The sequence below is a fragment of the Flavobacterium sp. CG_9.10 genome (assembly GCF_015752245.1).
In the GTDB taxonomy this organism is placed as follows: Bacteria; Bacteroidota; Bacteroidia; order Flavobacteriales; family Flavobacteriaceae; genus Flavobacterium.
On the sequence record NZ_JADOVD010000002.1, the window covers coordinates 230,686 to 288,356 of the forward strand.

Annotated in this window: 52 protein-coding genes, 1 tRNA gene and 1 pseudogene (2 of these 54 only partly in view); 13 read left to right on the forward strand and 41 right to left on the reverse strand. The window is 33.6% G+C overall.

Annotated features, from left to right (window positions below; genetic code table 11):
• Positions 1 to 226, reverse strand: the 5' portion of a protein-coding gene (locus IWX84_RS02620) for a ferritin-like domain-containing protein (RefSeq protein WP_196849205.1). Its footprint begins 554 nt before the window's first position; the window shows 226 of its 780 coding nt (coding positions 1–226); the start codon lies at positions 224 to 226; its stop codon lies beyond the left edge, outside the window.
• A 1,012-nt stretch (positions 227 to 1,238) separates the two neighbouring features.
• On the opposite strand from IWX84_RS02620, the gene IWX84_RS02625 reads away from it, so the two are divergent.
• Positions 1,239 to 2,435: a PAS domain-containing sensor histidine kinase gene (locus IWX84_RS02625; RefSeq protein ID WP_196849206.1), complete on the forward strand. Its 1,197-nt coding sequence runs from the start codon at positions 1,239 to 1,241 to the stop codon at positions 2,433 to 2,435.
• A gap of 180 nt (positions 2,436 to 2,615) precedes the next feature.
• Here IWX84_RS02625 and IWX84_RS02630 read toward each other — a convergent pair whose 3' ends face one another.
• The 5 genes from IWX84_RS02630 to IWX84_RS02650 all read right to left on the reverse strand — a co-directional run bounded on the left by IWX84_RS02630 (position 2,616) and on the right by IWX84_RS02650 (position 8,316).
• Positions 2,616 to 3,635, reverse strand: coding sequence for a M28 family peptidase (locus IWX84_RS02630; protein WP_196849207.1), 1,020 nt, complete (start codon positions 3,633 to 3,635; stop codon positions 2,616 to 2,618).
• 4 nt (positions 3,636 to 3,639) lie between these two features.
• Entirely contained in the window at positions 3,640 to 4,599 is a 960-nt protein-coding gene (locus IWX84_RS02635) for a DUF3667 domain-containing protein (protein ID WP_196849208.1), read from the reverse strand.
• A gap of 101 nt (positions 4,600 to 4,700) precedes the next feature.
• Positions 4,701 to 5,471 carry a dienelactone hydrolase family protein gene (locus IWX84_RS02640; protein WP_196849209.1) on the reverse strand — a complete coding sequence of 257 codons (771 nt, stop codon included), beginning with the start codon at positions 5,469 to 5,471 and terminating at the stop codon, positions 4,701 to 4,703.
• 114 nt (positions 5,472 to 5,585) lie between these two features.
• On the reverse strand, positions 5,586 to 7,787 hold the full coding sequence (locus IWX84_RS02645) for a penicillin acylase family protein (protein ID WP_196849210.1): 2,202 nt from the start codon (positions 7,785 to 7,787) through the stop codon (positions 5,586 to 5,588).
• A gap of 76 nt (positions 7,788 to 7,863) precedes the next feature.
• Positions 7,864 to 8,316 carry an Lrp/AsnC family transcriptional regulator gene (locus tag IWX84_RS02650; RefSeq protein WP_196849211.1) on the reverse strand — a complete coding sequence of 151 codons (453 nt, stop codon included), beginning with the start codon at positions 8,314 to 8,316 and terminating at the stop codon, positions 7,864 to 7,866.
• Positions 8,317 to 8,548: 232 nt separating this feature from the next.
• On the opposite strand from IWX84_RS02650, the gene rocD reads away from it, so the two are divergent.
• Positions 8,549 to 9,832 (forward strand): ornithine--oxo-acid transaminase, encoded by a 1,284-nt coding sequence (rocD, locus tag IWX84_RS02655; RefSeq protein ID WP_196849212.1) that lies wholly within the window; start codon positions 8,549 to 8,551, stop codon positions 9,830 to 9,832.
• Between the two features lie 11 nt (positions 9,833 to 9,843).
• Positions 9,844 to 10,806: an arginase gene (locus tag IWX84_RS02660; protein WP_196849268.1), complete on the forward strand. Its 963-nt coding sequence runs from the start codon at positions 9,844 to 9,846 to the stop codon at positions 10,804 to 10,806.
• 82 nt (positions 10,807 to 10,888) lie between these two features.
• Here IWX84_RS02660 and arsB read toward each other — a convergent pair whose 3' ends face one another.
• From arsB to IWX84_RS02685, 5 genes are all read right to left on the reverse strand, one after another.
• Complete coding sequence (gene arsB / locus IWX84_RS02665; protein WP_196849213.1) at positions 10,889 to 11,929, reverse strand: ACR3 family arsenite efflux transporter; 1,041 nt, start codon at positions 11,927 to 11,929, stop codon at positions 10,889 to 10,891.
• On the reverse strand, positions 11,929 to 12,564 hold the full coding sequence (locus IWX84_RS02670; RefSeq protein ID WP_196849214.1) for a low molecular weight phosphatase family protein: 636 nt from the start codon (positions 12,562 to 12,564) through the stop codon (positions 11,929 to 11,931). The genes arsB and IWX84_RS02670 overlap by 1 nt, the downstream gene beginning before the upstream one ends.
• Positions 12,565 to 12,581: 17 nt before the next feature.
• The gene (locus tag IWX84_RS02675; protein ID WP_196849215.1) at positions 12,582 to 13,052 is read right to left on the reverse strand and encodes a DUF6428 family protein; all 471 of its coding nucleotides are present in this window, start codon (positions 13,050 to 13,052) and stop codon (positions 12,582 to 12,584) included.
• Positions 13,053 to 13,071: 19 nt separating this feature from the next.
• Entirely contained in the window at positions 13,072 to 13,404 is a 333-nt protein-coding gene (locus IWX84_RS02680) for an ArsR/SmtB family transcription factor (RefSeq protein ID WP_196849216.1), read from the reverse strand.
• 267 nt (positions 13,405 to 13,671) lie between these two features.
• Complete coding sequence (locus IWX84_RS02685; RefSeq protein WP_231385389.1) at positions 13,672 to 14,724, reverse strand: zinc-dependent alcohol dehydrogenase family protein; 1,053 nt, start codon at positions 14,722 to 14,724, stop codon at positions 13,672 to 13,674.
• A 443-nt stretch (positions 14,725 to 15,167) separates the two neighbouring features.
• Here IWX84_RS02685 and IWX84_RS02690 point away from each other — a divergent pair, with 443 nt between their 5' ends.
• Positions 15,168 to 15,533, forward strand: a complete 366-nt coding sequence (locus IWX84_RS02690; RefSeq protein WP_196849217.1) for a hypothetical protein — start codon at positions 15,168 to 15,170, stop codon at positions 15,531 to 15,533.
• Positions 15,534 to 15,637: 104 nt separating this feature from the next.
• Complete coding sequence (locus IWX84_RS02695) at positions 15,638 to 16,213, forward strand: DNA polymerase ligase N-terminal domain-containing protein (RefSeq protein WP_196849218.1); 576 nt, start codon at positions 15,638 to 15,640, stop codon at positions 16,211 to 16,213.
• A gap of 46 nt (positions 16,214 to 16,259) precedes the next feature.
• Here IWX84_RS02695 and IWX84_RS02700 read toward each other — a convergent pair whose 3' ends face one another.
• Complete coding sequence (locus tag IWX84_RS02700) at positions 16,260 to 17,042, reverse strand: RMD1 family protein (protein ID WP_196849219.1); 783 nt, start codon at positions 17,040 to 17,042, stop codon at positions 16,260 to 16,262.
• Between the two features lie 391 nt (positions 17,043 to 17,433).
• Between IWX84_RS02700 and IWX84_RS02705 the strand changes: the two genes are divergently transcribed.
• Together IWX84_RS02705 and IWX84_RS02710 are read left to right on the forward strand one after the other, a co-directional pair.
• Positions 17,434 to 22,392, forward strand: a complete 4,959-nt coding sequence (locus tag IWX84_RS02705; RefSeq protein ID WP_196849220.1) for a LamG-like jellyroll fold domain-containing protein — start codon at positions 17,434 to 17,436, stop codon at positions 22,390 to 22,392.
• A gap of 525 nt (positions 22,393 to 22,917) precedes the next feature.
• The gene (locus IWX84_RS02710) at positions 22,918 to 23,394 is read left to right on the forward strand and encodes a hypothetical protein (protein ID WP_196849221.1); all 477 of its coding nucleotides are present in this window, start codon (positions 22,918 to 22,920) and stop codon (positions 23,392 to 23,394) included.
• Between the two features lie 77 nt (positions 23,395 to 23,471).
• Here the strand turns inward: IWX84_RS02710 and IWX84_RS02715 are convergent, their stop codons facing one another.
• The gene (locus tag IWX84_RS02715) at positions 23,472 to 24,599 is read right to left on the reverse strand and encodes a low temperature requirement protein A (protein ID WP_317192096.1); all 1,128 of its coding nucleotides are present in this window, start codon (positions 24,597 to 24,599) and stop codon (positions 23,472 to 23,474) included.
• A gap of 288 nt (positions 24,600 to 24,887) precedes the next feature.
• Between IWX84_RS02715 and IWX84_RS02720 the strand changes: the two genes are divergently transcribed.
• The 6 genes from IWX84_RS02720 (at position 24,888) to msrB (ending at position 32,062) form a co-directional block, all read left to right on the forward strand.
• Positions 24,888 to 25,583 carry a DUF2064 domain-containing protein gene (locus IWX84_RS02720; RefSeq protein WP_196849223.1) on the forward strand — a complete coding sequence of 232 codons (696 nt, stop codon included), beginning with the start codon at positions 24,888 to 24,890 and terminating at the stop codon, positions 25,581 to 25,583.
• A 44-nt stretch (positions 25,584 to 25,627) separates the two neighbouring features.
• Positions 25,628 to 28,603, forward strand: coding sequence for a TonB-dependent receptor domain-containing protein (locus IWX84_RS02725; protein ID WP_196849224.1), 2,976 nt, complete (start codon positions 25,628 to 25,630; stop codon positions 28,601 to 28,603).
• A gap of 172 nt (positions 28,604 to 28,775) precedes the next feature.
• Entirely contained in the window at positions 28,776 to 29,765 is a 990-nt protein-coding gene (locus IWX84_RS02730) for a phosphotransferase (RefSeq protein WP_196849225.1), read from the forward strand.
• Between the two features lie 2 nt (positions 29,766 to 29,767).
• Complete coding sequence (locus IWX84_RS02735; protein ID WP_196849226.1) at positions 29,768 to 30,730, forward strand: nucleoside hydrolase; 963 nt, start codon at positions 29,768 to 29,770, stop codon at positions 30,728 to 30,730.
• Between the two features lie 152 nt (positions 30,731 to 30,882).
• Positions 30,883 to 31,515, forward strand: coding sequence for a peptide-methionine (S)-S-oxide reductase MsrA (msrA, locus tag IWX84_RS02740; protein WP_196849227.1), 633 nt, complete (start codon positions 30,883 to 30,885; stop codon positions 31,513 to 31,515).
• 4 nt (positions 31,516 to 31,519) lie between these two features.
• The gene (gene msrB / locus IWX84_RS02745; protein ID WP_196849228.1) at positions 31,520 to 32,062 is read left to right on the forward strand and encodes a peptide-methionine (R)-S-oxide reductase MsrB; all 543 of its coding nucleotides are present in this window, start codon (positions 31,520 to 31,522) and stop codon (positions 32,060 to 32,062) included.
• 80 nt (positions 32,063 to 32,142) lie between these two features.
• Here the strand turns inward: msrB and IWX84_RS02750 are convergent, their stop codons facing one another.
• From IWX84_RS02750 to IWX84_RS02890, 28 genes and pseudogenes are all read right to left on the reverse strand, one after another.
• Positions 32,143 to 32,832, reverse strand: coding sequence for a haloacid dehalogenase type II (locus IWX84_RS02750; RefSeq protein ID WP_196849229.1), 690 nt, complete (start codon positions 32,830 to 32,832; stop codon positions 32,143 to 32,145).
• A gap of 15 nt (positions 32,833 to 32,847) precedes the next feature.
• Positions 32,848 to 33,876, reverse strand: coding sequence for a glycoside hydrolase family 113 (locus IWX84_RS02755; protein WP_196849230.1), 1,029 nt, complete (start codon positions 33,874 to 33,876; stop codon positions 32,848 to 32,850).
• 70 nt (positions 33,877 to 33,946) lie between these two features.
• The gene (locus tag IWX84_RS02760; protein WP_196849231.1) at positions 33,947 to 34,630 is read right to left on the reverse strand and encodes a hypothetical protein; all 684 of its coding nucleotides are present in this window, start codon (positions 34,628 to 34,630) and stop codon (positions 33,947 to 33,949) included.
• Between the two features lie 70 nt (positions 34,631 to 34,700).
• A complete protein-coding gene (locus tag IWX84_RS02765; protein WP_196849232.1) occupies positions 34,701 to 34,970 on the reverse strand; it encodes a hypothetical protein in 270 nt (89 codons plus the stop codon).
• A gap of 23 nt (positions 34,971 to 34,993) precedes the next feature.
• On the reverse strand, positions 34,994 to 35,575 hold the full coding sequence (locus IWX84_RS02770) for a sigma-70 family RNA polymerase sigma factor (protein ID WP_196849233.1): 582 nt from the start codon (positions 35,573 to 35,575) through the stop codon (positions 34,994 to 34,996).
• A gap of 17 nt (positions 35,576 to 35,592) precedes the next feature.
• Positions 35,593 to 36,939 (reverse strand): glycosyltransferase 87 family protein, encoded by a 1,347-nt coding sequence (locus tag IWX84_RS02775; protein WP_196849234.1) that lies wholly within the window; start codon positions 36,937 to 36,939, stop codon positions 35,593 to 35,595.
• A complete protein-coding gene (locus tag IWX84_RS02780; protein WP_196849235.1) occupies positions 36,936 to 38,417 on the reverse strand; it encodes a cellulose synthase family protein in 1,482 nt (493 codons plus the stop codon). Before IWX84_RS02780 ends, IWX84_RS02775 begins: the two co-directional genes overlap by 4 nt.
• Position 38,418: 1 nt before the next feature.
• Entirely contained in the window at positions 38,419 to 39,108 is a 690-nt protein-coding gene (locus tag IWX84_RS02785) for a glycosyltransferase family 2 protein (RefSeq protein WP_196849236.1), read from the reverse strand.
• A gap of 72 nt (positions 39,109 to 39,180) precedes the next feature.
• Entirely contained in the window at positions 39,181 to 40,773 is a 1,593-nt protein-coding gene (locus tag IWX84_RS02790) for a 4Fe-4S binding protein (protein WP_196849237.1), read from the reverse strand.
• A gap of 1 nt (position 40,774) precedes the next feature.
• Entirely contained in the window at positions 40,775 to 42,070 is a 1,296-nt protein-coding gene (locus IWX84_RS02795; protein WP_196849238.1) for an NAD(P)/FAD-dependent oxidoreductase, read from the reverse strand.
• 82 nt (positions 42,071 to 42,152) lie between these two features.
• Entirely contained in the window at positions 42,153 to 42,908 is a 756-nt protein-coding gene (locus tag IWX84_RS02800) for a DUF6503 family protein (protein WP_196849239.1), read from the reverse strand.
• Positions 42,909 to 42,972: 64 nt separating this feature from the next.
• A complete protein-coding gene (locus IWX84_RS02805; protein WP_196849240.1) occupies positions 42,973 to 43,665 on the reverse strand; it encodes a TIGR04283 family arsenosugar biosynthesis glycosyltransferase in 693 nt (230 codons plus the stop codon).
• Complete coding sequence (locus IWX84_RS02810) at positions 43,658 to 44,413, reverse strand: DUF547 domain-containing protein (RefSeq protein ID WP_196849241.1); 756 nt, start codon at positions 44,411 to 44,413, stop codon at positions 43,658 to 43,660. Before IWX84_RS02810 ends, IWX84_RS02805 begins: the two co-directional genes overlap by 8 nt.
• A 66-nt stretch (positions 44,414 to 44,479) precedes the next feature.
• On the reverse strand, positions 44,480 to 45,352 hold the full coding sequence (locus IWX84_RS02815; RefSeq protein WP_196849242.1) for a sterol desaturase family protein: 873 nt from the start codon (positions 45,350 to 45,352) through the stop codon (positions 44,480 to 44,482).
• Positions 45,353 to 45,367: 15 nt separating this feature from the next.
• Positions 45,368 to 46,012 (reverse strand): transporter, encoded by a 645-nt coding sequence (locus tag IWX84_RS02820; protein ID WP_196849243.1) that lies wholly within the window; start codon positions 46,010 to 46,012, stop codon positions 45,368 to 45,370.
• Between the two features lie 277 nt (positions 46,013 to 46,289).
• Positions 46,290 to 47,347, reverse strand: a pseudogene (locus tag IWX84_RS02830) (bifunctional methionine sulfoxide reductase B/A protein).
• Between the two features lie 4 nt (positions 47,348 to 47,351).
• A complete protein-coding gene (locus tag IWX84_RS02835) occupies positions 47,352 to 47,801 on the reverse strand; it encodes a YHS domain-containing (seleno)protein (RefSeq protein WP_196849245.1) in 450 nt (149 codons plus the stop codon).
• Between the two features lie 18 nt (positions 47,802 to 47,819).
• Entirely contained in the window at positions 47,820 to 48,599 is a 780-nt protein-coding gene (locus tag IWX84_RS02840; protein ID WP_196849246.1) for a DUF1223 domain-containing protein, read from the reverse strand.
• A gap of 135 nt (positions 48,600 to 48,734) precedes the next feature.
• Complete coding sequence (locus IWX84_RS02845) at positions 48,735 to 49,337, reverse strand: TIGR04282 family arsenosugar biosynthesis glycosyltransferase (RefSeq protein ID WP_196849247.1); 603 nt, start codon at positions 49,335 to 49,337, stop codon at positions 48,735 to 48,737.
• Positions 49,327 to 49,821, reverse strand: a complete 495-nt coding sequence (locus IWX84_RS02850; protein WP_196849248.1) for a rhodanese-like domain-containing protein — start codon at positions 49,819 to 49,821, stop codon at positions 49,327 to 49,329. Before IWX84_RS02850 ends, IWX84_RS02845 begins: the two co-directional genes overlap by 11 nt.
• A gap of 526 nt (positions 49,822 to 50,347) precedes the next feature.
• Positions 50,348 to 50,432, reverse strand: a tRNA-Ser gene (locus tag IWX84_RS02855).
• A gap of 166 nt (positions 50,433 to 50,598) precedes the next feature.
• Positions 50,599 to 51,732 carry a 3,4-dihydroxy-2-butanone-4-phosphate synthase gene (gene ribB, locus IWX84_RS02860; protein ID WP_196849249.1) on the reverse strand — a complete coding sequence of 378 codons (1,134 nt, stop codon included), beginning with the start codon at positions 51,730 to 51,732 and terminating at the stop codon, positions 50,599 to 50,601.
• A gap of 9 nt (positions 51,733 to 51,741) precedes the next feature.
• Positions 51,742 to 53,175, reverse strand: coding sequence for an LptF/LptG family permease (locus IWX84_RS02865; RefSeq protein ID WP_196849250.1), 1,434 nt, complete (start codon positions 53,173 to 53,175; stop codon positions 51,742 to 51,744).
• A gap of 7 nt (positions 53,176 to 53,182) precedes the next feature.
• Positions 53,183 to 53,893, reverse strand: coding sequence for an outer membrane lipoprotein carrier protein LolA (locus IWX84_RS02870; RefSeq protein WP_196849251.1), 711 nt, complete (start codon positions 53,891 to 53,893; stop codon positions 53,183 to 53,185).
• Positions 53,877 to 56,324, reverse strand: coding sequence for a DNA translocase FtsK (locus IWX84_RS02875; RefSeq protein WP_196849252.1), 2,448 nt, complete (start codon positions 56,322 to 56,324; stop codon positions 53,877 to 53,879). Before IWX84_RS02875 ends, IWX84_RS02870 begins: the two co-directional genes overlap by 17 nt.
• A gap of 18 nt (positions 56,325 to 56,342) precedes the next feature.
• Positions 56,343 to 56,717 (reverse strand): diacylglycerol kinase family protein, encoded by a 375-nt coding sequence (locus tag IWX84_RS02880; RefSeq protein ID WP_196849253.1) that lies wholly within the window; start codon positions 56,715 to 56,717, stop codon positions 56,343 to 56,345.
• 9 nt (positions 56,718 to 56,726) lie between these two features.
• A complete protein-coding gene (gene tpx / locus IWX84_RS02885; protein WP_196849254.1) occupies positions 56,727 to 57,224 on the reverse strand; it encodes a thiol peroxidase in 498 nt (165 codons plus the stop codon).
• A gap of 288 nt (positions 57,225 to 57,512) precedes the next feature.
• Positions 57,513 to 57,671 carry the 3' portion of a DUF6952 family protein gene (locus IWX84_RS02890; RefSeq protein WP_196849255.1) on the reverse strand. 99 nt of this gene lie beyond the right edge of the window, so 159 of the gene's 258 nt are visible here — the last part of the coding sequence; the start codon falls outside the window, past its right edge; its stop codon occupies positions 57,513 to 57,515.

The window sequence follows — 57,671 nt, forward strand, 5'->3', positions numbered from 1 at the left end:
TACCACCTAGGTCAAACACGCCGTCTTTAACACCAGGCTTGTGTCCGTTACTTCCAATTTTAGCTGTACTGTCAAAAGAATTATTTAGACCTATTCCTTCGTCATAACTACAACCTGTCAGAAATAATCCTGTTCCGGCAACTGCCATTCCACTTAATTTCAGAAACTCACGTCGGCCTTTGAGGGGTGAGGAGCTCACTTCATGAATTTTTACTTCATTTTTCATAATTAAACATTTAAAAGTTAATAATAAAATTTATTAACCATCACATTTAATTAAACTTGTGGAAGATTTGGGATCTTTAGGTGTTAGTTGCTGTTTTAGACAACTGTTTAATAATTACTTACGTATAAAGTTGTATGTTGGTTTTTTAAATGTTTTGGGAATACAATCGAAGCTGTTGAATAAGAAAGTAAAATTTGTTTGATTTCCATCTTTAACGTCTAAAGGGTTAATAATTGAATAAAACTTAAAGTAGACCCCCTGATTTTGACAAAAATAAGAAATAGACATCTCATTATTAACTATCTTATTAATCACGCAACTTATGCTTTATGATTCATTTTTATTTTTACGCTTATAGCACTTTCTAAAAATTTATCACTCTCAAATTTAGACAAAAAATTTTAAAAAAATTTACATAATTACCTTATAATTAATTATTTAACAATAAGTTAACTTTAATTAATAAGCCTAATCTGAGTTTTTATTAAATTTGATTAAACTACAATAGAGTTAAAATTGTTAAATATTAGAAGTGAGTTTATCAAAATTGTTAAAGTTAAATTTTTGATCGTTTAATTTTTTTTATCTACTTAAATCCTCGATTTTTTTAACACAGTTTATAGCGAAATTTGAAAATTTATATGGATTAATATATATTTTACTGTTAAATGGGATGCAATATTTTAACAACAGAATAATTTAGAGGTCAGAATCCTCGAAGAAATTCGCGGCTTTTTTTGTGGGATAATGTATCATGAAATTGTATTCACTAATTTATTGGCTTGACTTTTGTAAAAGGAATAGTATCATATTGGATTCAAGGAAGTTATGTAGGATTTAATGAGCAAATAAATTGTAGCAGTATCTTTCATGGACCTACATTCTTGTATTAACGGTTATAATTTGAGTTATAGATCATTCCTATATTCTTTTGTGTATCTTTGAGCGCATTTCTTAGTTAAATAAACCGAAAATAAGCTTTCAAAATTTTAAATATTATTTATATAATTTAATGAAAAACGAGAAAATTAATTCTAAAATTCTTAACAGTAATTACCTTCCAACAGATGAGTTTTACAGCCAAATAATAGATAGTTTACAAGATTATTCGATTTTCACTCTTGATAATGAATTTATAATTAATAGTTGGAGTTCTGGTTCAACAAAAATATTTGGTTATGAATCCGATGAAATTATAGGAGAACATTTTGATGTAATTTTTACTGAAGAAGATATACAAAATGGTATTCCGCAAACAGAAATTCAAGCTGCATTAATAGAGGGGAGAGCAACTGATAACAGATGGCACATTTGTAAGGACAAAAGTGTATTTTATGCTTATGGTTTAGTTTTTCCGCTTATTGGAGTTGAAGGGGAGAGGTTAGGATACGTTAAAATCCTGCGAGATTTGACGGAGAGAAAGAAATCAGAGGATGCTATAAAAAAATATGTGAAAGAGCTGGAAGATCTCAATGCACACAAAGAGAATGTGCTTGCAATTGTTTCCCATGATTTAAGAAGTCCATTGTCTGGAATTATTGGAACTACAGAATATCTGAAAACCAATCTAGACAGATTGGAAACTCAGAAAGCAAAAGAAATGCTTGATTTACTCCATAAAACTGCAGTAGATGAGTTAAACATGCTGGACAATTTAGTGGAATGGGCAAGAATAAAATATGCATCGGAAGTATTCTCTCCTGCAAAAATTAAGCCTTCTACTTATGTGCAAAAGGTTTTTGAATCATTACGTGAAACGGCTTCTATGAATTCCATAAATCTTCGTAATGAAATCGAAGATGATGTAAGTGTTTTTGCCGATGGAAAGATGTTGCTGTCTGTTTTCCAAAATATAATTTCCAATGCTATCAAGCATTCTTTACCTGGAGGAGAAATTATCGTTTCGGCAAAAATTGAAGCACAAAAAGTAATAATTCAGATAAAAGATTCCGGAATTGGAATGTCTAAAGAGGTACAAGATAAACTGTTTACCCCGCAAATGAGCACACTCTCTAAAGCAAGGAAAGATAACAAAGGAGCAGGAATAGGCCTATTATTGGTAAAAGGGTTTTTAGAAAAAAATGATGGTGAAATTTGGGTCGAAAGTGTTGAAGGAATTGGCTCTTCTTTTTATTTTACATTGCCTCTTGAGCAACCCTTGTATAAAATTGATAGTGTAGATAAAATTGAATTTGACGAAAGGGTTTAATCTATAATTGATATAAAAAAAAGCTTTGAAGGAATTCAAAGCTTTTTTTTTTATCGGATTTGCACAAGGGATAGCAGCGAAAATCCTGCGCTTTTTTCAGCGCAGATTGTAGCGTATAGCCCGAAGACGATTTCACTCCCGATAATTATCGGGAGTGAAATCGTGGATGTGCCCAAATAACTATTCTATTTTTTTATCGACTACAGGTCTATTTTCTCTGTTTGCCAACTCCCAAGCAATTACGAATGCAAATTGAGCTCTTTTAGCCAAAGCATCGTATTCAATTTTATTTGGTTCATCCGTTTTTTGATGGTAATCTGCATGGACGCCATTAAAAATGAAAACAGCAGGAATGCCGTTTTTGGCAAAATTATAATGGTCAGAACGCTCATAAAAATGATTAGGATCTGATAATTCGTTGTATTTATAATCTAAATCTAACTTGGTGTACTTGGCGTTTGCCATTCTGGAGATATTATCTAAATCAGTTGATAAACGGTTTGCGCCAATTACATAGACGTAATTATTAGTATTTGCATGAGCCTCATCGCGACGACCAATCATATCAATATTGATGTCAGTTATTGTGTTTGCTATTGGAAACAAGGGGTTTTCAGAATAATAGCGAGATCCGTGTAAGCCATGTTCTTCGCCGGTAACGTGTAGAAAAAGGATAGACCGTTTAGGACCGTGACCCTCTTTTTTTGCTTTTTCGAATGCTTGTGCAATCTCTAATAAAGCAACGGTTCCAGAACCGTCATCATCAGCACCGTTATATACTTCGCCATTTTTAATTCCTACGTGATCGTAATGCGCTGAAATGACAAGGACTTCGTTTGGTTTTTCAGAACCTTCAATAAATGCCCAGATATTCTCTGAATCAGCTAAATTTTCATTTCGCTTGGCATTCAAGAAAGCCGCAGGAATTCTTTGGTAGTAATCTTTGGCTCCTTTAGGAAAAGGAACATTGTTTTTTTTGTATTGATTGATAAGATAAACTCCTGCTTTTTTCTGACCTGCTGATCCGGTTTCACGGCCTTCCATCGAATCAGAAGCGACAATATAAAGATGTGTTTTTAATTCATTGGCAGTTATAGTATTCATGTATTTTGTTGGGTCAGCATTGTCAACAGTGGTTTTTTGACTAGTGCAACTTGTGCTTAAAACGAATAACAAACCTAGTAAAGGGATTTTTTTCATGATTTTAATGTAAATTGATAAATGTATAAATGGCATATAAAGTAAGAATAATTACAATTATAATAGCGTTGATTAAAAACAGGATGCTGCTTTTTATAAAGGAAACTAATCGTGTTTCACCGTAAAATCTATGGTGTGCTGGAAAAAAATAATAAACCATCCAGCTATATCCTATAAAATTAATTGTTCCCTCAATGAAACTGGCGAAACCTGACAATGCAAATAACGAAAATAACTTTGTAATTAAAAACAAGATTAAAAAAATTAGCAATAAGAACGAAAAATAATGCAAGGTAAATATACCATGATCAAAGTAATACCAGCGTTTCTTGTTATGAAAAAGCCATAGAAAAAATGCAAAAAGAGGCATGAATATGAATAAAACCTTCGGTAAATTATGCAGAAACGATTCCAAGAATTTTTTAATAATTTCTTGATTGCTATTGTTTTCGGTAACAGTTAATACTTTCTTGGTTATCCAATAACTAAAATCGTCTAATTTATTAGACTGTGGCGCGTATTTCTGAAGGGAATCTAGTTCTTTGACTGATTTATATTGCTCCCCAAAAATCTGATATTCTTTTTTGGTGTCTTTATTTGTAATTGTGATTGGTTTTTTTTCGTCAATTTTTATAGGTTCCGATTCTTTATTTGGAAAAATGGCAATTAAAAAAAATGTAATAAAGCTGATAAAAATGTAGAGCCGGACTGGCGCCAAATAAGATAATCGCTTTCCGGAAAGATATTCCTTGGTTAAAGTCGCCGGTTTGAATAACAGGTTTCTTATGGTTTTCCAAAACGCATTTTCATAATGTGTCAAATCTTCAAAAAAATGAATAAACAAATGATGAAATGTTTTTCTGGTATCCGTGTTTTCCTGTCCGCAATTAGGGCAGAATTTATTTTCGACCACATATCTGCAGTTCAGACAAGTTTTGTCGCTCCTGATTTTACTTTTTGACATAAAAAAAGAGTATAAATTCTATGATTTTGTTAAATTTCAACTTATAAATCTAACAAAAATCCAGAACTTATACCGTTTTTTAAAAATATATATTTAATAAATTATTTCAAAACTTCTTTTAAGAAAGAATTCATACGTTCCCAAGATCGTTTAGCCGCTTTTTCATTGTAAGCCGCTCCTTTAGAGTTGTCATTTCCTGCTTCAGGATCTGTAAAGGCGTGAACTGCATTAGCATAATAAATCATTTCCCAATCTGCTTTTGTATCACGCATCTCTTGCTGAAAAGCAGTAATTTCTTCTTTGGGTTCGTAAGGATCATCAGCACCATGTAAAACTAAAACTCTTGTAGTGATTGGATTGTTCATTCGGGTCGCATCGCGCCCTAAACCACCGTGAAAAGAAACTGCTCCTTTAATTTTCATTCCTGCTCTGGCAGCTTCAAGTACCCCCGTTCCTCCGAAGCAATATCCTATTACAACAATATTATCACGATTAGCACCTGCTTTTACTAATTGATCTAAAGCGAGTTGAATGCGTCGTTGATAATCAGCTACATTTTTTTTATAAAAACCGGCTTGTTTTCCTGCTTCCTGCATATTTGTTGGATAATTTCCTTCACCATAAATATCAGCGACAAAGGCATAATACCCCATTTTTGAAAGTTTTTCCGCAGATTGTTTTGCATGGGTGTCAATCCCTTTCCAAGCGGGAAGGATTAAAATTCCAGGTTTAGTTTTGCTTGCTTTTTTTGGTACAATTGATAAACCATTTAATTTTTGATTTCCATCAGTGTATTTTACGGCTTTCAATTGTGCGAATGCGCCATTAGAGAACACTAGAATTCCTAAAAAGGCAAAGAATATATTTTTCATATTAGCTATTTTTATTTATACAAAATTCTCAATTAATTTGTCATAAAATTAAGACTTTGATTTTTTTATCTTATGACTGTATTTTTAATTCTTATGATAAAAAGTTGAAAAAAACTATTCACCGGGGTGATAGGTGCGTTCCGCATTTTTTTGAACATCCTCCTTATAAAAAAGTACGTCTTTGAATTGTCCTTTTCGATACATTTCTGCCTGGTCATAAAAGTGTTTCGATTTTGGATCACCGCTGTTTCCGCCAGCAAGTAATGATTTGGCTTTTATTTTTGGTCCAAATTCTACCGCGCACACAAAACTGTTACCATTATATCCGTAACGCTTTTTGGTACCTTTTTGATAATTGCTTTTATAAGCAGGTAAACAACCCCAAAGAGCAGGTGCATTACCAATGGGCAAACTCACCAATGCATTATTATAAGTTAAATCAATGTCGCCAGATGGTCTTTGGAAGCGATTGATTTCGCCCCAAGGAATTTGCCAGGTTCCAAATTTAGCCTTCAATTCATTAACGACCATTTGTAATTGCGGAATAAGTTGATCTGAAGATGCATTTTTTGCAAAATTCTGAGTGTTTTCCACTTGGTCTAATTCGCCTTCATCAATATATACTTTTTGAATGATAGGATTTAATTTGGATGCCCATTCAATGGCTAATGTCGTCGCTACCGAACTTTCATTCGAATAATAATCCCATTTTTTTAATGTAGTAATGGGTTCTAATAATTCGGAATAAATGGGTTCATTTTTATTAATATTTTTTTCAAAACTCGAAATTAAAGAAGGAATTAGGACCTCAAAAGCGGACAGTTTTGTATCGTAACCGTCGGCAATTATTTTGTCTAAAGTATATTTTTCGCCTTTGCTTAACAAGCGAACAGCATTTATTCCTCTGAAACTTTCTCCGTCAGGAGCCATGTAAGGCATATAATCTTTCTTTTTTGGACTATCGGCACCCGCTACGGAATAGGGTGTTGAATTGCAATTTTGCAACCAACCGTTTGTAGGATTGTATAAATGAACTGTTTCAGAAACATCATGCAATCCTTTCCAGTCGGTTTTTGATGTGGAACCGTCCATAACTTTTGACCAATTCAGATTTTTATCTCTAATAGGAATAAAGTTCCCGTGCCAATAAGCAATGTTTCCTTTATTGTCAGCAAAAATGGTGTTATTAGATGTGTTGGCTTTTAAATCCATTGCTTTTTTATATTCGTCAAATCCTTTCGACTTTGTTCTCACCCAACTTTGAACCAAGCTATTCATCGAACGATTATTCGATTTCAAACTAATCCATTTCCCATCTCGTTTGGCCATAATTGGACCGTGGCTTGTAAAGTATGTTTTGAATTTTTTAGTGATTTGTTTTCCGCTTTCAAGATAATTAATGGAGATCATTTTTTCGCTAACGGGTACTAATTTAGAGTCGTATTCGTAGAAAAGTTTATTGTTTTTGGTTATAATTTTTTCGGCATACATATCGGCGACATCCACATTAGAGGAAGTGTGCATCCAGCCGCAATTTTCATTAAATCCTTGGTATATAAAAAATTGTCCCCAAGTTACCGCACCATATGCATTCAATCCTTCTTCGCTGCTCATTTGTATTTCAGGTCTAAAGTAAAAAGTCGTGTGCGGATTAATGTAAAGAATAGCATTTCCCGAAGCCGTTTTGGCTGGAGCCAAAGCAAAACCATTAGAACCAGTTTGCACGTCTTTCTCTCTTTCTACATAAGCAACCTTATCCGTGTTTCCAGAGTAGAAAGCTTTGAGTTCACCAGTCGTTAAATCTGCAGTGCTGATGGCACCAATGCTTCCGTCTGTCCAAAGCAAAGGAAACCAAGGTTCAAAATGAGTTAATAAAGCAGGTTTCACTTCGGGGTGTTTGTGCAAGTAAAAGTTAATTCCATCAGCATAACTATTCAATAATTTTTTCAGCCAAGGTGCTGCTTTTTTATAATCGGCCTTGGCTTCATTGGCATCCATTAAAAGTCGTATTTCTAAATCATTATATAAAACCGACTGTCCTTTTATTTCTGAAAGACGACCTAGTTTTTCTATATAATTCATTTCTACACGTTTAAAATCGTCTTCGCACTGCGCGTAAAGCATGCCAAAAACCGCATCTGCATCCGTTTTTCCATACACATGAGCAATTCCCCAATTGTCTCGGATAATCGTTACTTGTTGTGCAGATTTTTGAAGCCTTTTAATTTCTATTAAATTGCTGTTTTGAGAAAATACTTGAGTAGTACAGCAAAAAAATAAAAATAGTACAGCGATTTTTCTTTTGAAATGATCCATTTTATTGAATTTTAAATTTTTGAATTTCGTTATAAATACTCCTTTAATCTTTGGAATGACACCAAATTATTTCTTTTTAAAGCGATATGTTTCTTTTAAAAGCACATCCCAACTCTATGATAGAATCTGTTTTTGAAATGCCGGGAATGTTGTCTATTTTTTCGTAAAGAATCTTTCTCATGTGCTCATGGTCTTGCGCGACAATTTTTATATATAGCGTAAAAGAGCCCGTTACATAATAACATTCTGTGATTTCTGGAATGTTTTTTAATTCTTCAATAATTCGATTCGAATCCTGGTCTTTGTTTAAAGTGATGCCAGTGAATGAGGCCCAGTCATATCCTATTTTTTTCTCGTTTATAATGGGCTTTATCCCCACGATTATTCCTTGTTCGATTAATCGGTTTATCCTCTGGTGAACCATTGTATTGGATATTTTCAAAGCAGTGGCAATTGCTGAATACGCCATTCGGCCGTCTTTTTCCAATTCTTTAATGATATTTATATCGAATTCATCTAATGCGTCCATTGGAATTTATTTTTAAGTTGTAAGGGTATTTTTAGAAGTATAAAAGTAATTATTATTTTTTATATTATTGGGCGAAAATCATTTCATTAAATATTGTAAAATGACTTAATTTCGTACAAATAAAAGTAAATTTAACTTTTTTTAATTAAAAGTAAGTCAAAATTATCAAATATTCTTGTAAAATAAAAAATATTAGTTATTTTTGTTTCAAAGTTTTAAAAAATATAAAGTCATGGAACACATTGATCAAACACTTTCTTCAAAGTCTAACGAGTTGATAGAAAAAGAAAATAAATACGGTGCTCATAATTACCATCCTTTACCGGTAGTTTTGGAAAGAGGAGAAGGAGTACATGTTTGGGATATTGACGGAAAGAAATATTTTGATTTTTTATCTGCTTATTCTGCGGTTAATCAAGGACATTGTCATCCTAAAATTGTGGGTGCTATGGTTAAACAAGCGCAAACACTTACTTTGACTTCACGTGCTTTTTATAACGATCAATTGGGTCCGTATGAAGAATTCATGACGAAATATTTTTATTTCGATAAGGTTTTACCAATGAATACGGGAGCTGAAGCAGTAGAAACTGCTTTAAAAATATGTAGAAAATGGTCGTACGAAGTTAAAGGAATTCCTGAAAATCAAGCACAAATAATAGTTTGTGAAAACAATTTCCACGGAAGAACCACTACTATTATTTCGTTTTCGAATGATGAAAATGCACGTAAAAGCTTTGGTCCGTTTACAGAAGGATTTATAAAAATACCATACGATGATATTGACGCATTGGAAAATGTTTTAAAATCAACAAAAAATATAGCAGGTTTCTTAGTGGAACCAATTCAGGGAGAAGCTGGTGTTTACGTTCCTACCGAAGGTTATTTGGCGAAAGCCAAAGCACTTTGTGAACAACACAACGTTTTATTTATTGCAGATGAAGTTCAAACAGGAATTGCTCGTACCGGAAGATTGTTGGCGACTTGTGGGAATTGTGATTGTAAAAAAGGTTGCGAAAATAAACCAGAAGTAAAACCAGATATCCTTATTTTAGGTAAAGCCATTTCAGGTGGTGTTTATCCGGTTTCGGCTGTTTTGGCAAATAACGAGATTATGGATGTAATCAAACCAGGACAACACGGATCAACTTTTGGTGGAAATCCAGTTGCAGCGGCCGTTGCCATTGCTGCACTTGAAGTTGTGAGAGAAGAAAATTTGGCGGAAAATGCTGAAAGATTAGGAGTTATTTTGAGAAAAGGTCTTAACGACATTGCTTCAAGAAATCCTATAATTACATTGGTTCGTGGTAAAGGATTATTAAATGCTATTGTGATTAATAGTGACGAGGAATCCGATTTGGCTTGGGATATTTGTATGAAATTTAGAGATTATGGTCTATTGGCAAAACCAACACACGGAAATAAAATTCGATTTGCTCCGCCATTAGTGATTACCGAAACTCAAATTCACGAGTGTCTTGCGATTATTGAAAAGGCCTTAAACGATTTCAGATAATGGTTATTACAATGGAAAAAGCAATAAAATTAATAAAAAACAGATCCGATATTGGTGCAGGAACAAGAGGTTCCGATATGGGTATTGATGCAATCGAAATTGCAGCAATCAATCAAAACAGTGATTATTTTAATCAATTTGAATTTGAAGATGTAAAAACGCATAACGAATCCATTTATGATAAAAATCGAAGTTCTTCGGCCAAAAGGATTGAACACGTTGTGGAGCAATGTACCCGAGTTTGTCATGCAGTTAAAAAAAATATTCAAGGGAATTATTTTCCAATAGTATTGTCAGGAGATCATTCTTCGGCGTTAGGAACTTTAAGTGGAATCAAAGCGGCGTATCCCTCGCAAGATATTGGCGTATTTTGGATTGATGCTCATGCTGATTTGCATTCACCTTACACTTCACCCTCTGGAAATATTCACGGAATGCCTTTGTCTGCAGCACTTGGTGATGATAATTTGAGTTGTCAGAATAACGAAGTCCCAGCTGAAACACAGCAGCATTGGGAAGATATGAAAAATATTGGCTATCAAGGACCGAAAGTTTTGGCGGAAAACCTGATTTATTTTGGTGTTCGTGATACCGAGGAAGAGGAAGATAAGCAAATTGAAAAATTGCATATCAAAAATTATAAAGTTGATGAAGTGCGTTATCGAGGTTTGCAGAAATGTGTTACTGAAGCATTGTCAAAATTATCGCATTGTGAAGTTTTGTATATTTCTTTTGATGTAGATTCCATGGATTGTGATATGATTTCGTATGGAACGGGAACTCCAGTTCCAAAGGGTTTCGATCAGTACGAAATTATTGCAATCATCAATCAAATTATCCAAACCAAAAAGGTAGTTTGTATCGAATTTGTGGAAGTAAATCCATTATTGGACACCAAAGGAAATAAGATGGCAGAAACAGCTTTTGAAGTATTAGAAGCAATCACTTCAACACTTATTTTACCGGTAGAATAGTTTATTGCTGCTTTTAGTTATTATAAGAAAACCCAAAATCTATTTAATTTTGGGTTTTTTCTATTTTATAAATTACTAAAACTTAATTAGAATAATATTTTTTTCTTAACCAAAAAGCGACATTAACCAGAATTATCAAAGCCGGAACTTCTACTAATGGCCCTATAACTCCTGCAAATGCCTGTCCGCTATTGATTCCGAAAACTCCGATTGAAACTGCAATTGCCAATTCAAAATTATTTCCAGATGCAGTGAATGATAGTGCAACAGCATCTCTATAATTTGCCCCTATTTTTTTGGAAACAAAAAACATCAGGAAAAACATGATAGTAAAGAAAATCACCAGCGGAATAGCAATTCTAATCACATCAAAAGGCAAGTCAACAATCATTTCGCCTTTTAAACTGAACATGACTACAATTGTAAAAAGCAAAGCAATCAAAGTAATGGGAGAAACAAACGGAATAAACTTTTGATTGAACCATTTGTCACCAATGAATTTTTTGATGGTATAGCGACTAATTACTGCTAGTGCAAATGGAATTCCTAAATAAATTCCGACTGTCGTTGCAATCTCAGCAACTGTAATATTTAATTCCAAACCTTTTATTCCAAATAATGGCAACATGATTTCCAAATAGAAATAAGCGTATAAACTAAAAAAGAGGACTTGAAGTAAGCTGTTTATTCCAATTAAACCTGCGGTTAATTCCCGATTTCCCTCGGCTAATTCGTTCCATACAATTACCATGGCGATACAAGGTGCAATTCCAATTATGATTAAACCAGTCATGTATTCCGGGTAATCTTTCAAAAAAAATGTTGCTAATAAAAACATTAAAAATGGACCTACAATCCAGGTGATTAAGAAAGAGGCGGTCAGTAATTTTGGTTTTTCAAACATTAAAGGAATTTTCGAAAAATCAATTTTAGTCAATGGCGGATACATCATTAATATTAACCCGATTGCTAGAGGAACATTGGTCGTACCGCTTGAAAAGGAATTGATAAAACTGCTACTGGAAGGGATGAAATATCCTATGCAAACCCCAATTATCATTGCTAGAAATATCCAAAGTGTAAGGTAACTATCGAGAAAATTTAATCTTTTTTTAGCGGCCATTATTGAGATTTTATTTGAGAGAATACAAAAAACATTTCGGTTGCAATTTGCAAACTGCGTTCCTGATATTTTTGGGCTTGTTGTGGTTTATTATCAAATGCTTTTGGATCTTCAAAAGTGATTGGAATCCGCTTTTCGGCTCCTGCAATAAAAGGACAACCGCCATCCGCTTGTGAGCAAGTCAGTATAGCCGCAAATTCACTTTGAGCATTAAAATTATCATCATACGTTTTAGAAAAACCGATAATTGGATGTTCATTCTCCCCATATTTTATTGTATAAATTGGGTTATTTCCTTCAGAAATAGCTTTAATTTTAAATCCGGATTGCTCCAATGCTTTTGCAACCATAGGGAATAATGCTGTCGCTTCAGTGCCACCCGAATAACAAAAAACATTTTTTATATTGAAATAAGCTGCTGCTGTTTGCGCCCAAATTTGTGACAAATGACTTCTTCTTGAATTGTGGGTACAAATGAAGTTCAGCCTAACTTCTTGTTGGTTGGAAACTTTGTTTTGGATAAAATCAACAAGCGGTTGCAAAATAATTTTACGTTCTGCTGTTATGCTTTTTAAATCTAAAGTAAGGATTGCTTTTTCAATTTCCGGGAATAGAATGGTTTTGGTTAAAGTCATTTTATTATTTTAAAGAATTAGCAACAGCCGCCACCAGGAGTGCAGCTATTGGTTTGGTTTGAAATCTCAGACAATTTCACTTTCTGTTTTTCTGCTGGAATGCCACATTGGTCTTCAGCTAAACAAGCGGTTTGTTTGTTTAATAAGGTAAATGCTGTACCGTTAAAACCCAAATCGTATTTACCAATCGTTTCTCTCTGAAATTCCACTTCTACTTCATTATCTTCAATGCCCAGTATTTTTTCAGATAATTCAATTATATCCAATAATTTTTTTGGTTTAAGACGGTGATCAAAATCATTGGCATCCCACAATTGGAAATTCACAACGTTCTCATTACGGACTTTTCCACCACAATCAATAAAGTTTTTAGTGATTAAACCCACTTCAGTTACGTGAAAATGTTCTGGAACATAAGTTCCGTTTGGCAATACAAATACAACGTTTTCTAACGTGCTCAACTGTTTTTTAATTTCTGATAGTTTCATTTTTTTTATAATTTAAAAATTAACAACATTGGTTTTTCTTGTTTTCTAAATAGGTATTGATCAGGGTAAAAAAGCCTTTTATTTTCTCAAACCCTTCTTCGTTAAGGCAATAGCAAATCGATGCGCCTTCGAAATTTCCTTTAATGAGCCCAGCATTCTTTAATTCTTTCAGATGTTGCGAAACCGTAGGTTGTGCCAAAGGCAATTCGTTTACAATATCTCCGCAGATGCAACTATCAACTTTTATAAGATGTTCTATTATGGCAATACGAGCCGGATGACCCAATGCTTTGGCAAGAATAGCCAATTCGTTTTGCTCCTCCGTAAAATGTTGTGTTTTAGTAATTCCCATCGCTATATATTTATATTGCAATATTACGATAATTAATGCAACCGCAATTATCTTTGTTGTTAAATTAGCAATAAATTTTAAAGTTATAAAGCGGTAATTATCTTTTAATTTTAAAAATAAAGAAGTAATGTAATCGAGTAGGAGTAAAGAGAATTCCCCTCGATTGCATTACTTTTCACTTCTTGGAATGGTCTTGAAATTATGATTTGCTTTCTTACTATCATTAGATGATAATAAAAAAAAATGATTCAAAATCCGAAACAGATTTTAGGGTTCAATAATTACCTTCATCGCTTTTTCTTTCCCTGCATTGCCAAAAACTTCATAGGCTTTAAGGACTTCTTTTAATTTAAAATGATGAGTTATCAGTTTAGAAGGTTCTAATTTTCCAGAGGAAACCGTTTTCAAAAGCATTGGAGTAGTATTCGTATTTACCAACCCCATTGTTATAGTGATGTTTTGAATCCATAAATCCTGAATTTGCAATTCTACCGGTTTTCCATGTACTCCAATATTGGCAATGTGTCCACCGGGACGAACAATTTTCTGGCATATATCAAACGTAGCTGGCGCTCCAACTGCTTCGATAGCCACATCTACACCATCCTTGGTTTCCGATTTAATTCTTTTTGCAACATCTTCTTTGGTGGAATTAATAGTATGGGTCGCTCCAAATTTTTTCGCCATTTCCAACCGATTTTCATCAATATCAATCATATATATTTTAGCAGGAGAATAGAACTGCGCCGTAAGCAAGGCTGACATTCCTATAGGTCCAGCGCCTACAATCGCAATGGTGTCTCCGGGTTTTACACCGCCATTAATCACGCCAATTTCGTGTCCCGTAGGTAAAATGTCGCTTAACATTACTAGAGCTTCTTCATCAGATCCATCAGGGATAAGATAGAGACTGTTATCGGCATGTGGAATTCGCACGTATTCTGCTTGAGTACCATTAATAAGATGTCCTAAAATCCAACCGCCGTCTTCACAATGCGCATACATTTGTTTTTTGCAATATTCGCAACTACCATCTGATGTGATGCAGGAGATAATTACATGGTCTCCTTTTTTAAAATTTCTAACAGAAGTTCCAATTTCTTCAATTACGCCAACTCCTTCGTGTCCCAAAGTCGTTCCAGGTTTCACGGATGGGGTTTTTCCGTGTAAAATGCCTAAGTCTGTGCCGCAAATAGTGGTTTTAAGTATTTTTACCAGTACATCAGTGGTTTTTTCAATTTTAGGTAACGGGACATCTTTTAATTCAATTTTACCTGGTCCGCCATATACAAGAGCTTTCATTGTTTTAGTTTGTTCCATTTTTATTTTTTTTAATATTATTTCCTCAATTATTAGAATGAATTTATCGTGACGACCTAAATTTGAATTCTTACCCTTCTAAAGGCCGATGCAATTATGATATTGAGATAAGTGATATTCAACTGCAAAGCAGTAATTGTTCTACTCAAAGGTCGCTTATTTAAAGCATTGATTATATGATATAAGTCATTAAATAAATTATAAAACGAAATAGATTCAAGATTCTAAAATGATATTTTCTACTACTGCTACAAAAATATTTTTTGACACAAGGGAATTGATACTGTGAGAGCTTATTTTTTTGGATTTATTGTTAATTTTAAAAATCCCGTCAGGATTTAGTCTCTTGGTTTTAGTCCGTTTCTCTTCTTTTAAAGTTAAATAAAATGCATTTTTGGACAAAAAAGGTTAACTTAGTAATCAATAAATTAAAAAAAAATCTAATGGAAAATCAAGCTGATAAATCAAAACATAATGCAATGAAGTCAGATAAAGAAGATATAAATAAAGTGCCAGATTCTCTTTTATATCCACCAAGTGAAGATATTTATAATAAGTTTCACAAAGAGAGCGATATTAACCCGGAAGATATTTCGAAAAAGAAAATACCCGTTGAAATAGATAATGTCACGGAATTTAATGAAAAAGATTTTGAAGACGATGTATCTGGCGGAGATTTGGATATACCTGGTTCAGAATTAGATAATGATGAAGAGAATATAGGAAGTGAAGACGAAGAAAATAATTATTACAGTATTGGTGGTGATAACCACAGTGATTTAGATGAAAATGACGGAATAAAAAGCTAAAGAACTTTAGAAAATTGTATTATTTAAATGCTGTTTTTCTAGAGTGTCGTTTTATTAATGTACATCATAAATTTCATCTTGTACAACGATAAATTCATTTTGCTATGTCCTTGGATAAATATAAGAAAAAGCGCGATTTTAATGCGACCAATGAACCCGAAGGTGAAATTGGAAAGTCTGAAACCGAATTGATTTTTGTAGTGCAACAACATGCAGCATCGCATTTGCACTATGATTTTCGGTTGGAAATGGGTGGTGTATTAAAAAGTTGGGCAATACCTAAAGGTCCATCAATGAATCCAGCCGACAAAAGACTTGCGATTATGGTCGAAGATCATCCGTACAGTTACAAAGACTTTGAAGGGATAATTCCCGAAGGAAATTACGGTGCAGGTTCCGTTATTGTTTGGGATAATGGTACCTATTCTTTAGTGGAGGAACAAAAAAATAACGATGAAATTGAAAATATTTTAGAAACAGATTTGCAAAAAGGACACCTTAGTTTTATTCTTAAAGGGAAGAAATTAAAAGGAGAATTTGCATTAGTGAAATTAAAAATCAAACAAAAAAATGCTTGGCTTTTGATAAAGAAAAGTGATGATTTTGCTCTAAATACCAATATTTTAGAGGAAAATAAATCGGTTGTTTCTAATTTGACTTTGGAAGATTTAAAGATATAAATGGAAATAAAATTGCTTTCATAAAAATGTAATTACTGCATTATCATCAATGAAAAAATAAAGCAATCATTATTTCTAAAGCGATTAAAATAATAACAATCCATTCCAGTCGGGAGCTTTCCCTTACGTTCAAAACATCAGTAAAAAGAGTCAGATTATTTTCTACAATTTGCAAGCGGTAATCAAGGTCTTTGAAACGGGTATTGATATCAAAATTGGCTTTGAGGTTTCGGTTTAGTAAATCAAGTTCTTCATTGTCCCAAACTAAGTTCGGATCATCCAAGATGTATAAATTGTCGACAATACTGTTTTTTACATTCAAAACTTTGCCAATGTATTTTAGTAAATTGGTTTTTGAAATACTGATTTTGCCGTGTTGTTCCAATTGCAGAATAAAATGTTTTGAGGATGAAATAAGTTCGTCCGTCAGTACTTCATAATATTCGAGCGCCACGGATTGCCCAATATTGAGCATTACAATGCGTAAAATAGAAGAATCTATTTGAGGAACCGTGACGTAATTATTTTTTACGGTGACCTTTTGCAATTTTTCGTCCGTCTCAATTCGGTATTCCTCGAACAAATCCAAATCCACAAGGGTTGTGGCGTAATTTTTTATAAAACGGATCAATTCACTTTTGGCATGCACATCATAATTAGCGAATACTACTACGCCATAGTCAAAAACGTATAAAAAGCGCCCTGTGTCTTCCATGGCGTAAAAAACTTCTGAAGTGGAACCCGAATATATTTCCACACCAAATTCCGTACGAAATTTTTTCATATTGAAGGACTCTGCAACCTGAACAGCTTCGATTCGAATTTCCATAAACAAACAATTTTATACAAATTTAACAAAAATTGAGATTGATAAAGAGCGTTTTTTATTTTTTCAGAATCTAAAATTTTACATTAAAGTAGGTCTTTACCTATTTTGTATTCGCTTTAATTTAGACCAAATTGAAAATACCCAAAGAATCAGCTGAATTGTTAATAAAAATACTTATGATTTTTAGCATTGGGAAATTATATTATTAGTCTGAATGTCAGTATTTTAAATAAAATACAGGTTGATGAAAATAACAAATTAACATACTTAGTCGATTAATATTGTATTTAATCGATTTAATTTTGTAATTAATTTTGTATTTCGTATTAAAATTGTTAATTTTAAGCCACAAAATAAATTTTTTTTGTTAAACATTCAAAAAAATAGCACTTTGAAAAAAAACTACCCAAAAAATATTCTGTTTGCTTTTGCGCTGCTTTGGTCTGCATTGCTTTTCTCGCAAAATACTAGCCAAGCCATACATGTCTATTATGGCAACGGAATAGAAATCGTAAACGGATCAACAGTAGACTTTGGTTCGAGTACCATTGTAGAATTTACCATCAAAAATATCCCAACTTCAAATGGAAATCCGTCTTTGGTTCTTGCCAATCCGGAGGTGACAATAACTGGTATCGACTTTATGTTGTTGACTAGGCCAGGTTTTAATATCAAAAAAGATAGTCCTTCGACCTTTAAAGTCAGAAAATTAAACACAGAATGTGGGTCGTTTACGGGTTCCGTAGTGACAATTCATTCAAACGCTAAGAATTATCCAGAATTTTCATTTATACTTTCTTACAGCAATAAGCCATCCATTTCCGTACTGGGCGGATCGCCTACTCAAACGGTTCCTAACGGTCAAACTGTGGCCACATCATCGAACGGAACGCTGTTTGGAACACAAACTGTAGGTAATTTCACGACTAGAAATTATATAATCACGAATACAGGAACCTGTCCTTTGGATTTGGGGGCTCTTACATGTTTTGGTTATAATCCTATTACAGGAGTACAATCTACTGACTTTGCACTTGTTGTTGCTCCAACACCTTATCCTTCTGCTGCCGGCACGCCGTCAAGTAATATTATTCAGCCGGGAGCTAACTCTTATTTTGTAATAAGATTTTTGCCGCTTTCACCAGGGATAAAGTATGCTATAATTAGCATACCTAGCAATGACACCAGTAAAAGTCCTTATAATTTTGTGCTTAGTGGTGAAGGGTATAACCCTAATATCAATGGACCTGGAGGAGGGAATCCTGACTTCAGATTGTGGCTAAAATCCAATAGAGGAATAAGTTCAGGAAGTGCAGTATCGACAAATTATGCTGTTTCACTTTGGAAAGATTTAGGGTCAACAGGGAAGGACGCATCACAAACTACTGCTGCTAATATGCCTACATTTCTAGATGATACCAGCAATAATATTAACTACAATCCTGTTGTCAAATTTAAGAATGACGCATCTACCAGTCAATTTATGTATAATATTGATAATGGCTATTATACACATGAAACATTTGTCGTTGTTCAGCCAGATTTAACCATTGATGGATCAACTGCACCTATGACCATTATATCAGGAACCTCTGCGGCTAGTCCTTCTTACCCAATAGTGACGGGGGAACATACGGGAATTGGTTTTGGAAATTTCACCTCACGTTATGCAGATGAGCGTGTATGGTTTGGCCAATGGCAAGACAATGTAGGGAATCATTATAGTGTAGCCGACAGTTCGGGAGATTATTCCATTGCTGGAATTATCAACACTCGCAATAAAACCAACACAGCTAGTGCCGGTGTTGAAATGCTGTTCAATACTAATATTATAGGGGCTATTACCAATACAGTAGCATTTGCTAACCTGGGATTTACTGACACTAGCGTAACTCCTAATTTATTTAAAGGAACACCTTATAACATTGGTAAAAACATCAATAGCGGTGGTGCAAATGGAAATTTAAACGGAAGAGTAGCAGAAATTATCTCTTATGCTTCACGAGTTTTAGATGGGAATAGACCTAAAATCGAATCGTATTTGGCCATTAAATACGGTATTACGCTAGGAGTTAATGGTACGAGTACTAATTATCTAGATTCTGCCGGCTCAATTATATGGAATGCAACTACAAATGCGGGATTTAATTATAACATTACTGGAATAGGTAAAGATGTGGCTTCAGATCTATACCAAAAACAATCCAAAAGTAATAATGATGTCAAAGCGGTGACTATAGGATTGGGAGTAATTGCTACGACTAATAGTGGTAATATAAATGAGTTTAAAAAAGACCGCGATTTCCTAGTGTGGGGCTCTGATAATGGTACTTTTGCCATAGCAGGGAGCAACACAGTTAGCATAGCTTCGGGCATTACTACTACTGCCAACCGCATTAATAAAAAATGGAAAATTGTAGAAACTAAGAATGATGTCGATGGTGATGTAGGAAATGTTTTTGTAGGTATACCTGAAACTGCTTTTTCTAATTTACCTAAAGCTGTTACTGAGGAATACGTTTTAATTGTAGCGGATAATTCAAATTTCACAAATTCTGATATAATTGATATTATTCCACTTAAGATTAGTAAAGATGTATATGGTAATCCTATACTAGACAAGCAAGGAACTGCTAGTTATCAAACATGGTACGATTTTGATGGAACGAAGTATTTTACATTTGGAGTTGCACAACGACAAGAAGTTAAGCAATTAGTTAATAGCACCGGAAACACTAGTGATAAAGATTTCTTAGTTGGGGAATATGCATTAAATCTAAAGAGTGGTGCTTTTACAGTGGGTTGCTGGATTAGAAATGACGGTGCAAGCACTGCTTATAGGACAATATTTGGAAAAGGAAATGAATTGCAAATTCGATTGAATGCTGCACATAAAGTTGAGGCTTGTTGGGATGGTGTCCCGCGATTTACCTCGGTGACGGCTGTGGCTGATGGCAAATGGCATTATGTAGTAGCCGTTTACTATTATGGGGCAGCAGATTTATATATTGATGGGGTAAAAGACAATGCCAGTTTTAATTTGCAAAATCCTTCTCCTAATTTTAACAGGTTTTCTGTAGGTGCCTTGTATGTCGACAAAAACAATATCATCAATCCATTTCTAGGTGAAATTGACCAAATAAATATTTGGGATATGGCATTAACATCTAATCAAATAAATTATTTGATGAATCAGGAGATGGAAAAATATTCTGATGGTAAAGTCAGCGGTAAAGTGTTACCACAAAGCATTACCAAAAATGAATTTAAAACGGTTGATTGGTCATTACTTGTAGCTTACTATGACTTTAATGTTTTTTACGGTACCACTGTCGAAGGTTTGACTGGTGAGCGAAATTTTTTGAGGATTAAATATTTAAATAAAAATAAACAGTTACTTAATACACAGACTGCTCCACTACCTTATGAAACTATAGCTGACGGTGCGTGGAGTTTAGCTGCTACTTGGAAAAATGGCGCCATTCAAACTATTCCTAATTCTGTTTCTATCATTCCTGGTGGGTTAACAGTTAATGGAAATATTGTAAATATTAAACATAATATTACATCGACAGGAAACAAAACGGTCCTAGGGTTATTTGTTGAAGGGACTGATGCTACAACCTATAAAACATTATCCGTTAATAATGATAGCAAAGTAGAGGTATCTCACTATTTAAAATTGGATGGTTTAATTGACTTAAAGGGTCGCTCTCAATTAGTTCAAACACTCAATAGTGATCTCGATGTCAGCAGTAAAGGATTTATAAAAAGAAACCAACAAGGAACGCCAAATAAAGATAATTACAATTACTGGTCTTCTCCTGTGGGACCCATAAATAGTAGTTCTAACAACAATGCTTATACTGTTAATGATGTTTTTAAAGATGGGTCTACAGCAAATCCTCAAAATATAAATTGGGTAAATGGTTATAATGGCAGTTTAACTACTCCCATAAGTTTAGCACGATATTGGCTGTATAAATTTCAGAATGGAACAGAATATGCCGATTGGAAACATTTTACAGAAGGCACAAATGATGTTGCAAACTTCATTCTTCCTTCTCAAGGGTTTACCTTAAAAGGTGCAGGAGAAATTGATTCATCGAATACTTTAACCCAGAATTATACATTTGTGGGAAAACCTTATAATGGGCTTATTAATGGTAATTCTGTTTTGGCGGATAACTTATTTTTAGTAGGAAATCCTTATCCTTCGGCTTTAGATGCGTATGCGTTTATAAACGATAATATTAATACTATTGATGGTGTATTGACAGGAGAACTTTATTTTTGGCAACATTCTCCGGCGAATAATACACATATACTTTCTGGATACACCGGTGGTTATGCTACATTAACTTTAACTGGCGGAACTCCTCCCGTAGCTCCAATTGGAATTACTGGTCTTGGAACAAGCGCTAAGTTATCATATCAATACATACCAGTTGGTCAAGGATTTTTTGTATTGGGAAAAATAGGGGTAGTTGGATCTGTACCAGTTATATTTAATAATAATCAACGTTCTTTTGTAAAGGAAAATGATATAGATGATTTATTAGTTCCGATTTCCAATACCTTGTTCAAATTTAGTCCAAAGAAAAAGACAGAAATAACAACTGTTAATCACTTCACGGATAATTCTAATGATTCCGTTTATAATGATTACAATCCAAAAATTAGGCTTGGGTTTAATACAGCTAATAAATATCACAGACAATTGTTAATTGGGTTTATGAATGAAAAGGCAACAGATGGTATAGATTTAGGTTATGATGGGTATCAAATAGATACACAAACCAACGATTCCTATTTTCTGATTAATGACTTGGAATACACTATTCAAGGTGTTGGTGCATTTGATGTTAACAAAGCATATCCGGTAGGTGTGAAAACGGATACAATCGGTAATGTTCAGTTTATCGTTGATAGTGCAGAATTTTTACCTGCGAATCAAAAAATATTTATACACGATAAGGAAACTGCAGTTTATTATGATATTACTGATAAAGTAGCTGAAGTCAATTTGCCTGTGGGGACTTATAATAATCGTTTTGAATTGACTTTTCAAACAGACAAATCATTAGCCATAAAAGAAAACGAATTGCCGGAATCAATGCTGATGATATACAATAATGAGCTAAAAAAGAAATTGATTGTTACTAAAATTCAATCAATTGATATTAAAGAAATTATAATTTACAATATCATTGGTCAACAAATAAGTACTTTGAAAAAATTACCAAATCTTAATACAATAGAAATTCCGTTCAATGTTCAACGCGGTGTGTATTTAATAAAAGTAAATAGCGATAAAGGGATAATTAGTAAAAAAGTAATAAAGGAATAATTTCAAATTTATTTAAGAGGAGTTTGGAGTTGATTTTTGAACCATTTCATAAAATCTGCGGGGACAGTATTCAATGTTTTTGGAACAAAATCATTTGTGCAACATTTAACTTAAATTTCTGGATAATCTTTGGGAATACATCAAGTTATAGTTATAGCAATAGAAGAAGCGGATGGCTATAAGATATTGGGTTCTATAATTACCTAGCCAAGTTTATATATAAGAATAGATCTGTCCGGTCTTTTATAGATAGATTAAAAATGTATGGAGTTAAATATAATTTTAAAATTGTGTTCAAATAAGCAGCAATAATCCATTTTGCTTGAGATGTGTCTTGCAATTAATATAATTGATAGTAGTTGCTTCATATAAATGTATGCCATACTAGTTTAGCTTTGGGTATAAACAATTGTTTTATTAAGATAATTACCCATAAAATTTTATATAAATTCTACATTAATGCACGCTATTTATTCGTAAATTAGCATTGGCTATTGCCAAAATTATTAACTAATAGAAACTATTATGAAAAACTTAGGCCTTTTTTGTTTGCTGTTGACTTGTGTTGGACTCCAAAGTTGTAAAAATAATCAAAGTGAAAAAATCATTGAAGCTAAGAAAGCCGAAGAACCAATGTCCGTACAGTGTTACAAGGCGCTTTATGAGCAAGATACACTTGATTTGAAAATAAACACTTTCAAAAATGGAGAAATAACAGGTAATATGGAGATGACAATTGCTAACATGCCGAAAAAGGTTGGTGAAATCGTCGGAGAATTTCGTGGTGATACTTTATTTGCCAGTTATACGTTTACCCAGGGCGGTTATAAAGAAAAAACGTATAAAAACCCAATGGCATTTCTAAAGCGAAACAACCAACTTATCTTAGGTAATGGGAAAATACAAACAATGATGGGAGCCTCTGATTTTGCTAAAGGCGAGCCTATCGATTTTGAGCGTGTGAAATATAAATTTAGTGCTGTTGACTGCAATGAGAAATAAAAAACAAACAGGGGAGAGCAATCTCCCTTTTTTAGTTTTTGCTCAGGTTTATGTTGATAAAATTATAGAAGAAAAGTTCAAAAATTTACTTTACCATATAGTTTCATTTGTGTTTTATAATTAAGGACTATGTAAATCGCAAAAGAAAATGCCATCCCAAAAAGAATGTATTGCACTCTTTCTAAAAGCAAGGATGCTGTGGCAATACCAAGTACGATTAATGTATTTATTATCCTATATTTGCCATTTTCCGGTACATTGATTGCATATGCGGTTTGTTTTCCAATATATAGTAACAACATTCCTGAAATCGCTAAAATTCTAAATTCAAACAAATTTAAATCGTTAAGGATCGCATGCCTTATTGTATTAGCGAGTAAGGCAAACGACATATAAACTAATAATTGTGAGTAGATAATACCAGTTCCATATTTATCTCTTTTACTTTCAATCAATAAGTTTAACGAATCAAAATAAATCCACCAGATCATAGCGATTATCGAAAAGCCTACCAGTCCAGTGGCAATAGTTAAAATAGTCCAATCTACTTTAGTAAGACCCGATGTCAATGATGCTATAGACTCACCTAAAAGTACAATGGCTAATAACCCTATGCGTTCTACTAAATGTTCTTTATCCACTGGTTTTGTAGAATTTTTAGAATTAAGAGTAGTCTGAATAATAATAATTTCTATAATAATGCTGAAGGTTAGCAGTAATGCAGCTATTTTAAATGAGAAAAATATGCCAGATAAAGCAAGCGTCGTTCCAAAAGCCAATACCCCAATAATTCGACCGTTGATTGATCTACCTTTTATTTTCTGAATATCCTTAGCGTATAGTCCAGCAGTTATTATTTTTGCTATTCCATACACCATTAAAAAAACTGAATAGTTATTGTCAATTCCAGAATCGATGGTCGTAGATAAAATTATAAGAACAAACATAATGAGCAGCGTAAATATTCTATGGAACCGACTATCATTATCAAACCTATTTGAAAACGAGGTGTGCAGTACCCAAATCCACCAAAAAGGTAAAAACAATATAATGAATGTTAAAAATACTCGACTGTCTAATTCATTGTTATGAGTGTGGGCGAAGAGATGCGTCACCTTTCCCAATGCCACAACGAAGATTAGATCAAAAAAGAGTTCGAGCCAGGTTGAGTGTCGAGTTTCATTTAAGTACATTGAATTTTTCATAAGCTGTCTTGCAAATCTAAGTGATAAAAAGGTTGAGAGGCTTTTTATATTTTTTTCGCTTAGACAAAACTAAGTTATGAAAATTTATTGGTCTAATTTAAAATAGTTAGTTAAGCGGATAAAATGCAACGACAATTTGTAAGCTTATAAAAGGAGTGTTTTCATATATTTGAATATTAAAATATTATCTTTAGGAACCAATAAAAATTCAATTCCTGAAAACTGAAGTGAAATTTGAATAGTTTATTTTTTTTGTCAGTTTTAACAGAGAGTTTCGTCTATACGTTTATGTATACAATAAAGGATTATTCTACAACTACTGCCGTCCTGCTTTTTGCTCAAAGTGAAAAGATAGAAAGTGGTTTAAAACCAATTGCATCTTGTTCAAAGCAAAACGTATTATTGTGGAAAAAAATGAATGGTAATGTTACAAAACTTATTCAAAAATCCAAATTACCTTATTTTGTTTCAGATGAAAATAGTCAAGTTGGCACCACTTTTGGAGAAAAAATAACGCATGCTATCCAAGCCGTTTTTGTTAAAGGTTTTGCAAAAGTTATTGTCATTGGAAATGATTGTATTGAATTGAAAGTACAGCATTTGCTTCAAGCCGAAAAGGATTTAAAAACCAATGATTTAGTTATTGGTTCCGATTATTCTGGTGGCGCTTATTTAATAGGTATTTCAAAATCGGAATTTAATGCCGATTTATTTGAAACTTTGCCTTGGCAAACAAAAGGGGTTTTGACAGCTGTACAAACACTTTACAAAACGCAATCAATCGCTTATCTTCCTCGTTTGAATGATTGCAATGACGCTTTTGATTTTAAAAAAGCTACTCATAAATTATCATTCTCCGATACTTTTAGAAAAATACTTCTTTCTTTTTTGTCCATAAATAAAATTCAAAATTATTTTGATACAGGATTTTTTTCCTATGATTATCATCCTTTGAATTTTAATAAAGGGTCGCCTGTTAGCTGATCAACTTCCGTTTAAAACTTTTTTAAATTAATTATTCAAGCCAAATGAAGCAATTTTATATTTGGGCAGTGCTGTTTGTATCAACAATAGCAATGGCTCAACAAGATTTAACCGTTTCTGTTATTGATGCAGCAACACAAAAACCAGTTTCTAATTTATCCGTAGTTTTAGTAAATAAAAGTAGAAACCTACAATTAATTCAAAGTTCAAACATACAAGGTAAAGTGATTTTTAGAAACTTGGAAGCGCTTGATGGGTACCAAATCATTTCTGAAGGAATTCAGGATTTTGCTGCTGAAAGTTCTGATTTTATTAGCATTCGTTCGAATCAAAATCCAAATGTGACTTTAATTTTAAGAAAAAGTAACGCACAACAATTAGATGAGGTTGTAATTTCTACTGGTTCGACTTCCAAAATAAATCGGCGTGATGCCGAAGTTTCTTCGGAACTAAAAGCTGCTGAAATTCAAGAAATTCCAGTTGAAGGCCGAGATATTACACGGGTTTTATATCGATTACCCAATGTTTCGCAAGCCACAGGATTTTATGCGGAAGCGCCCAACGTGAGTATTAATGGAATCAATGGTTTATTTACCTCCTATTTGATTGACGGATTAGACAATAACGAACGATTTCTAGGAGGTCAAAAGTTTGCCATACCATCTGGGTTTGTAAAAGATATTACCGTTTTGACCAGTAATTTTTCGGCAGAATATGGCTTGACAGGAAGTGGAATCATCGATATTACGCCTCGTTCCGGTTCTAACGAATTGCGAGGAGAAGCTTTTTTTATTACAAGACCGGGACCATCCATTGATGGACATTCTTCATTTGCGCAACGTGATTTGTCAGGGAATCAAGTAAAAGATGGTTTTGCACGCTATCAAGCTGGTGGCGGAGCTGGTGGAGCTTTTGTAAAAGACAAGACGTTCTACTATTTCAATTTTGAGCATACTACTGACGTTAAAGATAATTTATTGAATGTTCCTGCTTTGGGTGTGAATGAAACGGTTAGAGGAACCAATACGTTTAATTATTTTTCTTCTAAAATTGACCAAAATTGGAACAAGAATTTCAGAAGTTCCATTCGTGCCAATGTTGGTTTAGTGGATATCGAAAGACAAGGCGGAGGACTCGAAGGTGGTGTTGCTTTTCCATCTTCGGCTAATACGCAAAAGAGAAATAGCGTTTTACTGGCTTTAAAAAACTCGTATAGTTTTGGTAAAATAAGCGGGGAAACTAACGTTCAATACAGCCATTTTAATTGGGATTATGCCAATCCTCAGAATGTGAACGACCCACAAGTAGTGGTTTTAGGAACTAATGATGAAACGTTAGCTGTTTTAGGCCATCCAGGATATTTGTTTAAAGCTGTTGAAAATACAGTTCAAATACAACAAAAATTCAAATACTATTTAGATAATCATACCTTGAAGGGAGGATTGAATTACATCAGAGGCAATCATGATTTGTTTGGTGGTGGAAATCCAAATGGAAATTATACCGTTAAATTGACACAATCACAAATTGATGCATTAAATGACAGTGGTGTGGGAAGCAGTTTATCGATGAATGATATTCCATCAAATGCGACGGTCGCGAATTATAATGTAGAATTGCGGCCCGCTTCATTTGGAACGCATCAAGATATATATTCCGCTTATGTGGAGGATTTATGGTCGGTTACTGATAAATTAAATATTACGCTCGGATTGCGGTATGATTATGATAATTTGTCTAAAGGAGGAAGCAACAAAGGCGATAATAACAATCTTGCTCCCCGATTTAATTTTAATTATAAATTAACCAATAAAAGTAGTTTTCGTGGGGGTTATGGGATTGCTTACGACAAAATTAATTATGCAATTTATAGTGATGCCTTGCAACAAAACACGAAATCAGCAGATTATAGAAAGCAATTGCAACAATTTATTACTTTAGGAATACTTCCAGCAAATACTAATCTGGATGCGATTACTTTCAACGGAAACATATCAGCGAGTGTAACAAATGTTACCTATTTACAAGGACCAAGTGGCGACCAATTGCAAGCGCAACGAGAAGGAGTTTTTTCTAACGAAAGACGTATTTTAAATCCGAACGGGTATAACAATCCTTATTCTCAGCAGTTTTCTTTGGGGTACCAACTACAAGTTGATGAAAATAAATTGTTTTTTGTTGATTTAGTGCATAATCGCGGGGAAAATTTGTTTCGTTTGAGAAATTTGAACGCTGCTGCTGAGTACACTGTTGATCCGAATAACGTGATTGTTAGAACACCATCTCAAGCGGACGCAACAAGACCTATACCAATCTCAAATGCAGCAGCAACCATCAATGGACAAACCGTGAAAGGAGTTGCCAGAAATGTGGTAATTAGTGAAACAGAAGGGAAGTCAAGATACTATGCGATGAGTTTGAATTATCAAAAAGCGAGAGGAGAAGACAAGTATTCGTATCGTTTGAATTATACTTTATCTTCTTTAAAAAACGACACTGAAGACATTAACTTTAGAGCAATGGATGGCAATAACTACGGCAATGAATGGGGGCCATCTATAAATGATCGAACACACAATATTAACGGAATTTATAGCTATTATCCGTTTACGGGAACAACGCTAACATTGGCTGGACTTTTGCAAAGTGGTCAACCGATAAATCGTATTCCTCTTGGTTTTGGAACTACTGATTTGAATGGTGATGGTTCTGGTTTTAGTGATGCGTATCAAGGGAATAGCGACCGTTATCCAGGAGAAAGCAGAAATAGCGATCGTTTGCCTTGGAGTACTACTTTTGATATCGGTTTGCAACATCAATTTAAAATATCGGGAAACAATAAAATTGAATTGCGTGCAGATATTTTCAATTTGTTCAATGCTGAAAATTTAAGTGGGTATAGCAACAATGCGACCCAAAGCAACCAAATTCAAGGAGGTTCTACTGCTAGTGGATTATTTACGAAGCGAAATGCTTCGCCACCAAGACAGTTTCAATTTGGAGTGCGGTATTTATTTTAGAAATTCCAATCCTGCGAGGTTGTGGAATTTCGCAGGATTTTGAACCTATGTTTTTTTGCGTTAAGGATAGAAGTGAAAATCCTTTTTTGGGCTTTTTGGCCCAAAAAAGATTGCAGCGGATAGCCTGACCGCCTTTTTTTGGCGGAAACGCCCCATTTAATAACAATAAATTATGTTTATACTTAATGCCAGTGAGCCGAAAGAATTGGCTCAATATTTAAAAGAAAATCAATGGTTAGCTGATGCAGAATCTATTCTTTCGTTGACAAAGCCGGGCGAAGGAAATATGAATTATGTGTTGAGAGTTACTACTAATTTGAGAACATTTATCATTAAGCAATCTCGTGCTTACGTTGAAAAATATCCGCAAGTCCTAGCACCGGCGGAACGTGTGATTACCGAAGCTGGCTTTTATCAAAAAATTGCTAGCGCAAACGCCGTTCAAAGTAGAATGCCTCATTTGTTAGGATTGGATAAAGTAAGCAATATTTTGCTGTTGGAAGATTTGGGAAAATCCAATGATTTCAGTGTTTTGTATGATTTAAAACAGCGATTGACGGCCGAAGAAATTACAGTTTTGGTTTCTTATCTGAACGAATTGCACACTCATTTTCAGAAAACGAAAATGGATGATGAATTGGCTAATTTGGAATTGAGAAAACTGAATTATGAACATATTTTTCGATATCCATTTCTTGAAGAGAATGGGTTTGATTTGGATTCCGTTCAAATGGGTTTACAAGAATTAGCGCTACCGTACAAAAAAAACGCGGCACTAAAAAGCAAGGTGGAACTGTTGGGGTCTTTGTATCTTTCTAAGGGGAAATATCTATTGCACGGTGATTATTATCCCGGGAGTTGGTTAAAAACCGATGATGGCATTAAAATTATTGATCCAGAATTTTGCTACTTTGGTTTGAGAGAATTTGATTTGGGTGTTTTAATCGCACATTTGTATCTGAGCCAACAAGATGTTAGCTTGATAACTGTCATAGAAAAAGAATACGCTGCTTTTGCAGACTTAAATCCTGAAATTTTGAATGGTTTTGTGGGTGTCGAAATGATGCGTCGCTTAATAGGATTGGCGCAATTGCCATTACAAATGGAGTTAAATGAGAAAGGAAAACTGCTAGAATTAGCAAATCAATTAATAATGAAATAAAGATGAAAATTTATAAAATACTGTTTTTTCTACTACTTACAACTGGTATTACGGCACAAACCAAAGTTTGGTTCGACACTGATATCATGATTGGAATGCCAGACAAAGAAGCTCGTGAGGTAGATGATGGCATCACACTGATTATGGCACTCAAACAACCTCAAATTCAAATTGTGGGAATCAGCAATATCACCTATGTTGATTATGGTTACGGTGTCATTAATAAAATTTTGAATTGGCACAACAAAGGAGCCGCAATTCCTGTTTATAAAGGCTCGGCTTTCGCCAATGATTTAGGAACTGAAAATGATGGGACTAGAGCGTTGTACCAAGCATTGAAAAAAGAAAAACTCACTATTTTGGCACTTGGACCAATGACCAATATTGCGACTTTAGTCAAAAACCATCCTGACATTATTCCGCAAATTGATCGTGTGGTGATTTGTGCTGCCAGAACGCCCGGATTGCCTTTTAATCCTGGCAACGGAAAAGTAAATGTATTTGATTATAACTATGAATTCGATACCGCTTCCATGGATGTATTGTTGCATTCTACTATTCCGTTAGAGTTTGCAGGATATGAGCCGAGTTCTTATACGCATATTGGGAAAATTGATTTAGCTAGTTTAGATTTAACAAATGACGCAGATAAGTGGCTGTATGATATTGTGCAACCTTGGATGGAATTGAACGAACGCTATTTTGGTGTTCGTGGATTTATACCATTTGATTGTTCGACTTTAGGTATTGTAACGCATCCGGAATATTTTACTTATTATGAAAATATACCCATAAAAGTCACCTATAAAAAGAACGATGCCTTAGCCATTCAACCAAATAAACCTTTTAAAAATTTTCTTGAGGTTTCCTATAAATTTAAAAGCCAAAAGAAGGTAAAATACGCCCGAAGAGCGTTGCAAGGATTTGAGGAAAAGATATTAGAAACGCTACGTGTAAAAAACTAACAAAACTTTAAGGTTTATTTTAAAACCAAAACTGGAAATAAGCCGTAAATTAGGAGAGATTAGGTTATAAGACGAGCACGTTTACTAGAAGATGTAAAATCAGTAGTAGCAAAGGAGTTAGTAGATTCGATAAAACAAATAAAAACAAACAAATGAAAATTAAATTAGCAAGTTACGTAGTAGTGTTGTTTACAATTATAAGTTGTAACGCGCAAACAAAGAAATTGTCATTAGAACCCAAGAAAGGGAAAGCAGTTGCTGTTTTTGCCGAGGGTTGCTTTTGGTGCAGTGAACACGTTTTTGAAGCTGTGGTAGGAGTTGACGAAGCAGTTTCTGGATATTCTGGAGGAAAAATAAAAAATCCTTCCTATGAGCAAGTGGGCGCTGAAAGGACAGGACATGCCGAGTCTGTAGCGGTCTATTATGACCCTAAAGTTGTTTCGTACAAAGAATTAGTGACTGTGTTTTTTGCCTCGCAAGACCCTACAACACCAAACCAGCAAGGTCCTGATCGTGGTTCTTCCTACCGCTCGATTGCCTTTTATAAAAATGCAGCTGAGAAAAAAATTATTGAAGACAAAATTAAGGAGCTTACCGCCAATAAAGTATTCGCAAATCCTATTGTTACCGAGGTTAAGCCCGTTTCTGATTTTTATGAAGCCGAGGGGTACCACCAAAATTATGTAAAAAACAATCCCAATCAGCCTTATGTAAAAGGGGTTTCATTACCGCGCTACAACAAGTTTATAAAAACATACAAAGGAAAATTAAAACCAAATCATTAAAATTATGAAAATATATCAGCAAATCTTACTATTACCAGTAATCGCTTTTAGCTTTATGGCATGTATGCAAGCAAATAAAACAGATAAAGAAAGCGCAGCAGTAGAAACAACTATGCAGCAGCAACCCGCATTATCATTGACGGATACCTCTTTGAAGAAAGTTATAAAAACGGATGCACAATGGAAAAAGATACTCACGGACAAACAATATAATATTTTGCGAAAAAAAGGAACGGAGCGTCCTTTTCAAAATGAATTTAATGAGAACCATAAAAAAGGAAACTATTTTTGTGCGGCATGTAAATTGCCTCTTTTTGCTTCTGAAACAAAATTTAATTCAGGAACAGGATGGCCTAGTTTTTATGCTCCTATAAACAAAAATAGAGTTAAAGAAGTGGTGGACAAAAGCATGGGAATGGTGCGTGGCGAGATTGTATGTGCGCGTTGTGAAGGGCATTTAGGACATCTTTTTGACGATGGACCTCAACCAACTGGATTAAGATATTGTATGAATTCTGCAGCGATGTTATTCAAAGAGTCTAAATAAATAGTGGTTAAACATTTAATTCAAAAAAGGGAGATTGTTTCAGGTGAAATAATCTCCCTTTTTTGTTATGTATTGTTAAGTTATTCGCTATAGAAAGCAACTAATTGTTGTGCCATCGCTAAAATATCATTAGCCTGAAAATTTGGCTTGTTGGATAAAGTGTATAATGATTGCCCTTCGCGGGCAATGAAGCCAGTAGATAAGCCAGCATGTGAGGCACCCGCTATGTCCCAACCATGTGCTGCAATCATTAGCATTTCTTGGGGAGTTGCCGCTAGTTTTTTTGCCGCCCATAAATAGGTTTCTGCTTCTGGTTTGTATTTTTTAAGACTATCGATGCTTAATGCTTGCTCAAAGTAATCGGTTAAATTTGAATTGAGTAACTGTTGTTTTAGCGCTTGTGGTGGGGAATTGGTCAATGTAACCAATCTAAAACCATGATCCTTCAAGAGCTTTAATCCTTTCTCTACATCTGGGTAAGCTTGTAATGTTAAAATTGTTGAAAGGGCTTCTTTAATTTCATCCTCATTAACTTTTTTATTCATGGAGGTAGCTGCCATCGCTAATGTAGCTGCTGCAATTGTACCAAAGTCATGATACTCATTAATGCTATTCGATACAGTGGAGTAGAGCAGTAACATTCCAAACCAGATTCGGAATCCCTGCTCATTACCAAGTAGTGTATTAATGGACTTTTTTAATGGACTCATGTCTAGTAAGGTCTCATTTACATCAAAAATTATTACGGGTTTACTTTTTTGTATCGTCATTGCTTAAATTTTAAATTATTTGTACCATTTTTTAATGGTTTGTAGCGCGGGTTTTTCCTGCGGAGTATAATCAACACTATTTCTTTTTTCTTTATGATAAGCATCCGCATACCATTTCCAAGCATAACCCCCAGCAAACCAAGCCTTTTGTGTTAAGGTTTGAAATAAGGATTCATACGCATTGGCCTGCGCCAAATTATTAATGCTATTTTGATTTTCTGTCCAAGGTTCTTTGGCTGCTTGATCAGAGTTGCGATAGCCAAACTCTGTAAAGAGTATTTTCTTGCTTGTTTTTGCTTGAAGCTTTTCCATTTTTATAATGTATTTTTTCCAAGCTTCATTAAGATCAGATACTGCGGGGGTTTTAGCGTCAGACAAAGGAAAATAGGCGTCAATCCCGATGTAATCCAACTCATTCCAAAATGGTACTTTGTCAAAATCATCCCAATTTGCGGCATAGGTTAGTTTTCCGGAGTATATTTTTTTAATTTTCTGAATTAGCTGCAACCAGTATTTAGGTCGTTTTTCAACGGAATTTCCTAATTCAGTTCCGAAACAAAAGAGTTCGATGTTTTCTTTTTGGGCTAGTTTGGCAAAATCAAGAATATATTTCTCATAATCAGATTCCCATTTTTTCCACTCGGCATCCGTTGAAAAATCTAAATTCCCTGTATAAAAATTGTGGTTTATCCAAAGATGAGGTTTTAGCATTACTGTCATTTTATAATCATGGGCGATTTGATTACTAGCTTTGATTCCTTCGGTTCTTTCTCCCCACCATTGTCGTTTATTATTGTAGTGGACCGAGGCATCATCTACATCAACAAAAGCGTATGGAATTAAAGATATCGAATTAATATGATTCGCTGTCAATTCATCAAAAGTGGTGTTTTTTAATTCCTTGATTGGCGCGACCAAATTCATTCCTTTATATTCTAGTTTGGTTTTATCAGGTGACTCGGTAGTAGTAGAGGAGTGATAGAAAGAATATCCGCTCACAATTATCAATAAAAGTAGAGCTAGTATAAAAAAAGCTTTTTTCATAACAGTAAAGTTAATTATTAAAAAAGGGAATACTAATTTCTACATGAAATTTAAGATTTTTTTGCAGGTTTTAAAATCGGTTTATTTTTTTACGGAGTACCAAATTCCTTTTTAAAATAAATTTCACCGTTTGTATTAAAGCTAATAACAAGAAAAGAATCATAAAAATAGGGTTAAGGTAAGTACTCATTTTGATATGATTTGCTACTATTAAAAATTGTCCAACATGCGCAAAAACAAACATCCCTAAACTAGTTCCCAGAAGAGCTCCTAGGACAAATTTATTGTTAGTCATTTTATTGGTATCTAGTTTAGCCGTTCTAAAAAGGTAGATATAAATTCCGGACCAATAGGGCCACTGGATAAAATTTAAACTATTTAAAAATAGTGCTAAAAGAAAAGGATATTGTGCCAGTTTAAATTGAGATACATTACTATTTTCATGATTATCTGTAGTAGTAATGAAGTATAAGCCAATTGCTAAAAGGAATATAATGGTGAAAAGGTCAATGAGTAACAGTAATTTTTCTTGATTAACGAGCCAGCGCGCTATTTTATTTACTGTTGTCAGTACAAAGTATTGGATAGAAATAATTCCTAGAATAAAGGCGAGTGATGCCCAATTTCCTTGTTCCAATAAAATTTGTAAGCTGATAACGTTGATGTATCCTAAGGGTAATGCACCAATTAAACTGATTAAAAAACCTAGTAAAAGCGAATTCTTTTTGGAAAGTAAGTCAGCAATCATTTTCATGTTTTTATACACTGGTTTCTAATAAAGGTATAGACACGATTATTACTAATTCCTGACAAATTAAAATAGCTTAGATTTTTTTAATCTCTTCAATAATTTTATTTTTCTTGTCCTCGTCTAATGTTGAATATTTTTTGTAGGAGTCAGTTGCAAACCATTTCCCTATGAGGTCTTCGAGTAATTTGGATTGTTTTTCATAAGCATTGCAAGTTCCACACATGGCTTTGTGCGCTTGTAATTGCACTTTTTCTTTTAAAGTCAAAGGAGTGAACATTTGTTTGTCGATTAACTCTGTTGTCTTTTTGCAGGGTCTCAACAATATTCTCATTACTGTATTCATTTTCTTCGAATATTAAAGTTTGATTAAACCCATTTTAATTCTAGACATTTTTTTAAAAGTAGCTTAGATCGATGAACAATCTGCCAATAATTAGACGCAGTAATTTCTAATTCCTGACAAATGGTTTCTGTTTTTTTTTCGCTTAAATATTTGGAGGTTACGGCTAATTTCCATTTCTGTGGCAGGTCTTCCATACATGCTTCCATCACCGAATTAAAATCAGGATTGTCTAATAATTCCTCTTCTTGTTCCCAAACGGCATTGATATCATTCGTTTTCCAGCAGCCATATTTATTGAAAAGTCCATCAGAAATTTCATAACCACTATTTTCGGTCAAACTGAAGTTTTTCTTTGTAGTTCGCGCAGTCAATCGGTAATAGTCAATCACTTTATTGTTGAGTATAGAAAACAACCAGGTCTTTGGTTGGCTTTTTCCTTGAAAACTATCTATTTTATGAAATGCAGCCAAGAAAGTATCCTGTACCAGATCTTCGGCAACTTCTTTGGAAGAAGTTTTAAAAAATGCCCAAGAATAGAGTTCATCACTAAATTGATTGACCCATTGCTCTAAAACGGATTTTGAATTTTCTTTTATCAGGTCCATTAATTTTGCCTATTTGGTTAAAAATCCAAATATACTCTTTTTTCCGACCTTAAAATCTTACTTTTTTCATAAAAAAGGAAAAGGAAAACCGTACTATATTCGATAGCAATTAACCAATAATTTTCCGAGAATTCGGTTTTTGAGTAGGCGCTATAGCTGAGAATTATTGTGTAGCTCCATAAAAGAGGGTATTTGTAGGATGTAAAAACACCAATCAAAATAAGGTTGATTACATACCAGGGATGCACTGTCGTGGAAGTGAAAAAATAGACAGTCAAAACTAATAACATGCTGTTGAACAGTGTGACACTATTTTTGTTTTTCTCTTTTAAACCTTGGAAAGCAATATAAGCAACCATAAAAACAGGAATGATTTTTCCACTGATATGAATGATGTTGTATCCAGTTATCCAGAAACCAATCTGACGGATAATGTAATAGATACTGGCGTTGAATTCAAAATTAGTAAACCACAATCCAATGGTTTCGCTATAATTCTGAATTAATTCTTTCGAAAGAAAGGGGAGGAAGAGCAACACATTTACACCAATAACAATAGTGTAAAACCAAATAGCCTTTTTCCATCCTAATTTTCTAAAATAGAGAGGCAAAAGTAATAATGGGAGCAATTTCACAGAAATAGATAACGCCAAAATTAAGGCAGCTAATTTCCATTTATTTTGATCTAATAGGTACATTGCGCAAACAAAAAAGAAAAGCATGATTCCTTCAAAATGCAAATTGCCGGTTAGTTCTATAATTATCAATGGATTTAATATATACCAAAAAATACGGTGCTTCTCCATTCCTAAGCGGACAAGTAATTTACCACCAAAATAAAACGTCCCAAAATCGGCAGCAATAATAAGGAGTCGCATACCTATTGCTGTTACCAGTATAGATTGCTGACTAAAAAAGGCCGCAACAGCAAAAAATAATTGGTTTACGGGTGGATAATTAGAATAATGTCCTGCGCTCAAACTTCCCATTCCTTGATACAATTCATCGGCATTCGGAATAATAAAGGTGCTTTGATTGATTAAGTCTTTCGGCAACTGCAAATAGGGATTTATATTTTCAAGGATAAGGTTTCCATCCCATATAAAGCGAAAATAATCTTGAGATAAATTGGGTAAAGACAAAAGAAAAACCAAGCGAAATACCATTGCTGCTCCAATTAAAAAAGGGAGATTGTCTTTCTGCAATTTTATAATTTGATAAAAAGAGACAAACAAAAAACTATAAGAAAGCAGTAAATAGAGGAAATCGGTTCGTTTTAAAACATAAGCGATATAGGCATAGATTAGAGTGCTTAATGCTAGAAAGCCATAGGACTTTATGTTCTTTGAAGAATTCAAACTCATTTATTGATTTGTATTGATTTGACAAATACAAAACTAAAACCGAGGAAAAGCATTAAATGTAAAGCAATCAAGCTGTAATCATTTAATCGAAAAGCACTATACATCGCAAAAATAAAGTAGAGGATCAATATTCCTTCAACAATGATGTTTTTTGAAATAGTATCTGAAATATAGCTATTCTGTTTCCATTTTTCTTTAAATCCTTCGATATTCAATTTTGGAGTACGCACGAATTCGCTTTTCTTACCCCACAAACCTTCTAATACTGCGATGGAGTTGTGAAATGAAAATCCCATAGCGATGGTATAAAATGTGATGAATAAAGCAATATATGTTAGAAAATTTTTAAAACCGCCTCCATGAATACTTTTGTATGTCGCCCAGTAACTAATAAAAAAGAGGATGGACGTAATGACAAAAAAGACTAACAAGTCAAAAACTTTTTCAAATTGCGAGAACTCATTTTTGATATACAACATAGGTACACTTAAAACGGCCATTGTAAAAATAGCCAGAAACATAGTGCTGTTCAATAAATGCAACATTCCATGAGCTTTTGTTTTGAATCCAATAGATTTTGATTGTAGAACGCGAGTGGCATTCTTGCTAAAATTTTCGGCGCCTCCTTTATTCCACCTAAACTGTTGGGATCGGGTGGCACTAATAATAGCAGGTAATTCAGCAGGTGTAACTACATTTTCTAGATATTTGAATTCCCAGTTTTTTAACTGAGCGCGATAACTCAAATCCAAGTCTTCGGTCAGGGTATCACTCTCCCAGTTCCCCGCATCAAGGATGCATTGCTTTCTCCATACTCCAGCAGTTCCATTAAAATTGATGAAATGCAATTTAGAATTTCGTCCCACTTGTTCTAAAGTGAAATGAGCATCTAAAGCAAAAGCCTGAATCCTTGTCAAAACCGAATAATTGCGGTTCAGGTGTCCCCAGCGGGTTTGAACTACTCCAATTTTTGGATTTTTAAAATAAGGAATCGTTTTATAAAGCCAGTCTTTTTGAGGGACAAAATCAGCATCAAAAATAGCGATAAATTCTCCTTTGGCGCTGTCCATACCTTCCTTCAAGGCTCCTGCTTTAAAACCGTTTCTTTTGGTGCGTCTAATGTGCTTTATGTCCAGTCCAGACTCTGAAATTTGCTGGATTAATACTTCTGTTTCTAGAACACTATCGTCAGTGCTGTCATCAAGAACTTGAACTTCTAATCGGTTTTTTGGATAGTCCATTTGTGCGATTGTAGTTAATAAGCGTTCCACTACATACTTTTCGTTAAAAATAGGAAGTTGAATGGTTACATAGGGAACTTCGCTGGCATTTGAAAGGTCATATTGTATAGACTGATCAGTACTCTTTTTACTTTTTAAATAATTCAGCAGTAAGTTAAAATTGGCTAAACTATAGAAAAATAAGAGCAAAATCGAAATGCCATATAGAATTACAATAATATAAGTAAGTAGTAACATATTATTTAAATGCGTATTTAAAAATCCAGCCTATTATTTTTATTCCAGCCATAATGCTTCCTTTTAAAGTACCTGATACTTTTGAAACTCCTATTCTATTTTTGTAGCGTACAGGAATTTCTACGTAAGACATTTTTTGTTTTAGAACTTTAAGCTGCATTTCGACTGTCCATCCATAGGTTTTATCTTCCATATGTAAGGCGACTAATTTTTCATATTTAATGGCTCTAAAGGGACCTAAGTCAGTAAATGTAGCATTAAAAAAGTTTTTCATTAACGTTGTTGCCAACCAATTTCCAAAAATCTGCTGTGGTGTCATCGAATGTTTTTCCCTTAGATGGGCTACTCTGGCACCAATAACAAAATCAATACTATCATTCACGATGGGAGCAATGATTTGAGTTAATTCCTCCGGATAATCAGAATAATCTCCATCCAAAAAAACAATAATATCTGGCTTCTTTTCTAGCTGAGCAATGTATTCCATTCCTTTGAGACAAGCATAACCGTACCCTTTTCTATTTTCAGATAGTACTGTCGCTCCAGCATTCTTCGCTACATGAATCGTATTATCTGTAGAATTATTGCTGATAACAATTATTTCCGAAACGCTGTTAGGAATATCTTTAATGACATGCCCTATGGATTTTTCTTCGTTATAAGCAGGAATAATTACTTTGATGTTCTTCATATTGTGTTTTGAGTCTTTTTACATAAAGACTGATTACTTGGGCGAAAATAAGGATAAAAAAAAAGGAGATACTTATTTTTGGTTAATTAAATCCATTAAATCGACATCGTTTCCTAGCAGAATTTCATTCGAATTGATTCGGCCTGCTGGTGTATCATTTTCTAATTTCAATACTCCTCTAGGACATACTGCCGCACATATACCGCAACCTACGCAGGAAGAACGAACAATGTTTTCTCCTTTTTCAGCGTAACTGCGAACATCAATCCCCATTTCACAATAAGTAGAACAATTACCGCAAGAAATACATTGACCACCATTAGTAGTTATTCTAAATTTTGAAAATAATCTTTGTTGTAAACCTAAAATTGCAGCCATGGGGCATCCAAAACGACACCACACCCGATTTCCAAAAATAGGATAAAATCCTACCCCAATTACGCCACTAAAAATCGATCCTATTGCGAATGCATACCATTCTCTTAGCGAATTAGTATTTATGAATAATATGTTTTCATTCCCCGAAAAGTAATTAATTAATATAGCACCAATAATGATAACCATTAGGGTCAGTAGCGTGTATACCGCATCAGTATCCAATTCTTTTCTTTTAAATATATAAATAGCACTTGTGAATAGCGATAGAAATACTACCACCCCCCAAATGAATTGATTGCGGGTTACTAAACTCAATTCAGGATTTGTAGATAAAAAAGAATAGATCACTGCAATTGTCATAATCAGAGAAAAAGCCAAAACAGAATGAATTAACCAGCGCTCAATTTTCCAGGATGTTGCAGTCTTACTGGATAGATGTCTAAAACTATCTCCGGCAGTTTCGGCCAGACCACCGCAACCACAAACCCAAGAACAATACCAACGTTTTCCATAAAAATAGGTCAGAATAGGGGAGATGATAAAAATCATAGCTATCCCGAATAGCAACATGAACATGCCTAAATTGCCTCCTTGAAGCATATTCTTTAAATGCCAGTCATTGAAAAAATAATAATTTAGTGGCCACATGTTTTTCAAATCCTTGGCAAAATAAGCTTTCTCAGGATTCAATTTTTCGAGTATTTCAGGAATTAAGAAAGCAAATCCCAACTGAAAAAACATAACCGAAATCGTACGTACTAACTGATACTTATTATGAAGGTATTTTAAAATAAACTTATAGCCCAATCCCAGAATGGCAACGGTATATAATGTTCCGTACACAAACCATTGGCTAGCTGCTTTTCCATTTAAAATGTAACTTAAAGGATCAAAAAACCCAACAATTCCAGTGTTTGTTCCGCCGTCTTGATTCAGTCCTAAATATTTTGGAAACCAGTACAATACAATATAAAAAGAGGTTAGTATAATGCCCGTCATCCAAGCCCAACTTCCTTTATTAGTAAAGTTTTTATGCCACACGCCGTTGTTTTTTATTCCCTCTGGTTGGTTCAGGTAAGTTCTATTGGCATAGACAACAATTCCGGTAAAAATGGCAACGATAGATCCTGCTAGCCAAAATCCTTTATTAGGGAAAGAAACATTAAATAAGGCTAATGTCATAATGAAGAGGCCTAGTAACCCAAGTGTAATACCTAATTTCTGGATTCCATCAATCTGCTGGTTCTCGTGAGAGGCGATGGATATATTTTTAACTGATTTGCTCATTTTATATTGTTTTTACACTAACGAATTGGCTAATAAATTGCTTTTGGATTTCTTCGGTATGAGAAGTAAATAATTCTGGGTCAAAATTAGCTTCAGCCAAATGATGAATAACATAATCTACCTTTTCTTTGTTTGTCAGGACTTTGTCAAAGAACTCGTGACGCATCCGTATCCCAAAAGTATTGATTCCTAAAAAAGTTCGTTCTTTTTTGTCAAATGAAATCCGGATTGCTTTTTTACCCGATTTATGTTCCCAGTAGAACTGTTCCTCATCCTCTTTGGCTTTAGCCCAAACCCATCCATACGTTTGATATTCAATGTCTAAAAACTTAGCCGAATTGAACCAATGCCCCGGCTTATATGCGGTCCGAGTGCCGGTTAATGTTTGTGCCAATACTTCTCCCATCATGCGACCAGTATACCAAACGGCTTCTATTGGTCGGCGTAAATCAATGGCTTCATGCTGTTCTGCACAGTCTCCTATAGCGTAAATATCCTTGATATTCGTTTCTAAGAAACGGTTTACTTTCACTCCTTTTCCTAATTCTATTCCGGAATCTTTTAAGAAATCAATGTTTGGTGAAACACCAGTTGTTAGACCAACAATCTCGCAATCAATAGTTTCTCCTTTATCCGTCACGACTGCTCTGGCATGTCCTTTTTCATCCGAAAGAATTTCGACCAAATTAGTATCTAATCTTAAATCGATATGATGTTCCAGAATATGGCGGTTGATCATTTGGCTTTCGCCGAAAGGCAAAACACCGCCCCAAAAACTTTTTTCACGGACCAAAAAAGTGACAGAGATATTGCGGGAACGCAACATTTCGGCTAATTCGATACCAATTAAACCACCACCTACTATAACAGCGCGTTTAGTGGAAGGTGCCCAATTCTCTAAAGCTTCTAAATCCTGTTTATGGTAGAGACCAGTAACACCTTTTAAATCTTGTCCTGGCCATCCAAATTTATTGGATTTTGATCCAGTGGCAATTACTAATTTATCAAAAGCAATTCTTTCTTTGCTCAGTAAGACAATTTCTTTTGAATCAGGAACTACATTCGTAACTAATCCTTGAACGAGATCAATCTTATTTTTTTTCCAAAAATCATTTTCATAGGATTGCGTGTGCTCAAACTTCATGTGTCCCATAAACACATACATCAAAGCGGTACGAGAAAAGAAAAACTCAGTTTCAGAAGAGACAATAATAATTTTTGAATCCGATTTTTTTCGAATGTGACGCGCAAGCGTAACTCCCGCAATTCCGTTACCTATAATGACAATACGTTCCATATTAAATGAATTTGTTCGTTATATTTTCAATAAAAAGCTGCACCATCGACTTTTAAAGTTAGACATTTAAAATTAAACTACTCTATTTCATTTTAAAGTTAGCTCCAGGCGTAAAATAATCCGTATCCGCTTTAACAAATTTGATATCGGTTAGCGTTGCATGTCCTAATTCATCGGTAAGACCTTTTCCATCTTCCCATCCCCAGAAAACCCATTTTGTCGCCATAGGAATACCATCCACTTCTTTATATTCTAAATACTGAATCGCATGCGGATTTTTTTCAGCGGCTTCTTTACCTGCTTTTATGGTTACAATATAAGCTGCTTTTTCCAGTAATTTTGTTGTTTTATCAGCATAAACCACGTACCAATCATCTGGCGCATCGCCAGTTCCTCTTTTAAATGTTAACTTTTCAGTCAGGTAATTTTTCTGATTTTTTTCTTTGTTATCATACTTATTCCATATCGTTCCTGGATCAGTCAATTTATAAGGAAAAAGGAAAAAATATTCCCAGGTGAAAGCATCAAATCGAACAGATTCTTCATTTGGAATTGTTGAAGAATAGAACACTTTATCTTTATCAAAAATAATTTTCGCACCATTTTTATACTCAATTACCCCTTTAGTAGAATTGGTAAGAATAGTAAATTTGGCCTCCATTCTTTCTTTTCCGCCAAACTCTAATTTTAAATTAAACTGCACCGCTTCTTTAGTTAAAAAATCTTCTTTATGGTGCGCCTCTTCAACTTTGACTGTAAATTCTGAGTTTTCTTCATTTGATTTACATCCAATAAGTATAAAAATGGAAACTATTAAAACGAGGGCAATTTTTTTCATCAGGAACTATTTAATTTTGTAGTCGTTGTTTTTAAGCTGTCAAATTTGTTTTCGAAAGATAAGCTTACAGGATATTTTTTTTATAATACTGAAGCATACTTTCAGTAGAGTGACCTAATCTGCGTTTAAGATGAATGATACTAAAATGGTATTGTAAACGCCAAACCCCATTTTGCTGATATCTCCGAGCCGAAGTAATTACATAATCAGGAAGTACGACAAATTGTTTTTTAGCGTAAAGCCTAGTAATAATTTCATTATCTTCATAAATGATAAAATGCTCATCAAAGCACTTTATTTCTTTAAATAATTGTTTAGTGATAAACAGCGACTGATCCCCGCCACGGCAGGAAATATGATTGAATCGAGTGAACCATTGAGAAATCATTAAAACAGGATGTCTATAATCAAATTTCATTCGGAAACAGCCTGCTAGATTTCCCTTTTGAACTGCATCATTTATAATGCGGTCAAATTGCTGCGGGGGTAAACTATCACAATGCAAAAAATAAAGAATGTTTCCTGTTGCCGCTTTGGCTCCTGCATTCATTTGTATGGCTCTCCCTTTTTCTGCTTGGATTATTTTTACATTGGAATTAGTTCTTATTTTTTCTTGCGAATCATCCGTGCTGCAGCCATCAACAAAGATTATTTCGATTGACTCTTTTTGAAATGTTTTATTTTCAAGATGTGATAGCAGCTTGATGATGCTGTTTACTTCATTATAAATGGGTATTATTATCGAAATTTTATTCATTCAAACTCCAGTTGTATTCCTTGTAATTTACTTTTGCTTTACTACTAATTTTAACGGTACTGTATTGATTTAAAAAATCAATAAGCGTCCCTTTTTTCTTAAAGTCACCTGAGAACCAATCAAATATTTTTGAAATGTCAATTTTGTTTGCAGTTATAGTGTTCTTTGTTTTGTCATTAATGAAACTTTTTGCAGAAGCGGTTAATTGCTGGTCTAATTTCGCTTCAGTATAGGCTTCATTTAGTAAATTTGGACAAGAAAAAGAAGCGCAATTGATAGCAAAATGAATTCTTGGTTCGTCCATTTTTCGAAGTATTTCATGTTCGATTTCTTCTAAACTGTATTTTTTGTTTCCTAAAGAAAAGAACTTTTTACCCCATGGATCATTGATGTCCTTGATGCTTTTGGTTGGATAATTGTCTAAAATTAACTTCACAGTATAGGCATTGTAAGCATTTATCCAATAGGAAAGTGTAGCGTTTTTAGACCACGATTTTGCTGGAACATTTGCCGATAGCTCATTAAGATACCCTTGCAGTTGGTTGCTGTCTTTTTGAAAGGCTTTATAATTTACTTTTCCGTTTTTAGAAACGTTCTTTTGCAATAAGGCATTCCATTTAGCATGATTCATAGTCTGTTCGACCGCTGTAGTAGTTTGGTATGCTGCAGTTGGAATTTCAGTATTATTTTTATTTTTTCCACAAGAAAGCAGTGGCAAAAGGAGTAGGGCTAAAAAATATTTTTTCATGGGTACTATTTTTAAATTATACAAGTATAGACAGTGATAGAAGCAATTCCTGACAAAAAAAAGAAACTATTTTATTAATGGATAGATTTCTTGTTTTATAAAATCATTCGGAAATTCGTTTTCATCCTCAAATCCAAGTTCAATATCTCGTCCGTCTTTAGGTATGTAGTGGGTCTTGAAAATATAATCCCATATACTTAATGAAATTCCAAAGTTGACTCCATATTTGGTTGGTATTTTTTTACTGTGATGCCAAATATGCATTTTGGGATTGTTGAATATGTATTTTAAAAAGCCGTAGTCCCAGCCCAAATTAGCGTGGTTCAAATGACCTATGGCTATAGACATAAAATGGACAATAAAGACATCTTCAAGGTTGACACCTCCAATAAGAATGATTGGAATGTAGAGTATGGATCTGTAAACAATAGGTTCCATCCAATTGTATCTAAAATGTGCCGCAAAACCCATTTCCTTTACGCTGTGGTGGGTTTTGTGAATTTTCCATAAAAAAGGAATCGTATGCAATAAACGATGTACATTCCATTGAATGAAATCGCTAATGATGAAGAAAATGAATAAAGCCAAGGGTTTTGGTAATGTTGATATAGAAAACAGCTGAATAGTCGTTAATTCGAGCCCAAATACTTGGAGTACATTATTACTAAACTGTTCCACAATATTAGATAATGCAATGAGAAGAATTAAATTGAGCAAGAAAAAATTGAAAAAGAGATAAAACAAATCTAGCCAGAAATCTTTGCGAAAAATAGCTTGTTGTTTTCGCCAAGGAAAAATAATTTCGAGTAACCATACGAACAAAGAAATGGCAATTAATCCATAAAAATAGTTATCCCATTTCCAATACAAAATTTCATCAATTAAGTAATTGAAATAACCACTGTAGGAGTTTTTAATGATTTCTATATATTTGTCCATGTAAGCGTAAGAGTTTTATAACTTTGTATACAGCCCTAAATTAAATGTGGGAGCTAATGGGGCATTGTTTATTCCTGTTGCACCAATAATTGCAAAATTAGCACCCAATTTATCTTTTTTAAATTCATAATTTGTTTTTAGTCCAATTGCATTATAAGTTTGTCTGTCTAAATAAGATGCCCATTGTGCATTGTCATTATTAAATGCACTCTCTTTCGAAATAATATTTCTCGTATCTAAAACAAAAATAAGATGTCCTTTAGGAATAACTTCGTATCCTACTTCAAAAGTAGCCTTTAAATAATCAGAATAGTTATTATTCATATAACCATATCCAATATTACCATAATAGTACATTTTTGTATTGCTTGATCCAATAGCAACATACGGTACTATTGTTGTGGCATTAAACCCAGTTGATAATCCTATTGCTTCATCAATTTTTATTGAATTGACAGAAAATGAAACTCCCGAACTAACTTTCCATTTTTTGTCATATATTTTGTACTTTAAACCTAAAGTAGTATTGCCAATTCCTGACAAATTTTGAGAGGTATTCAAATTTGTATTATCATAATGGATAATTTTATATGGCACTATTATTTGTGCTTCTAATTTATCAGTAATCCCATATTCAGCATAAGCTTGAATTGAGATCACTTATTTTTCCAAAATTCTCTACCTTATTTCCATCAAGTTGAAAGGAATTATAATTTAAACTTGTAAAACCAAGTTGCAGATAAGATTTTCCTTTTTCTTTTGTCCAAGGGCTTTGTGCCATTGAAATGCTGGTAACTAGAAGTAAAATTATAAATTTCATGGCATTATTCGTTTATTAATTTTTATGTTTTTTTACTATCGCTATTTATTATTTCGATAAATTAAATTCTACATTTAAAATTTACAATAAAATGAGTAGTGTATCTATAACTATAATTTATTTCAACAATTCAGGAAATTTTTCAATTGCATTTTTATACCGTGGAATTGAAACTCCTTTGATATATTCTTCTTCTGGATGAAGATTTGCATAATTTTGATGATATTGCTCCGCAGAATAGAACTTTTTATGTGCAACTACTTCAACAGCTATTTTATTAGAATATATTCCAGACTTATTTAATTTATTTATGTAATCTTCGGCTAATTTTTTTGTTCAAGATTATTATAAAAAATTATGGATCTATATTGTCTTCCAATGTCGTTTCCTTGCCCATTAACCTGAGTAATATCTCCTGAATTAAAATATACTTTTAGTAATTGTTCATATGAAATTTTAGCAGGATCATATAGTACTTCAATTGACTCAGCATGCCCAGTGCTACCGCCACCCACTTCTTCATACGTCGGGTTTAGTTCATCGCCACCTGAATATCCAGATATTACTTCTTTTACTCCTTTGATTGATTCAAAAATATGTTCGGTACACCAAAAACAACCTTCTGCAAAAACTACTTTTTCTAATTTCTGTTCAGGTATAAATTTTAGAGCTACTCCATCCATACAATATCTCAAGCCTGTTGGTTGAGGACCATCGTTAAAAACATGGCCTAAATGAGCATTACATCTGGCACAACTTACCTCATCTCTGGTCATTCCATCAGAGTTATCAGTACTTACAGCGATACTTTTTTTGGAATAAGGCTTGAAAAAACTTGGCCAACCTGTTCCAGAATCAAATTTTGTGTCTTTGCTGAAAAGAGGATTATTACAAGAAACGCAAACAAAAATTCCATTTTCTTTTATATCATGAAATTCATGCGTGAATGGCGGTTCAGTGCCTTGCTCTCTTGTTATTTTGTATTGTTCGAGGGTTAAAATATCTTTCCATTGTGCATCTGTTTTAATTATTTTTTGCGTCCAATTTGTATCAATTATTATAGAATAAGATGATAAAGTGGCAGCTAAATCAGTATTTTTTTTAGGGCTTTGAGTACAACTTAAAATGCTGAACGCGGTAAAAAGGGATAATAGTGTCTTTTTTAGTGTTTCCATTTTTCTATTTTTTTTCAATTTTCATCCAATTTGCATCGGCAGTTTTGATAAGTTTTTTTTGGTCTTTAAGCCACATTCCTTTTACTTCTGAATTGTAGTTTAAGTATAATTTGTTATCCACGATAGAGAATTGTTCAGGTTGTATAGGTGCTTTATGGTTTTCGGATATTCCGTAGGCACAATAACCACCATATTGAGGTTCGTAAGCCGTGGGGTTTTTCAAAAATAAAGCTTTGTTCTTTTCTGATGAAAAATAATACGTTTTATCTCCTTTAATTGAAGCGATAGATTTTTTCCCTATCACTGCTTTCGATTCTGTAAAATAGGCAACAAGATCATATCCTTTAATAGCCACTTTATCGTCCTTTCCTTTTGCTTCTTTGTATTTGGCGGTTTGTGCAAATGTTGCTGCAGATAAAAGAGTCATTACTAGTATTAAAATTTGTTTTTTCATTTTTATTTAGTGTTATGTTTAATTAATTTCTTTTTTTGAAGCGGCAATTATTTTTCCATTGCTATTGTTTTGCAAGTACACCACAATCATAAAATCTGAAGCCTTCCAGTCACTTTTAAAGTCAAAAATTGTTTGATTTTCAGTACCATTAGTTAACGATTTGCTTTTAAAATCATATACAATATTATAACTTGTTTGTTTTAATCCAGTATTTTCTCCTCGCTTTATACTTGTAAACTCCTTCTTTTTTACTAGCGCCACGTTTACTGTTTTATTTGCAGACAAATCAGTTGTGCTACATTTTACAACTAATTTATTTCCTACAAGAGTTATTGCATAAATATCAATTCTAGCGGGGTTTTTAATTAATAATTCTTGATTAACAAGCGTTTTAATCGAATTTTCATTGCTGCCAACCACTTGATATTTTCCATTAATTATTAATTGAGGAGTATAAATGGTACCAGAATTGAAATTTCGCGAATAATCTCTTTGTCTATTAGTAAATTCAGCTCTGCTAAATGGGTCTTTCCAACCAATATAATTCCAATAATCAATATGAAAAGCTATCGGAATAATATTGGGATTGTTAGTTAAAACATATTTTTCTAAGACCCTGTCAGCCGGAGGACAGCTGCTACAACCTTGAGATGTAAAAAGTTCTAGAATTACAATTCCTTGTGAATCAGAATGAGTTTTTTTTTGAGTTTTAGCATTGCTGGTAGTGAAACCTGAAATGCAAAAACCAATGGAAATAATAATTAAAAACAGAGTTATTATATAAAATGATTTTTTCATAAGATTTTGTTTTGCGTATTAAACTATTCTGAAACAAATTTATAAAAGTGAGGATGATGAAAATGTCATCTAGTTTGCAATTGCTGTTTTTTTATTTAAATATTAACATATGGAAGAATTATGAAGTCACAATCGTTATACTTTTTTAGGAGTATAATAATTACTTTTTTCTAAATCTTCGAAGGTATCAATGTCATTTAAAATTTCTAAAAAATCGACTTTGGTAGTCATTAAGTTGTTTACCGTGTCTTCTAAAACAGTTTTTGTTCCCCAATTTTTATTTGTAAACAATGCGGGAATTATTTTCTTTAACCCTAATAAGTAATATCCGCCATCTTCTGCCGGACCTATCACTACATCATTACTTTCTAAATTAGCGAATGCTTCCTTGATATGTTTGGATTGGAGGTCGAATAAATCACTTCCTACAATTATGCAATTCTTATACCCTAAATGAAATAATTCTTGAAAAGCATTTTGCATTCGTTCCCCTAAATCATTTCCGATTTGCAGTTTTTTGTGATATATATTATTTTTCCAAATATCATTTTTAAGTATTTGATTATCATAAAAAACGAATTTGTCACATTCTAAACTCTGGGTCACCGAAAAAGTATGTTGTAATAAATCCCTATAAACCTCTAATGCTTTCTCTTCGCCAATGGTTTTTGCTAAACGGGTTTTTACTTTTCCTAATTCAGGATTTCGGATAAAAATTATTAGTGCATTAGTCTTCATAAACTTTATTTCCTTTTTTTAAATATTGGCTCCATTCTTTATTGAAAGTATGAACATTATTGGTCTCGACTCCTTTATTGTCTATTAGTTTACCGCCATTATTTTTCCATTCAAAAATACCACCATAAAGATTAAAAACATTTTTGTAACCCATTTTGAGAAGTTTTTCTCCAATTTTTTCACTGCGAACTCCGATGGAACAATATACAATTATGGTTGCATCTTTATTAGGTATTTTCATAGAAATACCATTTTTATCAAAATGATCAAACCCAACATTAATTGCATTTTTGATATGACTTACATTGAACTCTTTAGTTTCTCTAGCGTCCAATAAAACAATTCTGGCTCTTTCGGGAAGTTGTGCAACTGTAATGTAGGGAACCGTTTTTTTGTTTAGTTTATCTAGTGCTTTTGGAATAGTATTTTGTGCCAAACAAAGAGTGGTTGCTACTATTGTAAGTATCGTAATCAGAAATTTCATAGTGCTTGCTTTATATGATTGTATAATGTGAGACGAAGGAAATGCAAATTCCTGACAAAAAATATTGATTTTTTTAAATTTTTGGCTGTTAGTCAGATTTATATTAATTTTATTCAAAGATAATCGAACTTCAAGACGTAGGTATAAATTATTCAATTTTTAAGGATAATAGAAAGGAAGAATGTATTGAAATATTTATTAATGATATTCCTGTGATTTTAGCATGGGTAGTAAATAGCAATTTATTTGATCTAGCGGCTATAGCTCGAAAGGGGATATGAAAGACTAATTCTTATGGATTGAAAAAAGAGAATTAAGAATACGCTTATTACCATCTCTTACCTCAAAACTACAACATACAATCAGAATGCATTGAAATCGTTACTAAAACAATTAAATCTTAATAATAGACTTAGGTTAAACCCATTTCTACTATATTAAATTCTATTGTGGGCTAAATGTGGACTAGGAGTAAAATAAAAAAACCCTAACTTACTGCATTACAGTTGTTAGGGTTTTTACTGTGCGGAGAAAGAGGGATTCGAACCCCCGGACCTGTAACAGTCAACAGTTTTCAAGACTGCCGCATTCGACCGCTCTGCCATTTCTCCAGTGAGCGACAATCATTTGCTGATTGCGAGTGCAAATATAAGTACCTTTTTCGGTTTACAAAAACAATTTAGATAAAAATTTAAGCTATTTTTGAGACTGTTTTTTAAATGTTTCATTTCCTTTGGTTTAGGGGAAATATATTTTTTAAAAAGAATTGAAAAAGGGCTAATAATTTACATATTCGGTTATTTCTAAGCCGTAACCTATCATTCCAACCCGTTTTCCTTGTTCTGTATTTGATACCAATCGAATTTTAGAAATATCTATATCATGAAGTATTTGAGCTCCAATTCCAAAATCTTTACTATCAATCTTTATTTTTGGGGCTTTCATTTCTCCTTTTGCCTGCAATGTTTTAAGTTCAGTAATGCGATTAAGTAAATTTACAGATTGCATGTCTTGATTGATAAAAATAACGGCTCCCTTTCCTTGCTCGTTTATTATTTTAAACATACTGTCAAGTTTTTGGTCTGCATCATTAGTCAAAGTACCTAATAGATCATTGTTTACTTGAGAGGAATTTATTCGAGTTAGAATAGATTCGCCTGAATTCCAAGTACCTTTTGTCAGTGCAATGTGGATTTGCTTATTGGTTTTTTGCTCATATGCTCTTAAACGGAAAGTGCCAAAACGAGTATCGATATCAAAATCTTCTTTTTTTGTAATTAAACTGTCGTGTAACATTCTGTAAGCTACTAGCGCTTCTATAGAAACCAATTTCAAATCAAATTTCTTAGCCACTTTTACTAATTGAGGTAAGCGAGCCATGGTTCCATCTTCATTCATGATTTCTACAATCACTCCTGCCGATTTAAAACCTGCTAAACGTGCAAAATCAATTGCAGCTTCAGTATGACCAGTTCTTCTTAAAACGCCACCTTGTTTAGCTATTAATGGAAAAATATGTCCTGGTCTTGCTAAATCATGGGGTTTAGTGTCTGCATTAACTAGAGATAAAATTGTTTTGGCTCTATCAGCTGCGGATATTCCTGTTGTAACGCCATTTCCTCTTAAATCAACCGAAACCGTAAAAGCAGTTTCCATTGGATCCGTATTATTGGTAACCATCACATGCAAACCTAATTCTTTACAGCGGCTTTCTGTCAATGGAGCGCAAATTAATCCACGTCCATGTGTTGCCATGAAATTAATCATTTCAGGAGTCACCTTTTCGGCTGCCGCCAAAAAATCACCTTCATTTTCTCGATCTTCATCATCAACAACAATAATAATTTTACCTTGACGAATATCTTCAATGGCTTCTTCTATAGTGTTGAGGTGTATTTTATTTGTAACCATGATTGGTATTTATTTTTGAGATGGAAATATTTTTTTAAATATTTTTTGAAATGGAGCTAAAATAACATCCATATTTATTAATCCAATATCATTTGTCGCTCTGTATGATAAAAGAATTGCTAAAGGCGTTAACACAAAAGAGGACATCCATGCCCCCATAAACGGAGAAAGACTGTTTTCTTGTGAAATTCTTTTGCCAAAAGTATTTATAAAATGAAATGTAATGAAAATCAAAACGGCAAAAATGATAGGAAGTCCCAATCCGCCTTTTCTGATAATAGCGCCTAAAGGTGCACCAATAAAAAACATTAAAAAACAAGCAAATGCGATTACAAATTTGTCGTAAAAGGCTAAAATATGATTATTTATATTTTTTTGCTTATTTTTAAATTCGGTATTACTGGCATCGATTGAATATTTTGTACTTGCCAAATTACTGATTGCCAAATCCAAGATTTTTGATTTTTGATCATTAGTATATAATGATAATATGTTATTGGGAAGGTTTTTATTTTTTTTGACGGCAATTATCTTATTCTCTTTCGGGATTCCAATTCGCTGATTCATGTTTTCCGAAAACGAAATAATATCAGTTTTTAGATTTTTATGTAGAGAATCTAGTGTGTAGTTTAATTCACTAACGTTAAGCATGGTATTCGTACCGGCAATGCTTTGGTCGTTTGCATCAGTTTTATTTAATTGGGATAAGTCGATATTGATGATGTATTTTTTGAAAGTGCTTTTCGCAAAAGGCATTTTGCTACGATCTTCATATTTTTTTGGAACAATATCTTCATAATAATATCCATCATTCAAGACAAGTTGTAGGATACTGGATTTTTCACTGCTTACTAATTCGCCATCTTTGGCCTTGATAACTGTTTTGCTACCATCGCCTAAATTTGATTTCTTATGAATCGTAATTCCTGTTAAAGTGTTTCCATTTTCTCCTGATTTTTTATTGACTTTAATATTATAAAATCCTACATCACTAAACTGCCCTTCTGTAATTGCGAGGGCAGGCTTTGCTTGTGCTATATTTTTTCGGAAATTTATAAACTTATATTCCGCAAAAGGAATTACATTATTGGAAAAGAAAAAAGCGACAATACTCAAAAATAGAATGAAAACAGTCAAGCTTTTCATCGCTCTTTTTAACGAAACACCCGCAGATTTCATTGCAGCCAACTCATAATTTTCCGATAAATCACCAAAAGTCATTATGGAAGCTAATAGAACCGACAACGGCAGTACAAGCGGGATAATTCGAGGCATGGAAAAAGCCAAGAATTTGACAATCATAAGTAAATCCAAATCTTTACCGGCTAATTCAGCTATGAACAACCAAATAGTTTGAAGTATAAAGATGAAAAAGAGGATTACAAATACAGTCGTAAATGTAGTCAGAAATGTTTTTAATAAGTATTTGTCAAGAATTTTCACCTACGAATTAATCTAATTTATTGATGTAGTAATTTGGGTATTTACTTTGGGTAAAGGTAAATTGATTTTTTGACAATGGTTGGTTCGTTTTAAAAGAATTAACCGTTAAAGTCGTTTTTGTGCCTTTTTTACCCATTTCAATCAAATTGTAGATGTGTTTGGTCTGAATATCTATTCCCAATAGCACTTCTTTCCTTTGATCTTTACCGCTTGTAGGAATTAGTTTGATATACTGAATTTTTCTGCCTTTTATATCTTGCAAAATATCCATAGAGTATTTGTAGCCAGTATTAAAAAAAGTCAGCATTTTTGACGGTGTGATGGCATTATCATCTTTTTCATTTACTTTAGAAATAGTGATTTCTTCATCTTCAGGTACAATAGTGTAGGTTTTATTCCCATCAAAAATTTTAGTTACACCCATAAAGTTCAAGACATATTGATTGCCTTTCATGATTACATTTCCTTTACTGTCTTGATTGATGTTTTCTTTAGCGTTGTTTAAAGTATATTTAAAATCAATTGTAATTGTATTATAGCTTCTCACTTTTGCGGTAACCTGGTCTAAAAGATCTTTTGCTTTTTTGTCCTGTGCTTGGGTCAAAAAACTAAAAAACAGTAAGGCTGTAATTAAAAGGTACTTTTTAGTCATGTTTTTTATATTGTTTTTTTTGAATTGTGAATTCGTTGATTTCATGGTATTAATTATTTTGTTCATTATTAAAAAATTGATCAAGAGAACTCATGTCTAGGATATTTACACTACGTGCTTTACTTCCTTCAAAAGGCCCTACAATTCCTGCAGCTTCGAGTTGATCAATCAATCTACCTGCTCGGTTATAGCCTAATTTTAGTTTTCTTTGTAACAATGACGCCGATCCTTGTTGTGCATTTACAATGATTTCAGCGGCTTCTCTAAACAAAGTATCTCTGTCGGAGATATCCATATCAAGATTAATGCCACTTTCCTCCCCAACAAATTCTGGAAGTAAATAAGCGGTTGCATATGCTTTTTGAGAACCAATAAATTCAGTGATTTTTTCTACCTCAGGCGTATCTATAAAAGCGCATTGTACACGCACTACATCATTTCCGTTTGTGTAAAGCATATCACCACGACCTATTAATTGATCAGCTCCTTGCGTATCAAGAATAGTTCTTGAATCAATTTTGGAGGTAACTCTAAAAGCAATTCTAGCCGGGAAATTGGCTTTAATCAAACCTGTAATCACGTTTACTGATGGTCTTTGTGTCGCTATTATTAAGTGAATTCCAATGGCACGTGCTAACTGAGCTAAACGTGCAATTGGTACTTCCACTTCTTTACCTGCGGTCATAATTAAATCGGCGAATTCATCAACGACTAATACAATATAAGGAAGAAATCGGTGTCCATTTTCCGGATTCAATTTTCGAGCCTTAAATTTATCATTGTATTCTTTTATGTTACGCACCATCGCATCTTTAAGAAGCGAATAACGGTTATCCATTTCTACGCAAAGGGAGTTCAATGTATTGACCACTTTTGCATTATCAGTGATAATAGCGTCATCCATATCTGGAAGTTTAGCTAAATAATGTCTTTCAATTTTATTGAAAAGAGTCAACTCTACTTTTTTAGGATCGACCAAAACAAATTTAACTTCAGCAGGATGTTTTTTGTATAAAAGGGAAGTCAGAACCGCATTTAAACCAACAGATTTTCCTTGACCAGTTGCTCCAGCCATCAATAGATGGGGCATTTTGGCTAAATCAACTACAAAGGTTTCATTCGAAATAGTTTTACCCAAAGCGATAGGTAACTCCATTTCTGCTTCTTGAAATTTGGCTGAGCCAATAACACTTTTCATAGAAACCATTGTTGGATTTTTATTGGGAACCTCAATTCCTATGGTTCCCTTTCCAGGAATAGGAGCGATGATACGGATCCCTAATGCCGATAGTGATAATGCAATATCATCCTCTAAACTTTTAATTTTAGAAATACGAATTCCAGCCTCTGGTACAATTTCATATAAAGTAACCGATGGACCAACGGTAGCTTTTATCTGGGCAATTTCTATTTTGTAATTGCGAAGTGTATCTACAATTCGGTTTTTATTTTCTTCTAATTCTTCTTGATTTATGGTGATTCCTCCCGTTGAATATTCTTTTAATAAATCAATGGTGGGGAATTTATAATTGGATAAATCCAAAGTTGGATCGAATAATCCAAAATCTGCAACCAGCCTTGAAGCCAAATTCTCTTCTATAATATCTTCCTCAGGTGCCGTTTCAATTACAAATTCCTCTTTATGAGCGGAAATAACTTCTGGAAAAGGAGGTGGCGTAACCATCATAGTTAATGGTTTTGCGATAGGATCCAAATTGATTTCAGAAGAATTATTGATAGTTGGTTTCAACGCTTCCTTATTAATTTCGAATTGTGAGCCATTTGTCTTTAAATGGATTTCATCGAGTTCCTCTTCAGCAACGGCAAATTCTTCCAAATTGTAAGCGTTTTTGCTAATGCCAATGGCATTGGTCGCTAATTCAGCTTTGATTTCTTTTTTGGTACTATCAAAGAAAGATTGAATATTTTCAGGAGAAATTTTAAGCTTGAATATCACGTATATGATTAATCCAAAAAACAGAATTAACAAAGTTCCTGTTTTTCCTATATAATCTTGTGAAAATAAATTCAATTCATATCCAATTGTTCCTCCTAATTCAGGTACGGAAGTAGCAAAAAAACCAAATAAAACAGACAAGATAATAATTACAAATAAATCCCAAAACCAAATATTCTTTAATTTTTTTAAGGGCATAGCAAGAATAAGATACATTCCCGTCAGGAAAAATAATCGAACAAAAATAAAGGAAGCAAGCCCAAATCCTTTATAAACGATTAAATCAGCCAAAAAAGCGCCAAATTTACCTAACCAATTATGAACAATTTCAGATCTGTCAGCCAATTCTGCAACTGCACTTTGATCTTGTTGCCCATAAATAAAGAAGGAAACAAATGCGAGTAGTAACGCAATTGAAAATAATACCAAAAGACAACCAAAAACTATTTTGTGTTGTTTCGTCAATTGCACTGGATTATTTGCCTTAGATTTAGAGTCGGTTTTTTTATCTAAAGGTTCTTTTTTTGTCGTTTTTGCCATTCTTGAATTTTATTATACCTAAAAAAATAATGGTATATATATGATTAAACCGATTGCTATTGCCGTCAATGCAGCAAAAAATACTGCTCCAGCGGCAATATCTTTGATGAAACCAATTCTTTCGTGATAATTAGGATGAATAAAATCAGCCATTTTTTCTACGGCTGTGTTTAAACCTTCAATACTCATAACTAAACCAATGGCAAAGGTCTGAAAAAGCCATTCTGTTTTAGTAATACCAAAATAAAACCCAGCAATGGCCATCAAAATTCCTATAGAAAATTGAACCATGACGCTGTGTTCTGTTGTGATTAATTTTACAGCTCCTTTAAAAGCATAAGTTACACTTTTCAGTCGACCGGTGAGTAAGCTATTGTCCTTTTGAAATTCCATTCTTATTTTTTAAAGTACAGCTAATGCAGCGTCGTAATTTGGCTCATCCGCAATTTCAGGAACTTGCTCCGTATGGGTAATTATTCCATTTTCATCAACTACAATTATGGCTCGTGAATGCAATCCTGCCAAAGGTCCATCCGTGATTTCCAACCCATTTGTTTTACCAAAACTTCCTTCTGGAAAATCAGATAAATTAACTACATTTTCAAGTCCTTCAGCACCACAAAAACGTTTTTGGGCAAAAGGTAAATCTCTTGAAATGCATAATACATTTGTGTTTACTAAATTACTTGCACTTTCGTTAAATTTTCTAACAGAAGCTGCGCAAGTTCCAGTATCAACGCTTGGAAAAATATTAAGTACCAATTTTTTCCCTGCATAATCACCTAATGTAGCAACTGAAAGGTCTGTTTTTACTAATTTAAAATCAGCTAATTTTGTACCAACTTTTGGTAACTCTCCTGAAGTATGTATTGGATTTCCGCCTAATGTTATTGAAGCCATGATGTGTGTTTTTTAATGAGGTTCAAAAGTATGAAAATTTTTTAAGATTTAGTCCCCAAACTTAGGGATAAAGTTTCTCGTTTTTGGAACAATAAGTAAAGCATTGGATTCCACTTTTTATTTGGTGAAAACACAAAAAAAACGCACCCATGACAGAGTACGTTTTTGTAAAGTTTAATTTCAATACTATTCATTATTGGAAAAAAAATTACTGTCGGACATTTTGCCCACATTAAATTTTGAATAAAGAATAATCAATTTTGAATTTTATAAGAGTGATGACAAGCTTTATTTGTCAATAGAACCCAGAACTCGTTTCATAAACGTATTCAAAGCTTCTTTTTTATCAGTTCCACTTTTCACCAGTTTGTTCACTTCTAATGCGCCGTACATATTCGAAATTAATTCGCCTATCACATCTAATTCTTCGTCTTTCAAGGAAGAAAT

Bases quoted from the DNA above. Each gene is read 5' to 3' on its own strand.
- IWX84_RS02625 (WP_196849206.1), top strand. From the start codon at position 1,239: ATGAAAAACGAGAAAATTAATTCTAAAATTCTTAACAGTAATTACCTT.
- IWX84_RS02630 (WP_196849207.1), bottom strand. From the start codon at position 3,635: ATGAAAAAAATCCCTTTACTAGGTTTGTTATTCGTTTTAAGCACAAGT.
- IWX84_RS02635 (WP_196849208.1), bottom strand. From the start codon at position 4,599: ATGTCAAAAAGTAAAATCAGGAGCGACAAAACTTGTCTGAACTGCAGA.
- IWX84_RS02640 (WP_196849209.1), bottom strand. From the start codon at position 5,471: ATGAAAAATATATTCTTTGCCTTTTTAGGAATTCTAGTGTTCTCTAAT.
- IWX84_RS02645 (WP_196849210.1), bottom strand. From the start codon at position 7,787: ATGGATCATTTCAAAAGAAAAATCGCTGTACTATTTTTATTTTTTTGC.
- IWX84_RS02650 (WP_196849211.1), bottom strand. From the start codon at position 8,316: ATGGACGCATTAGATGAATTCGATATAAATATCATTAAAGAATTGGAA.
- rocD (WP_196849212.1), top strand. From the start codon at position 8,549: ATGGAACACATTGATCAAACACTTTCTTCAAAGTCTAACGAGTTGATA.
- IWX84_RS02660 (WP_196849268.1), top strand. From the start codon at position 9,844: ATGGAAAAAGCAATAAAATTAATAAAAAACAGATCCGATATTGGTGCA.
- arsB (WP_196849213.1), bottom strand. From the start codon at position 11,929: ATGGCCGCTAAAAAAAGATTAAATTTTCTCGATAGTTACCTTACACTT.
- IWX84_RS02670 (WP_196849214.1), bottom strand. From the start codon at position 12,564: ATGACTTTAACCAAAACCATTCTATTCCCGGAAATTGAAAAAGCAATC.
- IWX84_RS02675 (WP_196849215.1), bottom strand. From the start codon at position 13,052: ATGAAACTATCAGAAATTAAAAAACAGTTGAGCACGTTAGAAAACGTT.
- IWX84_RS02680 (WP_196849216.1), bottom strand. From the start codon at position 13,404: ATGGGAATTACTAAAACACAACATTTTACGGAGGAGCAAAACGAATTG.
- IWX84_RS02685 (WP_231385389.1), bottom strand. From the start codon at position 14,724: ATGGAACAAACTAAAACAATGAAAGCTCTTGTATATGGCGGACCAGGT.
- IWX84_RS02690 (WP_196849217.1), top strand. From the start codon at position 15,168: ATGGAAAATCAAGCTGATAAATCAAAACATAATGCAATGAAGTCAGAT.
- IWX84_RS02695 (WP_196849218.1), top strand. From the start codon at position 15,638: ATGTCCTTGGATAAATATAAGAAAAAGCGCGATTTTAATGCGACCAAT.
- IWX84_RS02700 (WP_196849219.1), bottom strand. From the start codon at position 17,042: ATGGAAATTCGAATCGAAGCTGTTCAGGTTGCAGAGTCCTTCAATATG.
- IWX84_RS02710 (WP_196849221.1), top strand. From the start codon at position 22,918: ATGAAAAACTTAGGCCTTTTTTGTTTGCTGTTGACTTGTGTTGGACTC.
- IWX84_RS02715 (WP_317192096.1), bottom strand. From the start codon at position 24,599: ATGAAAAATTCAATGTACTTAAATGAAACTCGACACTCAACCTGGCTC.
- IWX84_RS02720 (WP_196849223.1), top strand. From the start codon at position 24,888: ATGTATACAATAAAGGATTATTCTACAACTACTGCCGTCCTGCTTTTT.
- IWX84_RS02725 (WP_196849224.1), top strand. From the start codon at position 25,628: ATGAAGCAATTTTATATTTGGGCAGTGCTGTTTGTATCAACAATAGCA.
- IWX84_RS02730 (WP_196849225.1), top strand. From the start codon at position 28,776: ATGTTTATACTTAATGCCAGTGAGCCGAAAGAATTGGCTCAATATTTA.
- IWX84_RS02735 (WP_196849226.1), top strand. From the start codon at position 29,768: ATGAAAATTTATAAAATACTGTTTTTTCTACTACTTACAACTGGTATT.
- msrA (WP_196849227.1), top strand. From the start codon at position 30,883: ATGAAAATTAAATTAGCAAGTTACGTAGTAGTGTTGTTTACAATTATA.
- msrB (WP_196849228.1), top strand. From the start codon at position 31,520: ATGAAAATATATCAGCAAATCTTACTATTACCAGTAATCGCTTTTAGC.
- IWX84_RS02750 (WP_196849229.1), bottom strand. From the start codon at position 32,832: ATGACGATACAAAAAAGTAAACCCGTAATAATTTTTGATGTAAATGAG.
- IWX84_RS02755 (WP_196849230.1), bottom strand. From the start codon at position 33,876: ATGAAAAAAGCTTTTTTTATACTAGCTCTACTTTTATTGATAATTGTG.
- IWX84_RS02760 (WP_196849231.1), bottom strand. From the start codon at position 34,630: ATGAAAATGATTGCTGACTTACTTTCCAAAAAGAATTCGCTTTTACTA.
- IWX84_RS02765 (WP_196849232.1), bottom strand. From the start codon at position 34,970: ATGAATACAGTAATGAGAATATTGTTGAGACCCTGCAAAAAGACAACA.
- IWX84_RS02770 (WP_196849233.1), bottom strand. From the start codon at position 35,575: ATGGACCTGATAAAAGAAAATTCAAAATCCGTTTTAGAGCAATGGGTC.
- IWX84_RS02775 (WP_196849234.1), bottom strand. From the start codon at position 36,939: ATGAGTTTGAATTCTTCAAAGAACATAAAGTCCTATGGCTTTCTAGCA.
- IWX84_RS02780 (WP_196849235.1), bottom strand. From the start codon at position 38,417: ATGTTACTACTTACTTATATTATTGTAATTCTATATGGCATTTCGATT.
- IWX84_RS02785 (WP_196849236.1), bottom strand. From the start codon at position 39,108: ATGAAGAACATCAAAGTAATTATTCCTGCTTATAACGAAGAAAAATCC.
- IWX84_RS02790 (WP_196849237.1), bottom strand. From the start codon at position 40,773: ATGAGCAAATCAGTTAAAAATATATCCATCGCCTCTCACGAGAACCAG.
- IWX84_RS02795 (WP_196849238.1), bottom strand. From the start codon at position 42,070: ATGGAACGTATTGTCATTATAGGTAACGGAATTGCGGGAGTTACGCTT.
- IWX84_RS02800 (WP_196849239.1), bottom strand. From the start codon at position 42,908: ATGAAAAAAATTGCCCTCGTTTTAATAGTTTCCATTTTTATACTTATT.
- IWX84_RS02805 (WP_196849240.1), bottom strand. From the start codon at position 43,665: ATGAATAAAATTTCGATAATAATACCCATTTATAATGAAGTAAACAGC.
- IWX84_RS02810 (WP_196849241.1), bottom strand. From the start codon at position 44,413: ATGAAAAAATATTTTTTAGCCCTACTCCTTTTGCCACTGCTTTCTTGT.
- IWX84_RS02815 (WP_196849242.1), bottom strand. From the start codon at position 45,352: ATGGACAAATATATAGAAATCATTAAAAACTCCTACAGTGGTTATTTC.
- IWX84_RS02835 (WP_196849245.1), bottom strand. From the start codon at position 47,801: ATGAAAAAACAAATTTTAATACTAGTAATGACTCTTTTATCTGCAGCA.
- IWX84_RS02840 (WP_196849246.1), bottom strand. From the start codon at position 48,599: ATGAAAAAATCATTTTATATAATAACTCTGTTTTTAATTATTATTTCC.
- IWX84_RS02845 (WP_196849247.1), bottom strand. From the start codon at position 49,337: ATGAAGACTAATGCACTAATAATTTTTATCCGAAATCCTGAATTAGGA.
- IWX84_RS02850 (WP_196849248.1), bottom strand. From the start codon at position 49,821: ATGAAATTTCTGATTACGATACTTACAATAGTAGCAACCACTCTTTGT.
- ribB (WP_196849249.1), bottom strand. From the start codon at position 51,732: ATGGTTACAAATAAAATACACCTCAACACTATAGAAGAAGCCATTGAA.
- IWX84_RS02870 (WP_196849251.1), bottom strand. From the start codon at position 53,893: ATGAACAAAATAATTAATACCATGAAATCAACGAATTCACAATTCAAA.
- IWX84_RS02875 (WP_196849252.1), bottom strand. From the start codon at position 56,324: ATGGCAAAAACGACAAAAAAAGAACCTTTAGATAAAAAAACCGACTCT.
- IWX84_RS02880 (WP_196849253.1), bottom strand. From the start codon at position 56,717: ATGGAATTTCAAAAGGACAATAGCTTACTCACCGGTCGACTGAAAAGT.
- tpx (WP_196849254.1), bottom strand. From the start codon at position 57,224: ATGGCTTCAATAACATTAGGCGGAAATCCAATACATACTTCAGGAGAG.